The 57019-nt window shown below is 60.9% G+C and carries 53 protein-coding genes and 1 pseudogene (1 of these 54 cut by a window edge); 28 read left to right on the forward strand and 26 right to left on the reverse strand.

All coding sequences use genetic code 11. The features are described from left to right. Positions 1-213 carry the end of a DNA helicase II gene (gene uvrD, locus QSJ80_RS01980; RefSeq protein ID WP_285762588.1) on the forward strand. Its footprint begins 1992 nt before the window's first position, so only the last 213 of its 2205 coding nucleotides appear in the window; its start codon lies off the left edge, out of view; its stop codon occupies positions 211-213. Between the two features lie 36 nt (positions 214-249). After that, on the forward strand, positions 250-1401 hold the full coding sequence (locus QSJ80_RS01985) for a TRAP transporter substrate-binding protein (protein ID WP_285762589.1): 1152 nt from the start codon (positions 250-252) through the stop codon (positions 1399-1401). A 66-nt stretch (positions 1402-1467) separates the two neighbouring features. Here QSJ80_RS01985 and QSJ80_RS01990 read toward each other — a convergent pair whose 3' ends face one another. Continuing rightward, entirely contained in the window at positions 1468-1881 is a 414-nt protein-coding gene (locus QSJ80_RS01990; protein ID WP_285762590.1) for an acyl-CoA thioesterase, read from the reverse strand. 159 nt (positions 1882-2040) lie between these two features. Here QSJ80_RS01990 and QSJ80_RS01995 point away from each other — a divergent pair, with 159 nt between their 5' ends. The 6 genes from QSJ80_RS01995 (at position 2041) to QSJ80_RS02020 (ending at position 9950) form a co-directional block, all read left to right on the forward strand. Continuing rightward, positions 2041-2472: a hypothetical protein gene (locus QSJ80_RS01995; protein ID WP_285762591.1), complete on the forward strand. Its 432-nt coding sequence runs from the start codon at positions 2041-2043 to the stop codon at positions 2470-2472. Positions 2473-2534: 62 nt separating this feature from the next. Then, positions 2535-3824 (forward strand): TolC family protein, encoded by a 1290-nt coding sequence (locus tag QSJ80_RS02000; protein ID WP_285762592.1) that lies wholly within the window; start codon positions 2535-2537, stop codon positions 3822-3824. A 31-nt stretch (positions 3825-3855) separates the two neighbouring features. Beyond that, positions 3856-5310, forward strand: coding sequence for an efflux RND transporter periplasmic adaptor subunit (locus QSJ80_RS02005; protein ID WP_285762593.1), 1455 nt, complete (start codon positions 3856-3858; stop codon positions 5308-5310). Next, a complete protein-coding gene (locus tag QSJ80_RS02010) occupies positions 5307-8426 on the forward strand; it encodes an efflux RND transporter permease subunit (RefSeq protein ID WP_285762594.1) in 3120 nt (1039 codons plus the stop codon). Before QSJ80_RS02005 ends, QSJ80_RS02010 begins: the two co-directional genes overlap by 4 nt. A gap of 61 nt (positions 8427-8487) precedes the next feature. After that, the gene (locus QSJ80_RS02015; RefSeq protein ID WP_285762595.1) at positions 8488-9204 is read left to right on the forward strand and encodes a PepSY domain-containing protein; all 717 of its coding nucleotides are present in this window, start codon (positions 8488-8490) and stop codon (positions 9202-9204) included. Next, the gene (locus tag QSJ80_RS02020) at positions 9201-9950 is read left to right on the forward strand and encodes a PepSY domain-containing protein (protein ID WP_285762596.1); all 750 of its coding nucleotides are present in this window, start codon (positions 9201-9203) and stop codon (positions 9948-9950) included. The genes QSJ80_RS02015 and QSJ80_RS02020 overlap by 4 nt, the downstream gene beginning before the upstream one ends. A gap of 23 nt (positions 9951-9973) precedes the next feature. On the opposite strand, the gene QSJ80_RS02025 is transcribed toward QSJ80_RS02020, so the two are convergent. After that, positions 9974-11335 (reverse strand): TRAP transporter large permease, encoded by a 1362-nt coding sequence (locus QSJ80_RS02025; RefSeq protein ID WP_285762597.1) that lies wholly within the window; start codon positions 11333-11335, stop codon positions 9974-9976. Then, positions 11332-11913 (reverse strand): TRAP transporter small permease subunit, encoded by a 582-nt coding sequence (locus QSJ80_RS02030; protein ID WP_285762598.1) that lies wholly within the window; start codon positions 11911-11913, stop codon positions 11332-11334. Before QSJ80_RS02030 ends, QSJ80_RS02025 begins: the two co-directional genes overlap by 4 nt. 209 nt (positions 11914-12122) lie before the next feature. Here QSJ80_RS02030 and QSJ80_RS02035 point away from each other — a divergent pair, with 209 nt between their 5' ends. The 5 genes from QSJ80_RS02035 (at position 12123) to phoU (ending at position 17620) form a co-directional block, all read left to right on the forward strand. Next, complete coding sequence (locus QSJ80_RS02035; protein ID WP_285762599.1) at positions 12123-13181, forward strand: PstS family phosphate ABC transporter substrate-binding protein; 1059 nt, start codon at positions 12123-12125, stop codon at positions 13179-13181. 157 nt (positions 13182-13338) lie between these two features. Next, a complete protein-coding gene (pstC, locus tag QSJ80_RS02040; RefSeq protein WP_285762600.1) occupies positions 13339-14721 on the forward strand; it encodes a phosphate ABC transporter permease subunit PstC in 1383 nt (460 codons plus the stop codon). Beyond that, the gene (gene pstA / locus QSJ80_RS02045; RefSeq protein ID WP_285762888.1) at positions 14714-16012 is read left to right on the forward strand and encodes a phosphate ABC transporter permease PstA; all 1299 of its coding nucleotides are present in this window, start codon (positions 14714-14716) and stop codon (positions 16010-16012) included. Before pstC ends, pstA begins: the two co-directional genes overlap by 8 nt. Positions 16013-16082: 70 nt before the next feature. After that, on the forward strand, positions 16083-16925 hold the full coding sequence (gene pstB, locus QSJ80_RS02050; protein WP_285762889.1) for a phosphate ABC transporter ATP-binding protein PstB: 843 nt from the start codon (positions 16083-16085) through the stop codon (positions 16923-16925). Between the two features lie 11 nt (positions 16926-16936). After that, positions 16937-17620 (forward strand): phosphate signaling complex protein PhoU, encoded by a 684-nt coding sequence (gene phoU / locus QSJ80_RS02055; RefSeq protein WP_285762601.1) that lies wholly within the window; start codon positions 16937-16939, stop codon positions 17618-17620. 71 nt (positions 17621-17691) lie between these two features. On the opposite strand, the gene QSJ80_RS02060 is transcribed toward phoU, so the two are convergent. After that, entirely contained in the window at positions 17692-18975 is a 1284-nt protein-coding gene (locus QSJ80_RS02060) for a M48 family metalloprotease (RefSeq protein ID WP_285762602.1), read from the reverse strand. A 73-nt stretch (positions 18976-19048) separates the two neighbouring features. Here QSJ80_RS02060 and QSJ80_RS02065 point away from each other — a divergent pair, with 73 nt between their 5' ends. The 4 genes from QSJ80_RS02065 to QSJ80_RS02080 all read left to right on the forward strand — a co-directional run bounded on the left by QSJ80_RS02065 (position 19049) and on the right by QSJ80_RS02080 (position 21456). Further along, positions 19049-19528 (forward strand): DUF4265 domain-containing protein, encoded by a 480-nt coding sequence (locus QSJ80_RS02065; protein ID WP_285762603.1) that lies wholly within the window; start codon positions 19049-19051, stop codon positions 19526-19528. Positions 19529-19669: 141 nt separating this feature from the next. Beyond that, positions 19670-20446 carry a peroxide stress protein YaaA gene (gene yaaA / locus QSJ80_RS02070; RefSeq protein ID WP_285762604.1) on the forward strand — a complete coding sequence of 259 codons (777 nt, stop codon included), beginning with the start codon at positions 19670-19672 and terminating at the stop codon, positions 20444-20446. 6 nt (positions 20447-20452) lie between these two features. After that, the gene (locus tag QSJ80_RS02075) at positions 20453-21097 is read left to right on the forward strand and encodes a DUF938 domain-containing protein (RefSeq protein WP_285762605.1); all 645 of its coding nucleotides are present in this window, start codon (positions 20453-20455) and stop codon (positions 21095-21097) included. After that, positions 21082-21456, forward strand: coding sequence for a hypothetical protein (locus QSJ80_RS02080; protein WP_285762606.1), 375 nt, complete (start codon positions 21082-21084; stop codon positions 21454-21456). The genes QSJ80_RS02075 and QSJ80_RS02080 overlap by 16 nt, the downstream gene beginning before the upstream one ends. Positions 21457-21469: 13 nt before the next feature. Here the strand turns inward: QSJ80_RS02080 and phoR are convergent, their stop codons facing one another. The 4 genes from phoR to QSJ80_RS02100 all read right to left on the reverse strand — a co-directional run bounded on the left by phoR (position 21470) and on the right by QSJ80_RS02100 (position 25107). Next, positions 21470-22762 carry a phosphate regulon sensor histidine kinase PhoR gene (phoR, locus tag QSJ80_RS02085; protein WP_285762607.1) on the reverse strand — a complete coding sequence of 431 codons (1293 nt, stop codon included), beginning with the start codon at positions 22760-22762 and terminating at the stop codon, positions 21470-21472. Positions 22763-22832: 70 nt separating this feature from the next. Continuing rightward, positions 22833-23537: a phosphate regulon transcriptional regulator PhoB gene (phoB, locus tag QSJ80_RS02090; protein ID WP_285762608.1), complete on the reverse strand. Its 705-nt coding sequence runs from the start codon at positions 23535-23537 to the stop codon at positions 22833-22835. Between the two features lie 86 nt (positions 23538-23623). Further along, a complete protein-coding gene (gene ubiA / locus QSJ80_RS02095; RefSeq protein WP_285762609.1) occupies positions 23624-24505 on the reverse strand; it encodes a 4-hydroxybenzoate octaprenyltransferase in 882 nt (293 codons plus the stop codon). Beyond that, entirely contained in the window at positions 24502-25107 is a 606-nt protein-coding gene (locus QSJ80_RS02100; protein WP_285762610.1) for a chorismate--pyruvate lyase family protein, read from the reverse strand. Before QSJ80_RS02100 ends, ubiA begins: the two co-directional genes overlap by 4 nt. A gap of 132 nt (positions 25108-25239) precedes the next feature. Here QSJ80_RS02100 and QSJ80_RS02105 point away from each other — a divergent pair, with 132 nt between their 5' ends. Further along, positions 25240-26526, forward strand: coding sequence for a dicarboxylate/amino acid:cation symporter (locus QSJ80_RS02105; protein ID WP_285762611.1), 1287 nt, complete (start codon positions 25240-25242; stop codon positions 26524-26526). Positions 26527-26556: 30 nt separating this feature from the next. Here QSJ80_RS02105 and QSJ80_RS02110 read toward each other — a convergent pair whose 3' ends face one another. The 3 genes from QSJ80_RS02110 to QSJ80_RS02120 form a co-directional block, all read right to left on the reverse strand. Further along, positions 26557-27246 (reverse strand): hypothetical protein, encoded by a 690-nt coding sequence (locus QSJ80_RS02110; protein WP_285762612.1) that lies wholly within the window; start codon positions 27244-27246, stop codon positions 26557-26559. Between the two features lie 128 nt (positions 27247-27374). Beyond that, complete coding sequence (gene recG, locus QSJ80_RS02115) at positions 27375-29462, reverse strand: ATP-dependent DNA helicase RecG (protein ID WP_285762613.1); 2088 nt, start codon at positions 29460-29462, stop codon at positions 27375-27377. Beyond that, positions 29459-30394, reverse strand: coding sequence for a hydrogen peroxide-inducible genes activator (locus QSJ80_RS02120; RefSeq protein WP_285762614.1), 936 nt, complete (start codon positions 30392-30394; stop codon positions 29459-29461). The genes recG and QSJ80_RS02120 overlap by 4 nt, the downstream gene beginning before the upstream one ends. A gap of 115 nt (positions 30395-30509) precedes the next feature. On the opposite strand from QSJ80_RS02120, the gene QSJ80_RS02125 reads away from it, so the two are divergent. Continuing rightward, on the forward strand, positions 30510-30791 hold the full coding sequence (locus QSJ80_RS02125; RefSeq protein WP_352176051.1) for a GlsB/YeaQ/YmgE family stress response membrane protein: 282 nt from the start codon (positions 30510-30512) through the stop codon (positions 30789-30791). Positions 30792-30880: 89 nt separating this feature from the next. Then, positions 30881-31723 (forward strand): SDR family oxidoreductase, encoded by an 843-nt coding sequence (locus QSJ80_RS02130; RefSeq protein ID WP_285762615.1) that lies wholly within the window; start codon positions 30881-30883, stop codon positions 31721-31723. Positions 31724-31737: 14 nt separating this feature from the next. Here the strand turns inward: QSJ80_RS02130 and QSJ80_RS02135 are convergent, their stop codons facing one another. The 10 genes from QSJ80_RS02135 to QSJ80_RS02180 all read right to left on the reverse strand — a co-directional run bounded on the left by QSJ80_RS02135 (position 31738) and on the right by QSJ80_RS02180 (position 41106). Continuing rightward, positions 31738-32121 (reverse strand): RidA family protein, encoded by a 384-nt coding sequence (locus QSJ80_RS02135; protein WP_285762616.1) that lies wholly within the window; start codon positions 32119-32121, stop codon positions 31738-31740. A 100-nt stretch (positions 32122-32221) separates the two neighbouring features. Then, on the reverse strand, positions 32222-34339 hold the full coding sequence (gene spoT / locus QSJ80_RS02140) for a bifunctional GTP diphosphokinase/guanosine-3',5'-bis pyrophosphate 3'-pyrophosphohydrolase (protein WP_285762617.1): 2118 nt from the start codon (positions 34337-34339) through the stop codon (positions 32222-32224). 96 nt (positions 34340-34435) lie between these two features. Beyond that, complete coding sequence (rpoZ, locus tag QSJ80_RS02145) at positions 34436-34702, reverse strand: DNA-directed RNA polymerase subunit omega (RefSeq protein WP_285762618.1); 267 nt, start codon at positions 34700-34702, stop codon at positions 34436-34438. A 128-nt stretch (positions 34703-34830) separates the two neighbouring features. Next, positions 34831-35463, reverse strand: coding sequence for a guanylate kinase (gene gmk / locus QSJ80_RS02150; RefSeq protein WP_285762619.1), 633 nt, complete (start codon positions 35461-35463; stop codon positions 34831-34833). Positions 35464-35683: 220 nt separating this feature from the next. Further along, a complete protein-coding gene (locus QSJ80_RS02155) occupies positions 35684-36946 on the reverse strand; it encodes a sterol desaturase family protein (RefSeq protein ID WP_285762620.1) in 1263 nt (420 codons plus the stop codon). 141 nt (positions 36947-37087) lie between these two features. Beyond that, positions 37088-38317 carry a Na+/H+ antiporter NhaA gene (gene nhaA / locus QSJ80_RS02160; RefSeq protein WP_285762621.1) on the reverse strand — a complete coding sequence of 410 codons (1230 nt, stop codon included), beginning with the start codon at positions 38315-38317 and terminating at the stop codon, positions 37088-37090. Continuing rightward, the gene (locus QSJ80_RS02165) at positions 38314-39456 is read right to left on the reverse strand and encodes a 5-(carboxyamino)imidazole ribonucleotide synthase (protein ID WP_285762622.1); all 1143 of its coding nucleotides are present in this window, start codon (positions 39454-39456) and stop codon (positions 38314-38316) included. The genes nhaA and QSJ80_RS02165 overlap by 4 nt, the downstream gene beginning before the upstream one ends. Beyond that, positions 39453-39938, reverse strand: coding sequence for a 5-(carboxyamino)imidazole ribonucleotide mutase (purE, locus tag QSJ80_RS02170; protein ID WP_285762623.1), 486 nt, complete (start codon positions 39936-39938; stop codon positions 39453-39455). The genes QSJ80_RS02165 and purE overlap by 4 nt, the downstream gene beginning before the upstream one ends. A gap of 14 nt (positions 39939-39952) precedes the next feature. Continuing rightward, entirely contained in the window at positions 39953-40894 is a 942-nt protein-coding gene (locus QSJ80_RS02175; RefSeq protein WP_285762624.1) for a sodium-dependent bicarbonate transport family permease, read from the reverse strand. Beyond that, on the reverse strand, positions 40894-41106 hold the full coding sequence (locus QSJ80_RS02180) for a hypothetical protein (protein ID WP_285762625.1): 213 nt from the start codon (positions 41104-41106) through the stop codon (positions 40894-40896). Before QSJ80_RS02180 ends, QSJ80_RS02175 begins: the two co-directional genes overlap by 1 nt. Positions 41107-41213: 107 nt before the next feature. Here QSJ80_RS02180 and QSJ80_RS02185 point away from each other — a divergent pair, with 107 nt between their 5' ends. After that, complete coding sequence (locus tag QSJ80_RS02185) at positions 41214-42143, forward strand: LysR family transcriptional regulator (RefSeq protein ID WP_285762626.1); 930 nt, start codon at positions 41214-41216, stop codon at positions 42141-42143. Between the two features lie 35 nt (positions 42144-42178). Here the strand turns inward: QSJ80_RS02185 and QSJ80_RS02190 are convergent, their stop codons facing one another. The 4 genes and pseudogenes from QSJ80_RS02190 to QSJ80_RS02205 form a co-directional block, all read right to left on the reverse strand. Continuing rightward, on the reverse strand, positions 42179-42928 hold the full coding sequence (locus tag QSJ80_RS02190; protein ID WP_352176103.1) for a prolyl oligopeptidase family serine peptidase: 750 nt from the start codon (positions 42926-42928) through the stop codon (positions 42179-42181). Between the two features lie 108 nt (positions 42929-43036). Then, a pseudogene (locus QSJ80_RS02195) lies at positions 43037-44284 on the reverse strand (prolyl oligopeptidase family protein); the annotation flags it as partial. 202 nt (positions 44285-44486) lie between these two features. Then, positions 44487-45032, reverse strand: coding sequence for a hypothetical protein (locus tag QSJ80_RS02200; RefSeq protein WP_285762627.1), 546 nt, complete (start codon positions 45030-45032; stop codon positions 44487-44489). A gap of 606 nt (positions 45033-45638) precedes the next feature. Next, complete coding sequence (locus QSJ80_RS02205) at positions 45639-46286, reverse strand: TetR/AcrR family transcriptional regulator (protein ID WP_285762628.1); 648 nt, start codon at positions 46284-46286, stop codon at positions 45639-45641. A 299-nt stretch (positions 46287-46585) separates the two neighbouring features. On the opposite strand from QSJ80_RS02205, the gene QSJ80_RS02210 reads away from it, so the two are divergent. From QSJ80_RS02210 to lipP1, 7 genes are all read left to right on the forward strand, one after another. After that, entirely contained in the window at positions 46586-49027 is a 2442-nt protein-coding gene (locus tag QSJ80_RS02210; protein ID WP_285762629.1) for a TonB-dependent receptor, read from the forward strand. 110 nt (positions 49028-49137) lie between these two features. Beyond that, on the forward strand, positions 49138-49947 hold the full coding sequence (locus QSJ80_RS02215) for an acetoacetate decarboxylase family protein (protein ID WP_285762630.1): 810 nt from the start codon (positions 49138-49140) through the stop codon (positions 49945-49947). Positions 49948-49990: 43 nt separating this feature from the next. Then, the gene (locus tag QSJ80_RS02220) at positions 49991-51163 is read left to right on the forward strand and encodes a 3-hydroxyacyl-CoA dehydrogenase family protein (protein ID WP_285762631.1); all 1173 of its coding nucleotides are present in this window, start codon (positions 49991-49993) and stop codon (positions 51161-51163) included. 15 nt (positions 51164-51178) lie between these two features. Next, positions 51179-51973: an SDR family NAD(P)-dependent oxidoreductase gene (locus QSJ80_RS02225; RefSeq protein WP_285762632.1), complete on the forward strand. Its 795-nt coding sequence runs from the start codon at positions 51179-51181 to the stop codon at positions 51971-51973. A gap of 5 nt (positions 51974-51978) precedes the next feature. Beyond that, positions 51979-53397 carry an MFS transporter gene (locus tag QSJ80_RS02230; RefSeq protein ID WP_285762633.1) on the forward strand — a complete coding sequence of 473 codons (1419 nt, stop codon included), beginning with the start codon at positions 51979-51981 and terminating at the stop codon, positions 53395-53397. 18 nt (positions 53398-53415) lie between these two features. Continuing rightward, positions 53416-55038, forward strand: coding sequence for an AMP-binding protein (locus tag QSJ80_RS02235; RefSeq protein ID WP_285762634.1), 1623 nt, complete (start codon positions 53416-53418; stop codon positions 55036-55038). Positions 55039-55098: 60 nt separating this feature from the next. After that, positions 55099-56046, forward strand: coding sequence for a LipP1 family hormone-sensitive lipase (gene lipP1, locus QSJ80_RS02240; RefSeq protein WP_285762635.1), 948 nt, complete (start codon positions 55099-55101; stop codon positions 56044-56046). Between the two features lie 72 nt (positions 56047-56118). On the opposite strand, the gene QSJ80_RS02245 is transcribed toward lipP1, so the two are convergent. Next, complete coding sequence (locus QSJ80_RS02245) at positions 56119-56952, reverse strand: helix-turn-helix domain-containing protein (protein WP_285762636.1); 834 nt, start codon at positions 56950-56952, stop codon at positions 56119-56121. Between the last annotated feature and the right edge of the window lie 67 nt (positions 56953-57019).

The following is a 57019-nucleotide window of genomic DNA, read 5'->3' on the forward strand; positions in this document are numbered from 1 at the left end:
CCCGGCGCCATCAACGGTTTCTCCGACCCGGCGCCGGATGACGAAAACCTGCCCGCACTGTCACTGGGTGGCCGCGTCGAGCACCCGGTCTTCGGCGAGGGCACGGTGATCAATTTCGAGGGGAGTGGCGCGCGTATGCGTGTGCAGGTAAATTTCGATGATGAGGGCAGCAAGTGGTTGATGCTGTCCATGGCGAAACTACAGCCGCTCTGAAGCTGCAAACGGACCAATCTTTAAAACTATAAGAATATGAACACCCAAAAAATCAACTGGTACCCGATCGTCATCCTCGGCCTGCTGGCACTGCTGGTGGCCACATTTGCCGCGCTGGTTTACCGCAGCGCCGGCGACCAGTCACAGAATGCAGCCAGCGCTTTTACGCGGCAGGATGCCCAGTACGAGTGGAAGCTGGTCACTACCTGGCCGAAGAATTTCCCCGGCCTCGGCAGTGCGCCGGAGCGCTTCGCCAGGCTGGTGGATGAAATGTCCGCGGGCCGCCTGCAGGTTAAGGTGCTGGGTGCGGGAGAGCTGGTGCCTGCCATGGGCGTGTTCGGTGCGGTTTCGGATGGTGCTGCGCAGATGGGCCACGGCGCGGCCTACTACTGGAAGGGCAAACTGCCGGCGGCGCAATTCTTCACTGCGGTACCCTTCGGCCTCAACGCACAGGAAATGAATGGCTGGCTGCACTACGGCGGCGGCCTGGAGCTGTGGCGCGAGATCTATGCGCCGTTCAACCTGATCCCGTTTGCCGGCGGCTCCACCGGTGTGCAGATGGCGGGCTGGTTCAACAAGGAAATCAACTCGGTCGACGACCTCCGGGGCCTCAAGATGCGCATTCCGGGCCTCGGTGGCGAGGTGCTGAACCGTGCCGGCGGCACCGCAGTGACCATTCCCGGCGGGGAGCTCTACACCGCCCTGCAGACAGGGGTGATCGATGCAACCGAATGGGTGGGTCCGTACAATGACCTGGCATTCGGTTTCCATCAGGTGGCCAAATACTACTACTACCCGGGCTGGCACGAGCCGGGTTCGGTGCTGGAATTCATCGTCAACAAGGACGCCTACGAGTCACTGCCGGAAGACCTGCAGGCCATTGTCAGCGCCGCCGCGCGGGACGCCAGCCAGGACATGCTGGATGAGTACACCGCGCGCAACAACAAGGCCCTGCGGGAGCTGGTGGACAACCACGAGGTTCAGCTCCGGCGCCTGCCGGACGATGTGATTGCCTACCTGGCGAAGATCAACCGCGAGATGATGGAAGAGACCGCCGCAAAGGACCCGGTATTTGCGCGGGTCTACGAAGCCTTCAAGGCCTTTGGTGCCGAGGCGGCGGCCTATCATGAGATCAGCGAGCGGGCCTATTACGACACCCGCGAGCTGAATCAGCTGAAGCAGGATTAAACGCTAAGGGCTTGCTCCAGGCGCTAAGGGCTCTTTCTGGTTTTTCTCAGGCGCTAAGGGCTTGTTCTAGACGCTAAGGGCTTCTGGCTGCTCTACCGGGCGGGTGCGGCCGCGGTCGTCGATGGCGACGAATACGAACTCGCCCTCGGTAACCTTGACCTGCTCGCCACTGTGCACGTGGGTCAGCCACACTTCCACGATGGTGCGGATGGATGAGCGCCCTACTTCCTGCAGGTCTGCATAACAGCTGATGGTGGAACCCACCGGGACCGGGCGCAGGAATACCATGCTGCCGACGGCCACCGTGGTGACGCGGCCGCGGGCAATCTTCTGGGCCAGGATGGCACCGGCAAGATCCATCTGTGACATCAACCAGCCCGCAAAGACGTCGCCCTGCGGATTGGTATCCGCTGGCATGGCGAGGGTCTGCAGAGCAAGGATTCCGCTCGGTTGCGGCAGTTCGTCGTCGATGTCGTTCATGTCACTTCTCACAGCGTTGTTAGAGTTATTGCATGTGGCCCGGGCAAACCCCGGGCAGGCGGCGCAGTTTAACACGACTGGCGGCTTTTTGATCAATATTTAAAACGATTGTTTTACCCCGACTTGCCTCGCCGATGCGAGCCGGCCTAGAATCCTGCCATGCGCTCATTTATTGCCCTGACATTGCTGCTGTTCTTCAGCGCCCAGAGCCTCGCCCTGGCGGCGCCCTCTGGTTGTGGCGGTGAAATGGGTTCGCATCAGGACCACCAGAGCCATCACGACATTCCGGTGGAGGGCACAGTACACGCTGGCATGGGCCACGCTGACATGGATCACGCCAGTATGCCCTGCTGTGACGGTACCGCTGCACCGGCAGCGGAGTTTGCTGAGGTTTCTGTAGAGGCGCCTGTACAGATGGACGGCCTGTGCCAGCTGGGCTGTGCCGCAGCCGCCGCCAGCGTTTCCGCACAGGTAGCGCCCGCGCCGGGATTTCTGGTGCTGTCCGGTCTATTCCCTGAGCACGACTCGACTTCCATCGCTCCGCCCCGGAACGAGCCGGATAACCTCCTGCGCCCACCAATCCACGCCTGAACTGCCCCTGAGCTGGTGCGCCCGCGCACCTGAACCCCAATCGCAGTACAGGAAATCTCCCCATGGGATACCTCACTCGCACCCTGCGCCTGTCGTGCGCGGTGCTGGTTCTTAATACGCCGCTGATCGCTCTTGCGCAGCCGCTGGGCCTGGCGCAGGCCGTGCGCATGGCACTGGAAAATGACCCGGACAATGCTGCCGCCTTCCATCGCGCGGAAGCGCAGCGGGAGGCGGCCGTTGCCGATGCCCAGTGGTCCGACCCGACTCTCAGGTTTGGTGTTGCCAACCTGCCGCTGGACAGCTTCGATTTCAACGACCAGCCCATGACCCAGAAAGTCATCGGTATCAGCCAGCGCCTGCCGCGCGGTAACAGTGCGCGGCTCGCCGGTGAGCGCGGTGAACTGGTGGCCGAAGCGGGCTTCGCTGCCGTGGCAGATGCCGAGCTGCGCCTGCAGCTAATGGTCAGTGAGTCCTTCCTCAACCTCGCCGAACAGCTCGAGACCCGCGCCCTGCTGGGGCAAAACCGGCGCTGGCTGGCGGAGCTGGTCGATTACAACCGTGCGCGCCTTGCCAGTGCGCAGATCCAGTCTCAGCAGCTGCTGCAGTCGCAGCTGGCGCTGGCGCGCCTGGACGATCGCTTCGGCGAGGTCGAGGGCGCGATCAACCGGTCGCGCGGCACCCTGAGCCGCTGGCTCGACAGCGCTGCCTGGGGGCCGGTGGACACAAGCTTGCCCGGTTGGACGGAAACCCTTGACTGGCTCGCGGCGCAGACGCTGCCGGTACCTGTCGCCAGTATCGAGGCCCATCCCGCCCTGCAGGCCGCGGAGGCCCGGATAGAGGTCGAGTCACGCCAGGTGGCGATTGCCAATGAAGCCTACAAGCCGCAGTGGGGTGTGGATCTCAGTTACGGCCAGCGCGACGAGACGCCCATGAGTGACGGCAGTGATTTCTTCAGTGCCATGGTTTCGGTCGACCTGCCCCTTTTTACGGGTAAACGCCAGGACCGGCGCGTGGCGGCCGCACGGGCGCGGGAGAGTGCCGGCATCCTGCAACGCCAGGGCCTGCAGCAGCAGATGCACGCCGGCCTCAACGCCGCCGTGGCTGCGGCCAATACCTACGCCGAGCGGTTGTCCCAGTACCGGGGGGAACTGCTGGCTCAGGCAGACCATACCGCCGATGCGGTACTGGCCGGCTATGCAGCCAATACCGCTGACCTGGATGCGGTGATCGCCGCGCGCATGGACGCCATCGAGGCCCAGATCAGCGCGCGCCGGATCGAATATGGCTATTACCGCGCGCTGGCGCGGATCCGTTACTACCTGGCCGCCGGCCAGCGGGAAAACACCAAATAAGTGCTGGCAGGCAAAGATGAAGCAATCGCAAATGAAAAAAACCTATCTATTGATTGGCCTCGCGCTGCTGGCCGGCCTCGCGGCGGGCTGGTGGCTGGCCGAAAAAGACCCCGCAGGCGAGACGGCCGAGGGTGGCAGGAAAATCCTGTACTGGGTGGCACCGATGGACCCGAACTACCGCCGCGACGAACCGGGGAAATCGCCGATGGGGATGGACCTGATTCCGGTCTACGAGGGCGATGAGTCGCAGCAAAAGGCCGGCACTGTCAGCATCAGCCCACAGGTAGAGAACAACCTGGGGGTGCGCACGGCGCAGGTGCAGCGCGGTACCGTCACCACATTCGTGGAGACCGTTGGCCTGGTGCGCCTGGACGAGGACAAGCTGCACCATGAGCACACCCGCCTCAGTGGGTGGGTGCAGAAATCCTGGGTGCGCGCCGAGGGCGACCGGGTCCGCAAGGGACAGCCGCTGGTGGAGATCTATTCGCCGGAACTGATCAAGGCCCAGCAGGAGCTGGTGGCCGCGCTGGAAAGTGGTAACCAGACCCTGATCGACGCGACCAGGGAGCGCCTCAGCAGCCTGGGCATCCCGGCAGACCAGGTGCGTCGGGTGGAGGAAACCCGCAGTGCCAGCGAGACCATCGTGCTCTACGCCGGCGCCAGCGGCTATGTCGACCAGCTGGGGGTGCGTGACGGCATGTATATCACCGAGGCCACTGCGCTACTGAGCGTCGGGCCGCTGGAGACCGTGTGGGTGGAGGGCGAGCTGTTCCCCAAACAGGGCGGCCAGGTACAGGTCGGGCACAAGGCCACAATCCAGGGCGACTTTGCCCCGGGGCGCAGCTGGACCGGTACCCTGACCCAGGTACTGCCCAAGCTCGACGAGGAGACCCGCACCCTGCGCGTGCGCCTCGCGGTGGACAACCCGGACAAGGCCTTGCGCCCTGGCATGTTCGTGCGGGTGCAGCTGGACGGGGCGCGGGTTGATGCCCTGACGGTTCCGCGCACTGCCCTGATCCGCACCGGAGACATGGACCGGGTGGTGCTTTCCGAAGGCGACGGCCGTTATCGCTCTGTGCGGGTGCTGGCCGGGCGCGAATTCGGCGAGCGGGTGGAAATCCTGCAGGGCCTGGAAGAGGGCGCGCGGGTGGTGGTCTCGGCCCAGTTCCTGCTGGATTCCGAGTCCAGTGTCAGCGCCGACCTGTCGCGTATCGAGGGTACCCGTGTTCAGACCGCGCCCTGGGCCACTGCCCAGGTGCTGAGCATGCCGGACGACAACCACTATGCGCGGGTCGATCACGGCCCGGTGCCAGAATGGGGCTGGCCGGAAATGCGCATGGGTTTCCATGTACTGGAGGCCGCGCAGGCGGACATGCGTCGCGCGCTGCAGGGCAAGCTGACGGTGGAAGTGCAGCTGCGCGAACGCCCGGATGGCAAATACGAAATCATCGCGGTACGTCCTGTGTCCCGGGGTGAGCAGCCATGATCGCGCGCGTTATCCACTGGTCACTGCACAACCGCTTCGTGGTGTTGCTGGCGGCACTGTCGCTGGCACTGGGGGGCCTCTGGAGCCTGCGCAACACGCCGGTGGATGCCCTGCCGGATCTGTCTGATGTGCAGGTGATCATCAAGACCAGTTTTCCCGGGCAGGCGCCGCAGGTGGTGGAAGACCAGGTCACCTACCCGCTGACCACCGCCATGCTGTCGGTGCCCGGCGCAGAAACGGTGCGCGGCTACTCCTTCTTCGGGGATTCCTATGTGTACGTCATTTTCGATGATGACGTCGACCTGTATTGGGCGCGCTCGCGGGTACTGGAATACCTGAGCCAGGTGGCTCCGCGCCTGCCAGAGGGCGCCGCGCCGGAACTGGGCCCGGATGCCACCGGGGTGGGCTGGATTTACAGCTACACGCTGGTGGATCGCAGTGGCAACCACGACCTGGCGCAGCTGCGCTCACTGCAGGACTGGTTCCTCAAGTTCGAGCTGCAGACCCTGCCCGGGGTGTCCGAAGTGGCGACCGTGGGCGGAATGGTGAAGCAGTACCAGGTGCAGGTGGATCCGCAGCAGCTGCGCGCCTACGACCTGACGGTGGGCCAGATCCAGGATGCCATCCAGCGCGGCAACCGCGAGTCCGGTGCCTCGGTGGTGGAAATGGCGGAAGCCGAATACATGGTGCGGGCCAGCGGCTATATCCAGAGTGTCGCGGACCTCGAGCAGCTGCCGCTGGGCGTCAGCCGGAGCGGCACACCGCTATTGTTGCGCGACGTGGCCGATATCCGCTTGGGCCCGCAGATGCGGCGCGGCATTTCCGAGCTAAACGGCGAGGGTGAGGCTGTAGGTGGCGTGATCGTGATGCGCTTCGGTGAGAATGCACGGGCGGTGATCGAGCGAGTGACCAGTCGCTTGGCTGAACTGCAGCGCAGCCTGCCGGAAGGGGTGGAAATCGTGCCCACCTACGACCGCAGCACCCTGATTGATAGTGCGGTGGACAACCTCGGGCGCAAGTTGCTGGAGGAATTCATCGTGGTGGCGCTGGTGTGTGCGCTGTTCCTGTTCCACCTGCGCTCGTCGCTGGTGGTGGCGCTGAGCCTGCCGCTTGGCATCCTGGGGGCCTTCCTGATCATGCGCCTGCAGGGTATCAACGCCAATATCATGAGCCTCGGCGGTATCGCGATCGCCATCGGTGCCATGGTGGATGGTGCGATTGTGATGATCGAGAACCTGCACAAGCATATGGAGCGCACACCGCTCACGGAGGAAAACCGCTGGCAGGTGGTTGGCCGGGCCGCGCAGGAAGTCGGGCCGCCGCTGTTTTTCAGCCTGCTGATCATCACACTCAGTTTCCTGCCGGTGTTCGCGCTCGAGGGCCAGGAGGGGCGCCTGTTCGCGCCGCTGGCGTACACCAAGACCTACGCCATGGCCGTGGCGGCAGGCCTCGCCATCACCCTGGTGCCGGTGCTGATGGGCTACTTCGTGCGCGGCGAGGTAAAGCCGGAGGGGCAAAACCCGCTCAATCGGTTCTTCACCGCCCTGTACCGGCCGGCCCTGGCGCTCGCCATCCGGCACCCCAAGGGTGTCGTGGCGTCTGCCTTGCTGTTGCTGGCCAGTGCGCTTTACCCGCTATCCCAGCTCGGCAGCGAATTTATGCCGCCGCTGGATGAAGGCGACCTGATGTATATGCCCAGTACCCACCCTGGCATCTCCATCGGCAAGGCGCGCGAACTGCTCCAGCAGACCGACAAGATGATCAAGTCCGTTCCGGAGGTGGCGCAGGTATGGGGCAAGATGGGGCGCGCGGAGACCGCCACTGACCCGGCGCCCCTGACCATGGTGGAGACCATCATCCGTTTCAAGCCACGCGACGAATGGCGTGAGGGGATGACCTCGGAAAAGCTGCGCGCGGAGCTGGACGCAGCGGTGCAGCTGCCGGGCGTGACCAACGCCTGGGTCATGCCGATCAAGACCCGTATCGACATGCTCGCCACCGGTATCAAGACCCCGGTGGGCATCAAGATCGCCGGGCCGCAACTGGCCGAAATCGAAAAAATCGGTACCCGCCTCGAGCAGGTGCTCGGCCAGGTGCCCGGCACTACCTCGGTCTATGCCGAACGGGTTGCCGGGGGGCGCTATATCGATATCGATATCAACCGTACATCCGCGGCACGCTTCGGCCTCAATATCGCCGATGTGCAGGCGGTGGTGGATACCGCCGTGGGCGGCAAGAAGATGGGCGAGACGGTGGAGGGGCTGGAGCGCTACCCCATCAACCTGCGTTACCCGCAGTCGTGGCGCGACTCACCCGAGCGGCTGCGCCAGCTGCCATTGGTCGCCCCGAACGGCACCCACCTGACCCTGGGGGACGTGGCCAAGGTGGAGGTGCAGGACGGCCCGCCCATGATCAAGACCGAAAATGCGCGGCCCAATGGCTGGGTCTATATCGATATTGCCGGTGTCGACCTGGGTACCTGGGTCCGCGATGCGCAGGCGCTGGTCGCACAACAGGTGGATCTGCCGGCGGGCTACTCGCTGCGCTGGTCGGGCCAGTACGAGTACATGCAGCGGGCCGAGGAGCGCCTGGGCCTGCTGCTGCCCTTTACCCTGGGCATCATCCTGCTGTTGCTGTACCTGAGCTTCCGCCGTGTCGGTGAGGTGCTGGTGATCATGGGCACCCTGCCGCTCGCGCTGATCGGTGGCCTGTGGTTGTTGTACTGGCTGGGGTACAACCTGTCGGTGGCGGTTGGGGTGGGCTTTATCGCCCTTGCCGGTGTGGCAGTGGAGATCGGCGTGATCATGCTGGTGTACCTGAACCAGGCCTGGCAGGCAGTGCGCGATGACGCGGAGGCTACCGGGCGCCCGCTGTCTACTGCTGACCTGGACGAGGCAATCCGCCGCGGCGCCGGGCAGCGCATGCGCCCGGTACTGATGACCACTTCCACCGTGTTTATCGGCCTGGTGCCGGTGATGATCGCCTCGGGTGTGGGCTCGGAGGTGATGCAACGCATCGCCGCGCCCATGGTGGGCGGCATGGTCAGCGCTATGCTGCTGACGCTGCTGGTGCTGCCGGCGGTGTTTCGCTTATGGAAAGCGCGCGGGCTCGCGTAAACTGGCTTTCGCAGGCCCAATGCCTGGAAGAACAAAACTCAAAAATAATAAGAGAAAATCAGTGAGAACCGCCGGATTCCTTCGAAAACTGCATAAATGGCTGTTCCTGCTGGTGGGATTGCAGGCTCTGCTGTGGGCCCTCAGTGGTTTTTATATGGTGGTGGTGGACCTGGACTTTATCCACGGCGACCATCTGGTAAGGAACCAACGTGAACCCCTGCCAGCGGTAACGCCGGTGGCCGCAGAGACGGTGCTCGTTGATTTTGGCCGGGTGGACTCGGTCAGTCTGCGGGCGATTCAGGGCCGGCCCTATTACCTGGTGCGAGCCGATGGTAGCAGTTACCGCTTCGACGCCGGCACCGGCGCGCCGGTAGCAGCGCTGGATGCGCGGGCGGCGAAGGCGCTGGCCCGGTACTACTACAATGGCGATGCCCTCCCCCGCCGCGCGCAGCTGATTAAGGAACACCCGCCGCAGGAAATCCCGGCACGCATCCTGCCGGTGTGGCGCGTGGATTTTGAAGATCGCTACGGCACCAGTCTGTATATCGACCCGGTAAGCGCGCAGCTGGTTACCCGCCGGCACGATTACTGGCGCCTGTTCGACTTCCTGTGGATGTTGCACATCATGGACTACGAGGCGCGCGCAGATGTACACAACAACCTGCTACGTTTCGTAGCCTTGCTCGTTTTTGTCGGCACTTCCAGCGGTATCGCCCTGCTGTATTTCCGCTTCAGGCCACGCCGGCCGCGACGCAAGCGTCAGGAGGTGGGCGCATGAAAAAGACCTTGCTGAACCTGCACAAGTGGCTGAGCCTGCTGGTGGGGCTGCAGCTGGCCATCTGGCTTGTGAGCGGGCTCGGTTTCAGCCTGCTGGATGGACAGATCGTTTCCGGCCGCCACCTGGCCGAGCACCAGCCGCCACAAACGCTGCAGCAGCCGTTGGCCACTTACAGTCAGGCCGCGCTATTGCAGAAATATCCCCCGGGTACGGTGCTGGACCTGCAGTTGCGCCGCCTGCACGGGCGCGACCTGTATCGGGTCCAAACATTGGCTGGCGTGGAGCTGCGGGATGCGACCGGTGGTGCACTGGTTGATGTGGATGCGGCGATGGCGCTTGCCGTCGCGAGACGGGATTACGCCGGTGATGATGCCCTGCTGGGTACACCGGAATACCTGCCAGCGGCCGGGCTGGAGGCGCGCAAGCACCGCGGTCCGATATGGCGGGTACCGGTGGCGGATACCTTCAATACCACGCTCTATGTTTCGGCTGAGGATGGCCGGGTGCTGGAGCGACGCAACGACTACTGGCGTCTGTTCGATGTGCTTTGGATGCTGCACATCATGGATTACGGTGAGCGTGAGGACTTCAACAACCCGCTTGTCATCGGGGTGGGGTTCGCCACGCTGTGGCTGGTACTGTCCGGGGTCTGGCTGCTGTTCTACCGGGTCAATCGCCGGGATTTTCGCTGGCTGGCGCTCGCCCGCCGCAGCCGACCGCGCAGCGGGCATGCGCGGCAGGCGTAACGGGCATGGCGGGTATGGCGACGTTATAGCTGGCCGGGCAACCAGGTAGCCAGCTGTGGCCACAGTGCCAGCATCAGCATCAGTAGCAACTGGATACAGATAAACGGCACCACGCCGCGGTAGATGGCCCCGGTGGCCACGGACTCCGGCGCAACGCCGCGCAAATAGAACAGCGAGAAGCCGAACGGCGGGGTCAGGAATGAGGTTTGCAGGTTGATGGCGATCATCACGCCCAGCCACACGGGGTCGAGGCCCATGGCCAGCAGCACCGGGCCCACGATGGGCACCACCACAAAGGTGATCTCGATAAAGTCGAGGATAAAGCCCAGCAGGAAGATCACCACCATCACCAGCAGGGTCGCGCCCACCACGCCACCGGGCAGGTCGTTGAAGAAGCCGGTGACCAGCTCCTCGCCGTGGTAGCCGCGGAATACCAGTGAGAACAGGGACGCGCCGATCAGGATGGCAAACACCATGGCAGTGACCTTGAGCGTGCTGGTACCCACATCATTGAGGCGTTGCAGGTTCAGTTCGCCCTTGCCCCACGCCAGTAGCGTCGCACCCAGCGCACCCACGCCCGCCGCCTCGGTGGGGGTGGCGGCACCGGTAAGGATCGAGCCCAGCACCAGCACCATCAGCAGGATCGGCGGCAACAGGCTGAGCAGGATTTCGCCCCAGTTGCGGGTTTCCTCCACTGGTGCGGCCGGTGCCTCGGCCGGCGTGCGCCAGGCAACAAACAACAGGTAGAGGATATAGGCTGCTACCAGCAGCATGCCGGGCACTATGGCACCCACGAACAGGTCGCCAACGCTGACCGGTTGCGGATTGAAGATACCGGCGCTCAGCTGCGCCTGCTGGTAAGCGTTGGACAGGGTGTCCCCAAGCAGCACCAGTGCAATGGATGGCGGAATGATCTGGCCGAGGGTGCCGGTCGCGCAGATGGTGCCGGCGGACAGTTGCGGTGAATAGCCGCGGTTGAGCATGGTCGGCAGTGACATCAGGCCCATGGTGACCACCGTCGCGCCGACGATACCGGTACTGGCGGCCAGCAGCGCGCCCACCACCACTACGGAGACGGCCATGCCGGCCGGCATGCCGGAAAACGCGCGGGCCAGGTTCACCAGCAGCTGCTCTGCGATACGCGCCCGCTCCAGCATCACACCCATCAATACGAACAGCGGCACCGCGATCAGGGTCTGGTTCTTGACGATACCGAACAGTCGATCCGGGTAGGCCTGCAGGATGCTGGCCTCGAACAGGCCGCCCACGATACCCAGAGCCGCAGCCAGCAGTGCGGTACCGCCAAGGGTAAAGGCCACCGGGTAGCCGAGCATCAATGCCGCGCACACGGCGACAAACATAAACAGCGGAATCAGCTCGATCATACTTCCAGAACCTCCGCTTCGCTGTTGCGCACCACGGCCCGGGGCGTGCTCGGCGGCTGCGCCTCAACTGTGGCCAGCACTGTCATGCAACGGGCCAGCTCTGCCAGCCCCTGCAGTGCGAGTGTGGTGGCCGCCAGCGGCAGCAGGGTCTTGAGCAGGAAGATGCCCGGCAGGCCGCCGGCGTTTTCGCTGTCTTCCAGCACCGCCCAGCTGTTGAGCACAAACTCCCAGCAGGCGAACGCGATAAAGCCGCACAGTGGCAGCAGGAAAACCAGGGTACCGACGGCATCGACCCAGGCGCGGGCCCTCGGTGAGAACTTGCGGTAGAAGATATCCACCCGTACATGCGCGCCGGTGTGCAGGGCATAGGCCAGGCCCAGCAGGAATACCGCCCCGTGCAGGTACATGACGGACTCCTGCAGGGCGATGGAGCCGCTGTCGAACAGGTAGCGCAGCAATACGACCAGGGCCTCGAGGGCCACCATGGCGAGGGTGAACCAGCCGAGAACAGAGCCGGTATTCGCCGAAATTCTGTTTATTTGCAGCGAAAATCGCTCAATTGTATTTAAGTAACGCATATCTTTATTTTTATGGCCGCCGCCCTGGCCCAGCAGGTCACGGCAGCGGAGGTTGTATTTGGCCCGCTCACTTTGCCAGCTGCGCGCGAAACAGGGAAGCGCTGGCGGCCTGTCACATTACTGTCACTTTAGGGTAATAGGATTGTCATCGCCCGATCATAGGATGCTGGCCAGAATTTACCAGCAAGTGAATATTCCTGGAGATCATTATGAACAAACGCGTAATTGCCGGCACCCTCGCCGCCCTGACCCTCAGCGCCTCTTCCGCGGCACTGGCGGCACGCGATCACATCAGCATCGTGGGCTCTTCCACCGTTTACCCGTTTGCCACCGTGGTTGCCGAGCGTTTCAGCAAGGCCACTCGCTTCAAGGCACCGGTCGTGGAGTCCACCGGTTCCGGTGGCGGCCTGAAGCTGTTCTGTTCCGGCACGGGCGAAAGTACCCCCGACATTACCAATGCTTCCCGCCGCATCAAGCAGAGTGAAGTAGACCTGTGCGCGAGCAACGGTGTGAAAGACATCGTCGAAGTGCAGATCGGTTTTGACGGCATTGTCCTGGCGAACGCGACCAGCGCCGAGCGCATGAGCCTGACCCGACGCGACATCTTCCTGGCCCTGGCCAAGCAGGTGCCGAACCCGGATGGTTCCCAGACCCTGGTTGAGAACCCGTACAAGACCTGGAAGGACGTAAACCCGACCCTGCCGGCCAAAAAAATTGAAGTGCTGGGCCCGCCCCCGACTTCCGGTACCCGTGACGCATTCGCCGAACTGGCAATGGAAGGCGGCTGCAAGACTTTCGACTTCATCGCGGCCATGAAGAGTGCAGACAAGAAAACCTACAAGGCGGTGTGCCACTCCGTGCGTGAAGACGGTGCCTACATCGACGCCGGTGAAAATGACAACCTGATCGTGAACAAGCTCAATGCCAACCCGGATGCGCTGGGTGTATTCGGCTTCAGCTTCCTCGAGCAGAACATCGACAAGGTGCAGGGTTCCATTATCGAAGGCCAGGAGCCGACCTTTGAAACCATCGCCGACAAGAGCTACCCGGTTTCCCGCCCGCTGTTCTTCTACGTGAAGAAGGCGCACGTTGGCGTGATTCCCGGTATTGCCGAGTTCCTGGCCGAGTTCACCAGCGAGAAGGCCTGGGGCGACGAGGGTTACCTGACTGACAAGGGCATGATCCCGATGCCGCGTGCCGCGCGCAGCGAGATTGCCACGAATGCCCGTACCCTGGCACCGCTGACCAAGCTGGCGGCAAACCACTAAGCCCTGTTCGCCAGGCACAGAATGCAGGGGCATCGCCCCTCAGGGATTTCCCGCGGACAATTACCGCGAGGTATAAGGATGTACCGGCCGAGCTCCTTTCGAGGTGCTTGGCCTTTTTCACATAAATGACAGAGTTTTTTTTACGAGCAGAGACCCGATGCACGCTTCCACACTGTTTGCCCTGCTGGTGCTCTTTGCGCTGATTGCCTACGGGCTCGGATTCTCCCGGGCCATGCAAAGCGCAAAGCGTGGCGGTAGTATTCGCAGCCTTGCCGCACTCCCCGGTTACTACGGTATGCATACGGCGCTGTGGAGCCTGCTGCCGGCGCTGGTGCTGCTGGCACTGTGGACCCTGTTCGACGACACGGTGATTCGCTCACTGGTTGTCGGGGGCTTGCCGGCGGAGGTTGTCGGTGAATCTTCCGCCCGTCTGCTGTTTGCCCAGATACAGAACATCGCCTCGGGCACTATTGACCCGGCGCTTGCTGCGCCGGAGTTGCGCGACGCTGCCAACCGGCTTAACAGCCTGCGGCAAACCAGCGGAACCGTAAAAACGGTACTGGTGCTGGCGCTGGCACTGGTGGCCGGTAGCCTCGCGCTGTGGCGCCTGACCCCGAAAATGCGCGCGCGTGAAAAGGTGGAAAGCCTGGTGCGCGGCCTGCTGATGGCGAGTGCCAGTATTGCGATTCTCACCACCGTTGGCATCCTGCTGTCGGTTCTGTTCGAAGCGCTGCGCTTTTTCCAGTCGGTGCCGGTCACGGAGTTCCTGTTCGGTCTGCACTGGAGTCCGCAGATGGCGCTGCGTGCCGACCAGGCCGGTTCCAGCGGCGCCTTCGGTGCAGTCCCGATTTTCCTCGGCACCCTGATGGTGTCGGCCATCGCCATGTTCGTGGCGGTGCCGGTGGGGCTGATGTCCGCGATCTACCTGTCGGAATACGCCAGCAAGCGCGTGCGCAATACGGTCAAGCCGGTGCTGGAAATCCTCGCCGGTATCCCCACGGTGGTTTATGGCTTTTTCGCCGCACTGACAGTGGCGCCGGCGGTGCGCGATGCCGCAACGGCCATGGGCCTGCCCGCTTCTTCCGAAAGTGCGCTGGCCGCCGGCCTGGTGATGGGCATCATGATCATCCCGTTTGTGTCATCACTGTCCGATGACATCATCAATGCGGTGCCGCAGTCGCTGCGCGATGGCAGCTTCGGACTCGGCGCGACCCAGTCCGAAACCATCAAGAAGGTGGTGTTCCCGGCAGCGCTGCCCGGCATCGTCGGCGGCGTGCTGCTGGCGGTATCGCGCGCGATTGGTGAAACCATGATCGTGGTGATGGCGGCGGGCCTCGCCGCCAACCTGACCGCGAACCCGCTGGAATCCGTGACCACCGTAACAGTACAGATCGTGACGTTGCTGGTCGGTGACCAGGAGTTTGACAGTCCCAAGACCCTGGCGGCATTCGCCCTCGGCCTGATGCTGTTCCTCACCACCCTGGTACTGAACGTAATCGCCCTGCACGTAGTGAAGAAATATCGTGAACAATATGACTAAGTCGCACGCACTCCGGAATCAGGAAAAGGTTCGCAGCCGTATCGAGCAGAACCTCAAGCGCCGTTACCGCAAGGAAAAGATCTTCCGCGGTTTCGGTATCGCCAGCATTGTCTTCGGCCTGCTGTGTGTGGCGGTATTGCTGACCGATATCATCTACAAGGGCCATGGCGCTTTCTTCCAGCACTACCTGCAGCTGGAAGTGCAATACGACCCCGAAACCCTGGGCATCGAGCAGGTGGACGAAAGCGCACTGGCACTCGCAAACTTTGATGGCGTCATCAAGGATGCGATGAAAGCGCGTTTCCCGGAGGCACGGGACCGCCGCGCGCGCCGCGAGCTCTACTCGATTCCCTCGACCGACGCGCCTTTCGCACTGCGTGATCGCCTGCAGCAGGCGCCGCAGCTGCTCGGCGAGAGAGAGACAATCTGGGTCATGGTCGACGATGATGTGGATGCGTTTATCAAGAGCCTCGATGAGATCGAAGGCGGCTTCCGCGGCCGGGTGTCCGAACGCAAGGCCGGCTGGTTGATGTCGCTGTATGAATCAGGCGAGTTGCAGAACCGCTTCAATACGCAGTTCTTCACTTCCGGCGATTCGCGTGAGCCGGAGCAGGCGGGTATCAAGGCCGCACTGGTGGGCTCTGCCCTCACTTTGTTGGTGACCCTGGCACTGTCATTCCCGATCGGTGTGGCTGCCGCAGTGTACCTGGAAGAATTCGCGCCGAAGAATCGCTGGACCGACCTGATCGAGGTCAATATCAACAACCTGGCTGCGGTCCCGTCCATCGTGTTCGGTTTGCTGGGCCTGGCGATCTTTATCAACTTCTTCGAGCTGCCGCGTTCGGCGCCGCTGATCGGCGGCCTGGTGCTGACCCTGATGACGCTGCCCACGATCATCATCTCCAGCCGCGCTGCGATCAAGGCGGTACCGCCGTCGATTCGTGAAGCGGCCATGGGTATGGGCGCGTCACGCATACAGGTGGTTTTCCACCATGTGTTGCCGCTGGCCATGCCGGGCATGCTGACCGGTGCCATCATCGGCCTGGCGCAGGCACTGGGTGAAACCGCGCCGCTACTGATGATCGGTATGGTGGCGTTTATCGTCGATGTGCCCACGGGTATCACCGACCCGGCCACCGTTCTGCCGGTACAGATTTTCCTCTGGGCGGACAGCCCGGAGCGGGCATTTATTGAAAAGACCTCTGCGGCCATTATGGTACTGCTGGCATTCCTGATCACCATGAATCTGGGTGCCGTTTGGCTGCGCAAGAAGCTGGAGCGCCGCTGGTAAAAGTCATTACCCCGGTAAAATCCGCAAGAAGCGAGTTATCCTTATGAATTCGATTGCGACTGCAGTAAGCATGCCGGAAACGGCAGTACAGGAAGGAACAGACGTGGATCACAAGATCGAGTATCCGGCCACTACCGTCGGCGCGCCCTTTGTGGACAAGGCCAAGTTGCGTATGCGCGGTATCGATGTCTTCTATGGCGACAAGCAGGCCATCCACAATGTGAGCCTGGATATCGGCCAGCATGAAGTGGTGGCGATGATCGGCCCTTCCGGGTGCGGCAAGTCCACGTTCCTGCGCTGCCTGAACCGCATGAACGACACCATTGAGGGTTGTCGTGTCAGTGGCGACATCCAGCTTGACGGTGAGCAGATCAACGGTGCGAGCGTCGATGTGGTGCCGCTCCGTGCCCGGGTGGGCATGGTGTTCCAGAAGCCCAACCCGTTTCCCAAGACCATTTATGAAAACGTCGCCTATGGCCCGCGTATCCACGGTCTCGCCAGCCGCCGTGCAGAGCTGGACGAAATCGTCGAGACCAGCCTGACCCGCGCCGGCCTCTGGAATGAAGTGAAGGATCGCCTGGACCAGCCGGGCACCGGCCTGTCCGGTGGTCAGCAGCAGCGCCTGTGTATCGCACGTGCGATTGCGGTGAGCCCGGAAGTGATCCTGATGGATGAGCCTTGCTCGGCACTGGACCCGATCGCCACCGCGCGTATCGAGGAGCTGATCAGCGAGCTGCGGGAAAACTTCACCATCGCGATCGTGACCCACTCCATGCAACAGGCCGCGCGCGTCAGCCAGCGCACCGCCTATTTCCACCTGGGTAACCTGGTGGAAGTGAACGACACCGAACGGGTCTTTACCAACCCGGAACACGCACTCACCGAAGCCTACATTACGGGCCGATTCGGTTAAGGGGACCAAGGATGCCAATGCAATTCGACCAGCATATCTCCCGTCAATTCAATGACGATCTGGAGCAGATCAAGACCGACATGCTGGAAATGGGCGGCGTGGTCGCGCGCCAGGTGGAAGACGCGGTAACCGCACTGGCCGACGCCGACAGCGAGCTGGCCGAAAAGGTCATCCGTATCGAAGAGGAAATCGACGAGCGCGAGATGACGCTGGATGAGAACTGTACCCTGATCATCGCCAAGCGCCAGCCCGCCGCTTCCGACCTGCGCATGGTGATGTCGGTGATACGTACGGTGCACGACCTGGAGCGCATCGGTGACGAGGCTCAGAAGATTGCCAAGCTCGCAATCCAGCTGTCCCAGGAAGGCAGTGCGCCGCGCGGTTATACCGAGGTGCGCCACATTGCCACCGCGGTGCGTGCCATGCTCAACGAGTCGCTGGACGCATTCACCCGCTTCGACGCCGAATCCGCACTCAAGACCATGGCTGCGGATGAGCAGGTGGACCAGGACTACAAGTCTGCGATCCGCGAAATGGTGACTTACATGATGGAAGACCCGCGCAGTATCTCGCGCGGTATCAATGTCCTGTGGGCACTGCGCTCGCTCGAGCGCATCGGCGATCACGCCAAGAATATCTGCGAGCAGGTGGTGTACCTGGTGCGCGGTACCGATATCCGCCACGGTAACCTCTGAGTCCGGAGGTTACCGCAACGGTAGAGGGCTGGATGCGCCGCTCGTGAGCGGTGAAAGGCTGTACTGGGCCGCTAACCCCCGGCCAGCTGCTGCATGCGCGCCCGCGCCTGCTTGCCGACATTGCCGGGGTCCTGCGCTGCCATCTGGTAGTTGCGCAGGGCGCCGTTTCGATCTCCTCGCGCTTCCATCGTCTCCCCCAGGAACAGGTATGCCGCTGCGGTCTGCAGCAGTCCCAGTGAGCGGGTCAGGTCCTTTTCCGCCGCGCTGTACTGGCCGAGCCTGGTGCGGGTCATGCCCCGCGCCAGCCAGTTGGAAAACAGCTGCGGGTTTTCACTGACCGCACGATTGTAGGCCGCCAGCGCGCTCTGGTAATCATTGCGCGCGAACTGGATATCGCCTTCCAGTGCAAAGAAAGCACCCTCTCGCGGCTGCATCTGCTGTGCACGCTGCAGGTATTTCAGGGCCAGGTCCCAGTCCTTCTTGCCGGCCGCACGTCGCGCGTCGTCATAGGCCAGATAGGCACCGCGGCCGCGGTTCAGCTGGCGCATGGCACTCTGGAAGGCGTCGCGATTGGTGGTGCCGCCGGCGGGTAGCTGCGTTGCATGGCGCTTGTTGGCCTCGACCCGCGCTGCGGAAGGCGGATGGCTGGCAAACAGGGCCTCGAACGCATTACTTTCACGACCGCGTGACAGCGCCAGGAACTTTTCCTGCACCCGCACCGCTCCCTGCGGGTCATAACCGGCCTTGCTCATGTAGCGCATCCCCACTTCGTCAGACTGCAGCTCGTTGCTGCGGCCGTAACGTGCGATGTAGGCGGCGCCACCAAGGGCGCCGGCCTGGCTGGCAATATCCCCCCACTCGCTGTCCTGGGTTGTGGCCCCCAGTACGGCTATGCCCACCCCGAGTACCTGCTGGCGTGACATCGCCTGGGCCGAGTGACGCGCGGCCGAGTGTACTATCTCGTGCGCCAGCACCGCGGCCAGCTCTGCCTCATCATCCAGGCGCATCAGCAGGCCGCGATTGATGGCGATCTTGCCACCGGGCAGCGCCCAGGCATTGGCCTCGGAGTTGTTCAACACGACAAATTCGTAGGGCAGCGTCGGGTTGTCGGAAACGCGGGCGAGCTTCTTCCCCACCGAGCTGACATAGCGCTGCAGGCCCGGGTCCAGGCTGTAGGCGCCGCCTTGCTGCTGCTGGTTGAGGGGATACTGGCGCTCGCCGATGGCGATTTCCTGTGCTGGTGACATCAGCGACAGCTCCTGCTCACCGGTAACCGGGTTGACCGAGCATCCTGTAACGGCGACGCCAATGGTGGTGCTGAGGCCAAGGCCGAGGAAAAGTTTCCGCGAGATCATCTGTGCTCCCTGTATAATTCGCAAAAATTTCTGGCAGCCGGCTGCGCGCGGGCTGTCGCGATAGGGGCAGATTATGTCAGCTTTACAGATAATTGAACTCATCGCGGGCAAGAATGCCGATGGCGAGCCGGTGGTGGAACGCTTACAGGTGCGCGTCAACGAGGACGATACCTGCCAGTTGGTACGCTCGCCGGCTTTCCTCAAGGGGCTGGCCAGTGGCGACATCATCAAGGTACAACCCGGAGAAGGCACTTTCGAACTGGTGCGTCGCTCCGGCAACCTGGCCGTTCGGGTCTTCTGCCGTGGCGATAGCGCGGAGCTTTCCGACCAGTTGACCCCGCAGCTGGAAAAGCTCGGTGGCGAGCTGGATATGGAGACGCCGCGCCTGCTGATCTACTCGATCCATGTCAGCTGCGGCTTTACCGAGATCGAGAAAATCCTCAACAGCATCACCGACGGTGCCAACAGTGTGTGGTACTACGGTAATGTATATGACGCGGAAGACGGGCAGACGCCACTGAACTGGTGGCAGGATTTGCTCAAGCCCGAGTGATTGACGTGGGGCTGGTAAAGCGTTTTCAGACACGCTGTGAATACGTCCCTGTACGCTCGACGGCCGCGTCCATGCGGCCGACGGTCTGAAAACGCTTAACGCAGCCGCCACGGCCGACCCAAGAGAAGAGTCGCGAGAAAAATGCTAATAGTTATTTCCCCTGCCAAGACCCTCGATTACGAGAGCGAGATCCCCGCGCTTGATACCACCCAGCCGGATTTGCTCAAGGATTCCGCCGAGCTCGTAAAGGAGCTGCGCGAGCTGCAGCCGCAGGATATCTGCACCCTGATGAAGGTATCGGACAAGATCGGCGTGCTCAACTACGATCGTTTTCAGGCCTGGAAGCGCCCGTTTACCGGCAAGAATGCCCGCCCGGCGCTGCTCGCCTTCAAGGGCGATGTCTATACCGGGCTGGAAGCGGAAAGCTTCGGCAAGCGCGACTTCGCCTTTGCGCAGAAACACCTGCGCATCCTGTCCGGCCTCTACGGTGTGCTGCGCCCGCTGGACCTGATGCAGCCCTACCGGCTGGAGATGGGTACCAAATTTGCCAATGGGCGCGGCAAGGACCTGTATGCGTTCTGGGGTGACCAGGTGACCGAGGCCATCAACGCGCAGCTGGCATCACTCAAGAGCAGGGAGCTGGTCAACCTGGCCTCCAACGAGTATTTCAAGTCGGTCAAAAAGAAACAGCTGGCCGGCGAGATCATTACGCCGCACTTCAAGGACCTGAAAAACGGCGAGTACAAGATGATCAGCTTCTTTGCCAAGAAGGCGCGCGGCATGATGAGCCAGTGGGCCATCCGCAACCGGGTCAAGCAGGCGGAACAGCTGAAGGCATTCGATATGGCCGGCTACCGCTTCAACAGCGCCATGTCATCCGGCAACGACTGGGTGTTTACCCGCGACGAGGCCCAGTAAGCGCGCATGGCTGAGACCGGAAACGCCGGGCTGCCGGACTCGCCTTCCTGTGCGCGCAACCGCGCACCTATCCTGTTGGAATTACAGCGGTTGTTTGCGGACCGGCGCAATGTACTGGAGATCGGCAGCGGTACCGGCCAGCATGCAGTCTACTTTGCACCGCGCCTGCCGCATTTGCGCTGGCAGACCTCGGACCTGAACGAAAACCTGCCAGGAATCCGGGCCTGGCTGGCGGCGCAGCCGGCCCCGAATCTGGTGGCGCCGCTGCTGCTGGATGTTACCGGCAAATGGCCGGCGATCAGCGTGGATGCAGTGTTTACCGCCAACAGCCTGCATATCATGGGTTGGGACTGTGTTGAGGCGTTCTTCCACGGCCTGCCAGGGGTGCTCGCGCCGCGGGCCTGCCTCGCGGTCTATGGGCCAGTAAGATTAGGCGGCGAATACACCAGTGCCTCCAATGCCGAGTTTGACGAGTGGCTCAAGGCGCGCGATCCCCGCAGCGGTATCCGCGACCTCGAGGCGTTGGATGCGCTTGCCAGCGCTGCGGGCCTGCAGCGCACAGAAATGATCGCCATGCCGGCAAATAACTATCTGCTGGTCTGGTGCAAGGAAACAACGAATAAGGAGTCTGGAAAATGGAAGAAGCGGTAACCGGTATCCCGGTCGCATTTCAGGTCGGTGTGGGCATATTTGCCGCACTGGCCGCGGTATTTTTCTTTGCCAAATATCGCGAGGCCGCGGCAGCGCTGCAGGTGAGCGAGAAGGTCAAGAAAAAGTACTCGCGCGAACTGGACCGCCTGCAGGACGTCGCAAAGCTGCGCGTGGTGCGCGACGCGCTGCTGTCAGAGCAGGGCGACAATGTCGATGACGAGGGCCGCCAGCACCTGCTGCTGCGCGATGCTGACGGCAGGCTTTTCCATGTGGCGTTGCAGAAAACCGTGGCGCCAGCCGACGGTGAGGTGGCCATTACCCGTAACGGCGAGCGGGTTGTCCTGCAGGAGCCCCGCTAAGTGCGGGAAATATTCAGGCGGCAGAAGCTGCCGACAGGCGCTCCGGCGGGAAATGCAGGGTGAAGTTACTGCCTCTGCCCGGCGCGCTCTCGATATCCAGCGCGCCGCCGTGGCGCACCATCACATGCTTGACGATGGCAAGGCCGAGGCCGGTACCGCCGGTGGCGCGATCCCTGCCGGAATCGACTCGGTAAAAGCGTTCGGTCAGGCGTGGGAAGTGCACGGCGGCGATGCCGAGGCCCTGGTCCCTGACGGAAAAGTGCCCGCCGCGGATATCGCGCCACCAGCGCAGGGTGATGGTGCCGCCGTTCGGGCTGTAGCGCACAGCGTTACTGGCCAGGTTGGCGAAGGCGCTGTGCAGCTCCTTGCTGCTGCCGGCAATCACGCATTCATCGCTGCATTCCACCACCACCGTGTGGCGACCGTTACTCAGGGCGCGGGTCTCGTTGGCGACGGCGGCCACCAGCGGCCCCACATCCACCTCTTCTGAACCCCTTTGCTGGTCACTGGTTTCCAGCTTCGACAATACCAGCAGGTCCTGCACCAGCGCGGCCATTCGCTCGGCCTGCTGCTGCATCTGTTCGATGGGCCTGGCCCATTTCTCGGGGGCCTGGCCACTGGCCTCCAGCGTTTCCAGGTAGCCGCTGACCACGGTTAATGGCGTGAGTAATTCATGGGAGACGTTGGCGACAAAATCCTGGCGCATCTGTTCGAGGCGGAACAGGCGGGTGGTATCGCGTACCACTACCAGCGCCTCATTGTTGCCGAAGCGGGTGACCTCCACCTGCAGGAAACGCTCCTCGTTGCCGGGGGCGCGCATGGTCAGCGGTTCATCCCGTTGGGCGCCGTGCAGGTAATCGACGAACGCCGGCTCGCGCACAAAATTGGTCAACGCCTGGCCTTCATCACCCGGCTGCAGGTTCAGCAGGCGCGCGGCGGCGGGGTTCCACCAGGACAGGTCGTCGCCGTTCTCCAGTGCGACGATGCCCTCGCGCAGGGCGCCGGTGCTGTCCTGCACGCGCCGCAGGAGCGCGTGCAGTTTCTGTTTTTCACGCCGGTGGCGGCGCTGCATGCGGTAGAAGTCGTCGGAAATATTGCCCCAGATGCCGAAGCTGATGGGCGGGGTGCCGCGTCGGCCGAGGCTCAGCCAGCGGTCGAAGCGGGCCTGCTGGATGAAAACCCAGGCGAGGTAAATGGCGAGGCTGAGGACGAGCCCCGGCAACCAGAGACCGGTACTGGCCCCGAAAATTGCGCAACCCAGCGCGATGATGACAAAGCGGGCAAGTTCGCCGATGCTGCGGTCCAAGCCTGTCCTCCGGTTGGTCTGCGCCATTTGCTGCGCGGCCTGCCGCGCGCAGCGGGCCGTGCCGGAATTGTTACACCTTTACAGGCGCTTGGGTAGAAAAGCGGTAGCCGGTGCCGCGTACGGTCTGAATCAACTGGTCGTGCCCCTCGAGGGCGATGGCTTTTCGCAGCCGGCGGATATGCACATCCACGGTGCGTTCCTCCACATACACGTTGCCGCCCCAGACATGGTCCAGGAGTTGTGTGCGGGTGTAGACACGCTCCTGGTGGGAAAGGAAAAACTGCAGCAGGCGAAATTCGGTGGGCCCCAGCTCCACCGGCTTGCCGTCGATGGTGACGCGGTGGCTGACCGGGTCCATGACCAGCTTGCCCGCCGTCAGCGGTGCATCGTCGTTGGCGGGACCAGCACGGCGCAGTACTGCCTTCAGCCTTGCCACCAGCTCGCGCGGAGAGAACGGTTTGGTGATGTAGTCATCGGCGCCGGTTTCGAGGCCGCGGATCTTGTTGTCCTCGTCATTCTTGGCGGTGAGCATGACGATCGGGATCTGTGCAGTGACTTCGTCGCGCTTGAGGCGGCGCGCCAGCTCGATGCCACTGACATCGGGCAGCATCCAGTCGAGCAGGATCAGGTCGGGGGATTCGTCAATCACCAGGGCGTGGCCCTGCTGCGCATTCTCGGCCTCGAGGCAGCGGTAGTCTGCCATTTCCAGGGCGACGCGGAGCATATCCCGCACCGGGGCTTCATCATCGACGATCAGGATAGTCTTGCTGTTCATAACTGTCCGACTGCGTTGGGTTATTTGGCTATTTAACGCCGTCCCTGTTGCAGTTATATGACAGTGGCGCGGGATTCAGTCAATCATTATGCGACCAGGTAATGACCCAGTATTCCCAGGAAGATTACCAGGCCAACGTAGTTGTTGTTCAGGAATGCCTGGAAGCAGGCATCGCGCTCGCGGTTGCGCACCAGCCACTGTTGCCAGGCAAACAGCAGCGCCGCCGCCAACAGGCCAAGGTACCAGGGCCAGCTGAGCTCGAATCGGGTCCCGGCGAGGTACAGGGTGAACAGCGTCAGGCCCTGCAAGCTGGCGGTCATGGCGCGGTCCATATCGCCGAACAGGATGGCGGTGGAGCGAATGCCGATCTTGAGGTCATCGTCGCGGTCCACCATCGCATAGAAGGTGTCGTAAGCGGTGGTCCACAGCAGGTTGGCGCTGAACAGCAGCCAGGCTTCCGGCGGTACCGTGCCGCGGCTGGCGGCAAACGCCATCACGATGCCCATGCTGAACGCGGCGCCGAGCACGATCTGCGGCAGGTGGGTGTGGCGCTTCATATAGGGGTAAGTGGCGGCCAGCGCAAAGGCACCGAACGCCAGCTGGATGGTCAGCGTGTTGGTGGTCAGCACCAGCAGCAGCGCCAGCAGCAGCAGCGCGCCGCACAGCAGCAGTGCATCGCGGGGCCGGATCGCGCCGGTGGCCAGGGGGCGGTTACGGGTCCGCTCCACGTGGCCGTCGAGGTTGCGGTCGGCGTAGTCGTTGAGGATACAGCCGGCGGCGCGCATCAGGATCACGCCCAGGGTAAACACCACAAACAGGTGCAGCGATGGCAGGCCGCCTTCCGCCAGCCACAGCGCCCACCAGGTGGGCCACAACAGCAGCAGGGTACCGATGGGCCTGTCCATGCGCATCAGTTGCCAGAAGGGCACCAGTTGCGGCCAGCGGCGCGAGATTTGCTGTGTGATCATGCCTTGTTCTTGAATTGCAGCGGCGCTGCACGGCCTGGCGCGCAGTCCGGGTTGAAGTCTTTGAGGAAGGTCTCGCCCACCAGCAGCGGCCGCTCGCCGAGCCAGAATGTGGAGCGGCGCCCCCAGGCCTGCGGGGCCAGGTGGCCGGCAAGTATGCCCTCGGGCAGTGCGCTGGCGGGGTTCAGGCGCAGGCGGTTGATGCTGATCGGCCCGCGGCGCACGTCGGGATCATTGAACAGCAGTTCGCCCAACGGGCGGTTGTCGAGCCGGCGCAGGTGGCTGGCGTCACCGGTCAGGGTGGCTTCCGGCATGACGCTGCGGGCAAATACCCACGGCTGGTCCGTGCCCCACAGGATCACCTCGCGCACCAGCGCGCGCTCGCCCCGCGCCAGCTGCAGCTGCCCGGCCTCCTCCGCGGAGGGGATTTCCCATTCCTGGCGCAGTACCTGTACCCGGAAGTGGCCATCGCCGCGCAGCTTCAGTGCTGCGGTCAGGGACTCCGGATAGACCAGCCATGCCAGCAGCGCGTCGTCCGGCTGCGGGACGGCGGGGGTGTCCGGGGTATGCCAGCGGCCTGCGGCCAGGTAAAGCGGATGTGCCAAGGGGGTACTGCCTGCCAGTTGAAAGGCTCCATTGTACGGGCTGGCCGCGCGCGGGCCAATTGGCGGCGCGGTTTTACCCTGACCGGAGGGTGCCTTATAGTGGCGAGCGAATAACAAATACCGGATGGAACAATGGGGTTAACCAAGAAAATCCTGCTGGCGATGGTGCTCGGCATCGTCACCGGCATGCTGCTGAACGGTGTCGTCAATGAGGGCACCTTGTGGCTGGGCAAGGCTGCGGCCGACCTGTTCAATACCTACTTGGTCGATGGCCTTTTCGATGTAGTGGGCAAAATCTTTGTCGCCTCGCTCAAGCTGATGGTGGTGCCGCTGGTGCTGGTCTCGCTGGTGTGCGGTGCCTGCTCCCTGTCCGAGGGCAGCCGCATGGGGGTGCTCGCGGGCAAGACCATCGGGCTGTACCTGCTCACCACCGGTATCGCCATTGCACTGGCGCTGACCCTGGCTATCCTGGTGGCGCCCGGCTCCGGCATGGAGACCGTCGCTGCCGGTACCTTTGAGGGCAAGGAGGCACCGCCGCTGAAGCAGGTGATCGTGGACATAGTGCCTACCAACCCGTTCAAGGCGATGGTGGAAGGCAACATGCTGCAGGTGATCGTGTTCGCGCTGCTGATGGGCTTTGCCATCCCGCGCTGTGGCGAGGCGGGCAAGCGCATTGCGGCTTTCTTCTACGACATGGATGCCGTGGTCATGAAGATGGTCGGCTTCCTGATCGAGCTGGCGCCCTACGGTGTGTTTGCGCTGCTGGCCAAGATCTTCGCCACCCTGCCGTTCGACACCTTCCTGAACCTGATGGCGTATATGGCGACCCTGGCCGGTGCACTGCTGCTGCATGGCCTCGGTGTCTACAGCGCGTTGCTGAAGCTGTTCTCCGGCCTCAATCCGCTGCAGCTGCTGAAGAAGATGCGCCCCGCGCAGATGTTCGCGTTCAGTACCGCATCCTCCGGAGCCACCATCCCTGTGACCCTGGCCACGGTCGAGCGCCGTCTGGGTGTGGACAACAGTGTGGCCTCGTTTACCGTGCCGCTGGGTGCCACCATCAATATGGACGGTACCGCGATCATGCAGGGTGTGGCCACGGCATTTATTGCCCAGGCCTACGGCATCGATATCGGCCTGCAGGGTTACCTGATGGTGGTGCTGACTGCGACCCTGGCATCCATTGGCACCGCCGCGGTCCCGGGTGTGGGCCTGATCATGCTGACCATGGTGCTGCAGCAGGTGGGCCTGCCGGTTGAGGGTATTGCGCTGATTATCGGCGTGGACCGGATCCTGGATATGCTCCGGACTTCAGTGAATATCACCGGTGATGCGGTGGTGAGCTGTATCGTGGCGAAGAGTGAAGGACGGCTGGAAGAGGCTGTGTTCAACGACACCAACTACGATGCCCCGACCAGCTGATTGAATTTTTCTGAAGACCTGCGCAGTTGGCTACACCAGCTCGCGCAGGTCCTCTGCTTCCAGGTCCCCGTCAATTTCCGCCAGCACCCGTTTTACCAGCCACTCCAGCGATTTCTGCAACGCCTCCTGGCTGTTGTCCTCGCGCCGGTCATCCTCAAACCAGCTCTTGATCTGGTACTTGGTCGAGATCTTCAGTGATTCCACATCGATAGTGCGCTCCTGCACCATGTTGCCCGCGGCGTTCTGGATTTGGTAGGCAAAGGTACCGCGCAGCACCAGCGTGCCGCGTTCCAGTTCGTAACGTGACTTGGTGGAGACATCGGTGATCTGGCGGCTGACATCCAGTTGCAGGCTGCTGGCAAACTTGAGCCCGGCATCGTCCAGCAGGGCGACTTCCTCATCGCGGAAATGTTCGTTCAGTGCCTGGTACAGGTGCCCGTGCAGCGCTTCCAGGTAGGGCCTGGAAAGGGATTTCTGCAATTCCGTCAGGCTGACATTGCCGCCGGCCTCCGCCAGCAGGACCTGCATGGCGTGCGCATCCATCGGCATTTCCAGATCGATTTCGGCTGGCAGCAGCGCCAGCGCCGGTGGAGCGGCGTCAGCGGCCAGCAGGCCGAGGCCCGGTAGTTGCGCGGCCGCGTGGCCGGCACCGGCCAGCGCGCCCACCGCAATTGTGGTGGTAAGAAGGTTGCGTAAACGGTTTTTGTGCGGGGTGTTCAATGCGAGAGCCTGGTCCGGTTCTTATTTTTGGTGCGCGGTGCTCACCGAATTGGTGCACCGTACAATTCACCCTAACGCCGCATGCGCGGCGGCGTCAAAACTAAACCCGACCGAAATTGACGTTCTGGTCACACCTGCCCGAATTGCTCCCTGCGCTGTAGCCAGCGCTCCACCAGCAGCGCCCGCGCCGGGGCTGCCAGTTCGCTGCTCGCGGCCATGCGCTGCACCAGAGGCAGCAGGCCCGCATCGCGCTGCAGGTCGGCGATCTTGTACTGCAGGTCCCCGGTCTGGCGGGTGCCCAGTATCTCGCCGGGGCCGCGCAGGCGCAGGTCTTCCTCCGCAATGGCGAAACCGTCGCTGTACTGGCGCATGGCGGCGATGCGCGCCTTGCCATTCATGGACAGCGGCGTGCTGTAGAGCAATACGCAGTGGCTTGCCGTGCTGCCCCGCCCCACCCGGCCGCGCAACTGGTGCAGCTGCGCAAGCCCCAGCCGCTCCGGGTTCTCGATGATCATCAGGCTGGCATTCGGCACGTCCACCCCCACCTCGATGACGGTGGTGGCCACCAGCAGGTCCAGCTCCGCGCCCTTGAACGCGGCCATGACCCGGTCCTTCTCCGCCTGGGGCAGGCGCCCGTGCACCAGCCCTATGCGCAGCTCCGGCAAGAGTTCCGCCAGTTCCGTGGCGGTGACCTCGGCGGCCTGGGCTTCCAGGGCCTCGGATTCCTCGATCAGGGTGCAGACCCAGTAGGCCTGGCGTCCCTCGCGTACCGCCGCGCGCACCCGTTCGATAACCTGTTCGCGCCGGCTGGCGTCGATGGCGACGGTGTTGACCGGCTGCCGGCCCGGCGGCAGCTCGTCGATGATGGAGCAGTCCAGGTCGGCGTAGGCGCTCATGGCGAGGGTGCGGGGAATCGGGGTCGCGGTCATGATCAGCTGGTGCGGCATGCTGCCGCCGCTGCCCTTGCGCCCGAGTGCAAGGCGCTGGCGCACGCCGAAGCGGTGCTGTTCGTCGATGATCACCAGCGCCAGGTTGTGGTAATCGACCCCGTCCTGGAACAGGGCATGTGTGCCCACCACCACCTGCGCCTCACCGGAGGCGATGGCTGCCAACTGCGCGCGCCGCTCTGCGACTTTCTGGCTGCCACTGAGCCAGCCGGTGTGGATACCGAGCGGCGCCAGCCAGGCGCGAAAATTCTGCAGGTGCTGGCCGGCCAGGATCTCGGTCGGCGCCATGATGGCCACCTGATAGCCCTGCGCCACGGCCTGCATGGCCGCGAGAGCCGCAACCACGGTCTTGCCGGAGCCCACATCGCCCTGCACCAGGCGCATCATTGGCTGGCTGCGGGCCAGGTCGGCGCCGATTTCCGTCGCTACCTGCTGCTGCGCTCCGGTCAGTCCGAACGGCAGCTGTGCCAGGAACTCGGCCTGCAGCGGCGGCGCCTGCGGCAGTGGTATGGCGTCGTGGCTCTGGGCGCGCAGGCGCAGTGCCACCAGGCTGAGGTGGTGCGCCAGCAGCTCTTCGATGGCCAGGCGCTGCTGGCACGGATGCTCGCCCTCCGCGAGTGCCGCCAGGTCGACATTGGTGGGCGGGGTGTGGAGGTAGCGCAGGGCCACGCCCAGTTCTAGACGCAGTGGCGCGGGCAGCAGGGTGTCCGGCAACAGTCGCGCGGGGGGATGGCTTTCAAGGTAACCCAGGGCCTGTTCGATCAGGGCGCGCAGGCGCTGCTGGGTGATGCCTTCTGTGAGCGGGTAAACCGGGGTCAGGCTGGCCGCCAGTTGTGGCAGCTCGCTGTCGCACACCTGGGATTCCGGGTGATACAGCTCCAGCCCGCTGGACCCGCGCCGGGCTTCGCCGAAGCAGCGTACCCGCGTGCCGGTGGCAAGCCGGGCTTTCTGCGCTGCGGTGAAATGGAAAAAACGCAGGGTAATGGTACCGGTGTTGTCCTGCAGCCGGCACACCAGGCTGCGCCGGCGTCCGTAGACGATGTCAGCCCCGCGCACTTCCCCCTCGATCACCACCTCCGCGCCGGGCGCGACGCCCCCGATCGGGGTAATCCGGGTCCTGTCCTGGTAGCGCTGCGGCAGGTGCAGCAGCAGGTCCTGCAGGTTGTGGATATCCAGCTTGCCCAGGGTTTCCGCCAGGCGCGCGCCCACGCCCTTGAGGGTCGTGACCGGCACCTGGTGCAGGGCCTGTTGTGCCTGTGTGGTGGTCACGCCGCCCCCTTGCGCCCCAGGTGGATGGCATCGCGCAACAGTTCTATGGCCCGGTGCCGGGGGAAGCTGGCACGCCAGGCCAGCGCCACGGTGCGCTTCGGCTCGGCGCCGCCATCGGCGGCGGCCAGGGGCCGGGTCACCAGCAGCGCGGGGTCGTACTGGGTGGCCACGGCAGCGGAGCGCGGCAGTATGGTGATGCCGAGGCCGGATGCCACCATATGGCGAATGGTTTCCAGCGAACTGCCGTCCGCCGCAGTGCGGATGCGGGCACCGTCCTCGCCGCGTTCCAGCGATTGCTGCAGGTGTGGGCAGGCGAGCAGCACCTGGTCGCGGAAGCAGTGCCCTTCCCCAAGCAGCAGCAGGTTTTCCTCCGCCAGTTCCTTCTCGCTGATGCTCTCCTTGCGGGCCAGCGGGTGCCAGGCCGGCAGCAACACCTCGAAGGGTTCGTCGTACAGTGGCTGGGTGACCACGTCCGCCTCGGTAAACGGCAAGGATACGATGATGGCATCCAGTTCGCCCTTGCGCAGGCGCTGGCGCAGGGTCGCGGTAAAACCCTCCTCCACGAACAGCGGCATGCGTGGCGCCAGTTCCTGCAGGTGCGGGATAAAACGCGGAAACAGGTAGGGCCCGATGGTGAAGATGGCGCCCACCGACATGGTGGCGTTGAGCTGGTCGCGGCCGGCACTGGCCAGGTCGCGGATGCCCGCGGTCTGCTCCAGTACCAGCTGGGCCTGCTGCACGATTCGCTCCCCCAGCGGGGTCGGCTGCACGCGGGTCTTGGAGCGCTCGAACAGCGCCACATCCAGTTCCTGCTCCAGTTTCTTGACCGCGATGCTGAGGGTTGGCTGGCTCACGTGGCAGCGCTCGGCTGCGCGGCCGAAGTGCTGCTCCTGGGCAAGTGTGACAATGTAGCGTAATTCGGTCAGCGTCATGCGGAAATCAATTGATAGATAATTCTTGATAGGGATTATTCATTAAAGCCGGTCCCCGGGTAAAGGCAACGACACAGACTGTGAATGAACGGTGTGTCACCCTAGGTTTTCCTCAATGCCGAATAAAGCGGAGGTGCGTATGGGCATTCTTTCCTGGATTATCCTCGGACTGGTGGCGGGCCTGCTGGCGCGCTGGGTGATGCCGGGCACGGCGCCGGGCGGATTCGTCGTGACCACGATTATCGGTATCGTGGGGGCCGTTGTCGGTGGCGCTCTGGCGGGCATGCTCGGCTTCGGCGGCCCGGTGAGCACCATTTCGCTCGGCAGTATCATCACCGCGACGCTGGGCGCTATCGTGTTCCTGCTGGTATTCCGCATGCTCAGCGGGCGCAGCTGACGCGGCGCTTTCAAACAATCAATTCAAGCGCGCTACGGCGCGCTTTCTGCATCCGGGTGGGCTTGCCCGGCGAATAGGAGGACAGGCCTGTGGCAAAGGAAAACGTGTGGCTGCTGGGGTGCGGCGATATCGGTTCACGCCTCGCGTCCCGCCTGGCCAGGCAGGCTTATAGCTGCCACGGTGTGCGCCGCAACCCGACCGCAAATAACGATGCTATCCACTGGCACCGCGCCGATATCACCGACGAGACCGCCGTGGCAAGCCTGTTGCGCCAGGGCGCAGATGTGGTCGTTGCCACTATGACACCCGCGGCAATGACGGAAGACGGTTATCGCCGCGGTTATGTCGACAGCGCGCGCGCCCTTGCATGCGTGATCCGCGCCCTGCCCCGGCCCCCGCGACTGCTGCAGTGGGTCTCCTCCACACGCGTGTACGGCAATGCGGGTGGCGACTGGCTGGATGAATCCGCCAAGCCCGCGCCGAGCGGTTTCCAGGGGCGCCTGCTTCTCGAGGCGGAACAGACTGTACGCGAACTGCCGTGCCCGTCGGTGGTGGTGCGGTTTTCCGGTATCTATGGTCCCGGCCGCGAGCGCCTGCTGAATCAGGTGCGCGCCGGCCGCTGTGCGGCGCCGGAGCCGGTGCAGTACGGTAACCGCATCCACGCCGACGACTGCGCCGGGTTCCTGGCACACCTGATCGAAAGGCAGCGTTACGGCCAGGAACTGGCGCCGATCTACAACGCCAGCGACAACGCACCGGCGCCACTGCACGAGGTACACGCATGGCTGGCGCAACAGCTGGGGGTGGAATGCGTGGAAGTCATGCCGCCGGGAACGCGGGGCGGCAAGCGCCTCAGCAATGAGCGCATGAGGCGCAGCGGCTATAGCCTCAAGTACCCGGATTACCGGGCCGGCTATGCCGCGCTACTGTAAAAACCCTGATCGGGTCAGATCACCATGACCGCTTCGGCTTCAAACAGCGCACCCTTCGGCAGTTCCTTGACACCCACTGCGGCGCGCGCCGGATAGGGCTCGGCAAAAAACTCGCCCATCACCTTGTTGACGGTGGGGAAGTGGTTCAGGTCGGTGAGGTACAGGTTCAGCTTGACGATATCGGCGAGCGAACCGTCGGCAGCCTCGCATACTGCACGCAGGTTCTTGAATACCTGCTGCGCCTGCTCTTCGAAATTGTCGCTCACCAGTTCCATGGTGACCGGGTCCAGCGGGATCTGGCCGGACAGGTAAACGGTGTTGTTGACCTTGACGGCCTGGGAGTAGGTGCCGATGGCTGCCGGGGCCTTGTCGGTCTGGATTACCGCGCGATTGGTCATGGGGAACTCCTGTAAAAGGCGCAAATTTTTAAATCAAAGTAACGCACCGGTCAAACGGATTCGTGTACGTTATTGGCAAAATAAATGGCGGCCACCCCGGTCAGGGGCGGCTGATACGGATGACCGACGGCAGGTTGCGCAGGCGGCGCATGATATTGGCGAGGTGTACGCGGTTGCTGACCTCGAGTGTCATGGAGATCACACTGTTGTGCGCGTCTTTCTCATCCACATGAATCTGCTCGATGCTGCCGCCCTCCTCGGTGATACGGGTGGCAATGCTGGCGATGATGCCGCGCTCGGATTCCACCTCCATGCGCACATCCGCGAGGAACTCGCCGATCACTTCCGGCGACCAGCTCACCGCCATGATGTTCTCCGGGTGTTCGCGCAGTTCGGCGGTATTGCGGCAGGACTCGCGGTGCACCACCAGGCCGCGGCCGGAACTGATGTGGCCGAGAATCTCGTCGCCGGGGATCGGCCGGCAACAGCGTGCAAAGCTGATCATCATGCCCTCTTCCGCCTCGATCGAGAGCGGTGAGGAAATGTGTCCGGCCTCCGGTTCGGTTTCCGCGTCGGGCACCATCAGTTTCGCGGCGGAGTAGGCCATGCGGTTACCGAGCCCGATTTCCTCCAGCAGCTTGTCGAGCGTGCCGGACTTGGTTTCGTCGAGGCCGCGCTGCAGTTGCGCTTCATCCAGCTCGTCCAGGCTGCTGCCGAACTTGGACAGCGCTTTTTCCAGCAGGCGCCTGCCGAGCGCGATACTGTCGTGATGGCGCTGGTGTTTGAGGAAGTGGCGGATGGCGCTGCGGGCCTTGGCGGTGACCACGAAATTGAGCCAGCTCGGGTTCGGCTGTGACTTGGGGCTGGTCAGCACTTCGATTTTCTGCCCGCTCTGCAGCGGTTTCGACAATGGTGCCAGGCGGTCGTTGATGCGCACTGCCACGCAGTGATTGCCGATGTCGGTGTGCACCGAGTAGGCGAAGTCCACCGCGGTGGCGCCAGTGGGCAGGTCGATGATCTCGCCCTTGGGGGTGAACACGTACACCTCGTCCGGGAACAGGTCGACCTTTACGTTCTCGATGAATTCGAGCGAGTCGCCGGCACGCTGCTGCATCTCCAGCAGGCCCTGCACCCAGCGCCGCGCGCGCACCTGGCTGGTGCTGCTGGTGTTCATGGTCTCGGGTGCGGCGGACTTGTACAGCCAGTGCGCGGCAATGCCGCTATTGGCCATTTCGTCCATTTCCTTGGTGCGGATCTGTACTTCAATCGGCACGCCGTGCATGCCCAGCAGCACCGTGTGCAGGGACTGGTAGCCATTCGACTTGGGGATGGCAATGTAGTCCTTGAATTCGGTGATGATCGGCTTGTACAGGTTGTGGATGGCACCGAGTACCCGGTAGCAGGTATCCACGCTGTCGACGATGATGCGGAAGGCGTAGACGTCCATGATTTCCTTGAACGACTTCTTCTTGCTGCGCATCTTGCTGTAGATGCTGTACAGGTGCTTCTCGCGGCCGATCACCAGCGCATCGATGCCCTCGCGCTTGAGGCGTATCTCGATGGCATTCTGCAGCTTTTCCAGCAGCTCCTTGCGGTTGCCGCGCGCGGCGGCGAGGGCAGCACGCAGGCGCGTGGCACGCAGCGGGTGGATCGCAAAGAAGGAGCGGTCCTCGAATTCGATACGCACGTCGTTCATGCCCAGGCGATGGGCGATGGGGGCGTAGATCTCCAGCGTCTCGCGAGCGATGCGCGCGCGCTTGCCGGGCTTGAGCGAGTTCAGGGTGCGCATGTTGTGCAGCCGGTCCGCCAGCTTCACCAGGATCACGCGGATGTCGCGGGCCATGGCCAGCGCCATTTTCTGGAAGTTTTCCGCCTGCTTTTGCGCGGGGCTGTCGGCCTCGAACTGGGTCAGCTTGGATACGCCGTCCACCAGGTCCGCCACCTCGCCGCCAAACTGCGAGGCCAGCGCCTTCTTCGGAATGCCGGTGTCCTCGATCACGTCGTGCAGCATAGCAGCGGCAAGGCTCTCGTGGTCCATGTGCATGCTCGCCAGGATGGTGGCGACCGCCAGCGGATGGGTGACGTAGGGTTCGCCGGAGCGGCGCTTCTGGCCTTCGTGCGCCTGTTCGGCGTAATAGTAGGCGCGGCGTACGAACTGGATTTGATCCGGGGGCAGGTAGGAAGAAAGTCGGTGTGCGAGGCTATCGATGCTGTGCACTGCTGGGCTTCCGGTAATGGCGGGCGATGGCCCATTGTGCGCCTCTTGCCGGCCTGCGGGAAGTGCGGCCGGGCAAAAGAGGCGCGTGGGCGTGCCTTAGAGCGGCTGGTCGTCCAGGTAGTTTACAACCGGCTGCGGCTCGGCGGATACCGGCTCTTCTTCAACCTCGTTGAGGATGCCGGCGTCTACCAGGCCTTCCTCGATCTCGCGCAGGGCGATGACGGTGGGCTTGTCGTTCTCTTCCGGCACCATCGGGTCGCGGCCCTGGGTGGCGATCTGGCGGGCGCGCTTGCTGCCAACAATCACCAGTTCAAAGCGGTTATCGACGTGCTGCAAGCAGTCTTCAACAGTGATACGTGCCATAAAATCTCTAGTCCGTGATGGGTTCTGCTGTGCCGGCGCGGGTCGCACCGGCGGAAAAATTCGGGCCGCACAGTGTACGCAAATTGTACACGCTGCTCAACTGTCTGGTGGCGGTGTCCGGGCCCGGGTCAGCCGGCGCTGCCAAGCAGCTCCTGCAGCAGCGCTGCGTGTCGCTGTTGCTGGCTGGCCGCGCCCAGGCGCCTTGCGGTGACAATCGCCTTCAGTTCTGAGAGGGCCTCATTGAAGTCGTCGTTCACCACCAGAAAATCGGCTTCCACGTAGTGGATCATTTCGCTCACGGCCTGCGCCATGCGCGCGTCGATCACGCTGTCCGGGTCCTGGCCGCGGCCGGTTAGGCGCTCGCGCAGGGTCTCGCGCGAAGGTGGCAGGATAAAGATGCCGACGGTTTCCGGGATCAGGTGACGCACCTGCTGTGCCCCCTGCCAGTCGATCTCCAGGATCACGTCCGTGCCCTCGGCCAGCGTCTGTTCCACCCAGGCGCGTGAGGTGCCGTACAGGTTGTCGAAGACCCGCGCCTGCTCGAGGAAGTCGCCCCGCTCCAGCATGGATTCGAATTCGGCCCGGTCCACGAAATGATAGTTGACGCCATCGACCTCACCCGGGCGCATGGCGCGGGTGGTGTGCGACACGGAAACGGTCACATTGGGGTCCTGCTCGGTGAGGGCCTTGACCAGGCTGGTCTTGCCGGCGCCGGACGGTGCGGAAACGGTATACAGCGTGCCTTTGACGGGGGTCGTCACGGGATTTCCTTTTTCGAATCAGTACGGGGAGGGAAAAGCGGGATTCTAACCGCCGCGCGGGGGGCTTTCAAAGTACGCGGTGGCAAAGCACTGCCGGGGCGGCAGTGTAACGGGCGAGATTCCAGTCGGGGTTGGGGGTGGTACAGCTGTTGGGACTGTGCGCCTGGCACGGGCCACCGGAGTGGCTGGCAGGTGCGCCCCAACTGGAATCGCCCGGGGATTACTTGCCCTGTGTGGCGCCGGCTACCGGGGCCTGACCCCATGTCGCCATACGCCACAGCAAAAGGCTGACTGCAGCATATACGCCGAGCAGGCCCGGCACAACAGTTGACTGACCAATGAGTGCCAATGCAATGCCCGCCAGCAACAGCAGGCGCGCGACCTCCCAGCGGCCGGCATCCGTTGCAGCATCGAGGATGCGCCCGTTGCACATCAGGCCCAGTGCCAGCAGTGCGGCGCTGCCGAATACCTGGGCGTAGGACATGTCCGCCGCCTGCCAGATCAGGGCCAGGGTCACCAGGGTGTAGAGCGCGTGCTGGGTGAATGCGTACCAGCGCCGCGCGGTGCCGATCTCCGGGTCGAAGCGGCGGTAGCCGCCTTCCGGGTAGAGATCGGTAGACGCCACCGGCATGGCTGCCTCGGCATCTGCCGGGCGGTAGCCGGTGCGCCGGAACCACAGGGTGAGCTTGTCCCACCAGGAGCGGGTGTAACAGGCATCCAGCCACATGCGCCGGTAGTGCTGCAGGTTGGCCGCAACCGGGTCGAAACTGTTGAGCGCCTTACGCACGCCGAAGATGCAGGGCTCCTCATCCAGCTCTTCCTGGTAGGTGCCGAACAGACGGTCCCAGATGATCAGCACGCCGCCATAATTCCTGTCCACATACACCTTGTTCTGCGCGTGGTGCACGCGGTGGTTGGACGGGGTGACGAAGATCCACTCGGCCCAGCGCACCTTGGGAACGGCGCGGGTGTGGACCCAGAACTGGTAGATCAGGTCGATGGCGCCCGCCAGCGCCAGCATGGCCGGGTCCACGCCGAGGATGGCGGCGGGGATGTAGAACAGCGGCCCGAACAGTGCCGGGGTGCCGGTCTGGCGCAGCGCGGTGGTGAGGTTGTATTCCTCGCTCTGGTGGTGCACCAGGTGTGAGGCCCACAGGATATTCATCTCGTGGCCGAAGCGGTGGGCCCAGTAGTAGCAGAAGTCGTAGATCGCCACGGCCAGCAGCACATGCCAGGGATTGTCGATGGACCAGTTCAGCCCGAGCGCCTCGTGCAGTGGCGCGAACAGTTGGAAGATGGGGATATAGATGAGGAGCTTGAAGCCGAATTTCACCAGCCCGCTGAGGCGGCTCATCACGCCGGCGGCCAGGCTGCCGAGCGCATCGTTGAGGCGGTACAGGCCCAGGCCCTTCCAGCGGTCATAGGCCAGCTCGATCAGGATCAGGGCAAAGAAGGCGGGGATGGCGAGGGTGATCAGGCTCATCGGTTACCACGGTTGCTAAGCGTAAAAGGCCAGCATGCCCAAATGCTGCAACCGTGGCAACAGAGCCGACTACCGGATTCCGGAATCCGGCAGTACACGGGACTGCCGGGAACTTTCCCGGGAGTTGCCCCAGAAGTGGCCCTAGGAGTTGTCCGGCTGGATACCGAACGGGGTGAAGGCGCGGCCTTCGCGGGCCGGTCCGGCCGGCTCGTTCTTGCGGCTGCACACGTAAAGCACGCGGGCACCGGCGAGGGCGGACAGGAGTGAGCCCAGCAATACGCCCACCTTCACGTCATCCTGGTACGCGGCGAAGCCCTCGAAAGCCAGGCTGCCGATAAACAGGCTCATGGTGAAACCGATACCGCATAGCAGCGACACGCCGTACACCTGTGCCCAGGTGGCATTTTCCGGTAGCTTGGCGATACCGGCTTTCACCGATAGCCAGACCACGCTGAAGATACCCACCTGGTTACCGAAAAACAGCCCCAGTGCGATACCCAGTGTGACCGGGTTGAGCAGGCGCTCCGCGCTGAAGCCCGCCAGCGAGACACCGGCATTGGCGAACGCGAACACCGGCAGGATCAGCAGGGTGACCCACGGCAGCAGGCCGTGCTCCATACGGTGCAGCGGCGCCATGGACTTGACCACATTGACCCGCAGCGGGATGAACCAGGCGGTGACAAAGCCCGCGAGTGTTGCGTGTACGCCGGACTTGAGCACCGCCACCCAGATGACCAGGCCGACAATCACGTAGGGCGCCAGGTTGAGCACCCGTGCCCGGTTGAGTGCGAACAGCACCCCCAGGCCCAGCGCGGCAATGGCCAGCGAGGTCAGCGACAGGTCGCCACTGTAGAACACCGCAATGATGATGATCGCGCCGATATCGTCGAAAATCGCCACTGACAGTAAGAACAGCTTCAGGCTGACCGGCAGGCGGCTGCCGAACAGGGTAAAGATGCCGATGGCGAACGCGATATCCGTGGCGGACGGCACCGCCCAGCCACGCAGGGTTTCCGGGCTGTCGAAGTTGATCGCGGCGTAGATGATGGCCGGGAAGATCATACCGGCCGCGGCCGCGATGCCGGGCAGCATGATCTGGTCCTTGGAGGCCAGGTGCCCTTCCATCACTTCGCGCTTGATTTCGAGCCCGACCACCAGGAAGAACAGTGCCATCAGGCCGTCGTTGACCCAGAGCAGTAGCGGCTTCTGCAGTGAGTACTCACCTACCGCCACCACCACAGGTGTATTGAGGATGTCGAAGTAAAAGCCCTGCAGCGCTGAGTTGGCGAGTAGCATGGCCAGTGCCGCGGTGGCGACCAGTAGCATGCCACCGAAGGATTCGTGCTCGATAATCTTTTTTATAGCGCTCATTCCTGGTATTCCGTCTGGATCTCCTCTATTGGCAGGTTGTCGTCGGTATAGATTTCCTGCAGCTGGGTGCAGACCACTGCCCGGATGTCTGTGCGGCTGTCGTGCACCAGGTTCATATGCCCCACCTTGCGGCGCGGGCGGATGGCCTTGTCGTACATGTGCACAACCCAGTTTTCCGCGTTGGCAAACTGCGCAGGCGCCGGGACGCCCAGCAGGTTGATCATGGCGGTGTCCCGAACCTCGCCCAGTGCGCCGTCAAAGCGCCCGCAGATGGCCAGCAGGTGTGCGCTGAACTGGTCGATGTCACAGCCCTCCATGGACCAGTGGCCGCTGTTGTGCACGCGCGGCGCCAGCTCGTTCACCAGCAGCCCGTCGTCGGTGACAAAGCACTCCATGGCCACCACGCCAACGTAGTCGCCTTCCTGCAGTACCTTTTCAATGGCATCGTGCGCCTGTTGCTGCAGTGCCGGCGAGATGTTCTGGGCCGGGGCGAAGGAGCACAGCAGTGTGCCCTGCCAGTGGTGGTTTTCCGCCGCCGGGTAGACGGCGATCTTGCCGCTGCGGTCGCGGATGCCGATGATGGAAATCTCGCGCGAGAAGTTGACTGCCTTCTCTACCACGCATGGCTGCCTGGTAATGGCGGCCAGGTGCTGGTCGACATCGCCCGCTGCTTTCAGTAACCACTGGTTCTTGCCGTCGTAGCCCTGTTCGCAGCTTTTCACGAAGGCCGGCAGGCCGAGTTTTGCCACCGCCTCGCGCAACGAGGCTTCATCGTCGCAATACTCGAATTGCGCCGTGGCCAGGCCAATGCTGTTCAGCCAGCGCTTTTCCTTGTTGCGATGGCGGGTGATGTCGATGAAATCCGGGTTCGGGTGTACCTGGCAGAACGGCTGCAGTGCGCGCAGCAGGTCGGTATCGACATCCTCTTTCTCGACGGTGATCACGTCGGGCTTGCCGAGCTGTTCGAACAGCGCCTCCGCGGGAGTGCCGGCGCTGATCACGTGGATCTCGCCATGACCCTCAACGCTTTCCGTGCCCTCGCCCTCCATCGCCATGAAACAGACCTCGATATCGAGGTCCTTTGAGGCCATGGCCATCATGCGTGCCAGTTGTCCGGAGCCGAGTACCGCTACCTTCATGGCTGAATCTCGTAGCCGACGCTATCGGTCAGCTGCTGGCGCCAGGCGCGAAAACGCTCGCGTACCTCGCTGTCGGACAGTGCCAGGATCTGGGCGGCCATGACGCCGGCATTGTAGGCGCCGGCCTCGCCGATCGGCTGGGTCGCGGTGGTGATGCCGCGTGGCATCTGCACGATGGAAAGCAGGCTGTCGAGGCCGTTCAGGTGACGGCTGGCAACCGGCACGCCGACCACCGGAATGATGGTTTCCGAGGCGATCATGCCCGGCAGGTGCGCGGCGCCGCCTGCGCCTGCAATGATGACCTTTGTGCCCTCCGATTCAGCCCGAGCCGCGAACTCCTGCAGGCGCGCCGGGGTACGGTGCGCGGATACCACGCCGGCGGTGTGCGGGATCTGCAGTGCCGACAGTACTTCAGTGGCCGCTTGCATGGTTTTCCAGTCGGACTGTGAACCCATAACGATGTTCACGGTAGAGAAGTTCATTATTTCGGAGACCTCTAGGAGACGGATTGGCTGATATAGGTCGCAGCGGCGAGGTACACCGGAATACCTACCAGCACGTTAAACGGGAATGTGATGGCAAGCGAAGCGGTCAGCGGCAGGCTCATATTGGCGTTCGGCAGGGCCGCACCCAGTGCAGCCGGAGCCGCAATATAGGAAGCGCTGGCACCGAGCGTCGCGAGGAGCGCAATTCCGCCGATGGAAAAGTCCATCAGTGTCGCTAGGCTCCCGCCAATGGTAGCACCGACCAGTGGCATCACGATAGCGAAGCTGGTGAGAAACGCGCCCTGGCGCATGACCTGGGGGAACTGTTCCGCCGCCTTGCAGCCCATGTTCAGCAGGAACAGGGCGAGGGCACCGTGGAAGGTGGCGCTGAACAGCGGCATCACCTTGGCAGTGCCCTCCGTGCCTGCCATCCAGCCGATCAGCAGGCCGCCGAACAGCAGCACACAGCCCTGGTTGAGCAGTAACTCGTGCCAGTCCAGCCGGGCCTTCTTCTTGTCTCCGCGGGTGGCGAGATAGATGCCGATGGCGATGGCCGGTACCTCCAGCAGCACCACAAACAGCGGGAAGTAGGCCTCGTAATCGACCCCCCGGCTATCCAGCAGTGCAATGGCAACGGCAAAGGTCCCCACGCTGACGGAACCGTAGTGCGCCGCGGTCGCTGCCGCGTCGGTGCGGTTCCACTGGCCGATACGGCGCAGCAGGGGGTAAGCAATAAAGGGCAGCGCCAGCCCCAGCAGCAATACCAGTAACGCCTGGGGGACCAGGCGTACACTGGCGTGCTCACTTAGGGCGACGCCGCCTTTTAACCCGATCGCGATCAGCAGGAACAGGGTCAGGCCCTGCGAAAGACCGCGGGAAAAGTGGATCTTGCTGCCAACAAGGGTAGCGGCCATGCCGAACAGGAAGAAGGCAACAACGATATCCAGCTGCATCAGTGCTGACCCTGTAGTCCAGCGTCAGCCGCGCCCATGGTGGGCAGCGACAGCCCGGACTGGCCGAGGAGTTGCAGCGCGTTCAGGCCGAGCAGCAAACCGCCGACCACTGCGAGCGACCAGTCGATCCATCCCTGGCCGGCGCTGTAGCTACCGGCCCCCAGGATCAGGGCGCCTGCGGCGAGACCAAAGGTCAGTTGGCGGGTCTGCATGTCACACCTCCGAATTCTGTCATGGCGGGCATTATCCGGAAGTCGACATATCAATAAAAATAGATATTATCTAATCCATTATTAGACAATCATCTATGTAAAGGCTTATGAGCAGACTGCACGCCCATGTCGGCACCATTCGCCAGCTTGAGATCCTCTGCGCCCTGCAGGAACACGGCAGCGTGGTGGCAGCCGCCCGGGCGCTGCACCTGACCCAGCCGACCGTCTCCATGCAGTTGCGCAAACTGTCGGAGGCGGTGGGCCTGCCCCTCTATTTCCAGGTGGGGCGGCGCCTGCAACTCACCGATGCAGGGCGCGAAATGGTGTCTAGCGCACGCGAGATCCTGTCCTGCTTCGAGCGCCTCGACATGCGCCTCACCAAGATGCGCGGGCTGACTGCCGGTACCCTGCGCATCGCTGTGGTGACCACCGCCAAGTACTTTATCCCGCACCTGATCGGCGAGTTCTGCAAGCTCTACCCGGATATTTCGGTGGAGCTGAAAGTCGGCAACCGCGAACAGATTGCACAGCGCATGGCCGAGGGCCTGGATGACTTCTGCGTGTTCAGTCATCCGCCCAAGAAGGAGGAGTACCTGCTGACCGAGTTCCTGCCCAATCGGTTGGTGGCTATCGCCCCGGAGCAGCACGAGCTCGCCGGCCGCGAACGGATTCCGCTGGAGGAGTTTGCGCGGGCCCCGTTCCTGATGCGCGAGGCGGGCTCCGGTACGCGCTACGCGATCGAGCGCCACATGGAGAGGTTTGATTGCGAGCTGAATGTGCGCATGACCATCGAGAGTAACGAGGCCATCAAGCATATGGTGATGGCGGGCATGGGGGTGTCGATCCTGTCCGAACATACCTGGAATGTCGGCGGTGAAGCGGGCATCGCCATCCTGGATGTGGAGCACCTGCCGATCAAGACCAACTGGTACCTGGCGCGCCTCGGCAGCAAGCCGGTGACACCGGTGGCCGAAGCGCTGCTGGAGTATGTGCAGCGCGAGGAGCGCCTGAAGGGGTTGAAGAAGGTGGAGTTATAAGGAATGGGCGGGGCAAAGTGCCCCGCCAAAGGCATTTATTCAGCTGGTGACTCGAGAGAGTTCCAGAGATGGGTGTACATCAGCGCGACCCGGTGCGCCAATTGCTCGTTGGTCGAGTGGCCGCCGTGACCGCCTTCCAGGTTTTCGTAATACTCGACTTCCTGTCCCATGGCTTTCATACGCGCGGCCATCTTGCGGGCGTGGCCCGGGTGTACGCGGTCATCGCGCGTTGAGGTAAAAAACAGCACCGGCGGATAGTCCTGTTCCTTCTTCAGGTTCTGGTAGGGGGAGTAACTCTTGATAAATGACCAGTCGTCAGTGTCCGGGTTGCCGAACTCACCCACCCAGGAGGCACCAGCGAGTAATTTATGATAGCGCTTCATGTCCAGAAGCGGTACGCCGCAAATGGCAGCATTAAACAATTCTGGATTGCGCGTGATACTGGCACCCACTAACAGGCCGCCATTACTGCGCCCTTCGATGCTCAGGTAATCAGGGGCAGTAACATCGCGTTCTATCAGGTCCTTCGCAACAGCCGCAAAGTCATCGAAAGAGTTAGTCCGCTTCTCGCGCAGGGCCGCTGCGTGCCAAGCTGGTCCATACTCGCCGCCACCGCGTATATTTGCCAGCACATACACTCCCCCCCGTTCGAGCCACAGTTTACCGTAGGCGCCGTTTAGCTCTTCGTACGAACCCGAGTAGGATGGCAACAATGAGTTCCGGAAGCCACCATAGGAAAACATGTGCGTAGGATTTTTTCCGTTAAATTCGATATCTTTCGCCATCACAGCAAAATAGGGAACCCGCGTTCCGTCCTTGGATTCTGCGAAGTATTGTTCAACCTTGAAGCGCGATCCGTCAAAAGTCGCTGATTGCTTAAATATTTTCTCTAATTTTTTTTCGCTTGGAAGATAGCGATATAAGGTTGGTGGGGTAATAAAATTTTCCCAGGTTAGATAGGTTTCCCCAGATACTTCATTGAGAGTGTTGATTTCTAACTGCCCATCACCGGGCAGCGCAATCACATTCCTCACAAAGCCTTTTTTACCGCGGCTGTAAAAATATGCCCGGGCTTTTACGTCTTCCAGCATTGTCACTAATACGCCCGCATCAGAAACCGCAACGGATTCGATAACTTCGCTATCAGACGGGGTTACGAGATTCGATATTTTAAGCTTGCCATCTATGATGGACCGTTGAGAAACCGCTATCAGGCTTCCTTGAACCCAAGTCTTGTTATTCGCCTGCCAATCCTTGTTTATTTTGACAATCAAGTTGTCACCCTGCACTCCATATAGAAAGGCTGAGTGTGGCAAAGCTAATGAATGAATTTTACCATCGTGATACAAGCTAAATTTGAAGCTCCAGAAATCGGAACTCTCTAAGATGAAAATGGATTGCTGTTTCCCACCGAAAGTAATCGGCCTCACGCTGACAGACCCTTTGGGTACTTCTATGATCGGCTTCACACTCAACAATTCGGTGCCGCGCTCCCATAGCCTGGCGCTACGGGCGTACCCTGAATCGGTTGCCGCGTCCTCGCCCAGTGTGCTCGAAATCAGCAAGTGATCCTTGTCGACCCATTCGGCACCCTGCTTGGCTGCTGGTGCATAAAAGCCGCCGTTGACAAATTCCTTATCCTGGACATTGTATTCCCGTAATTCCACCGCATCGCTGCCACCGTCTGAGAGATGCATTAGGCAGCGGGTATGAGCCTCGTCCTCGCAATTCATGCCCTTGAGCACCTATTTTTTACCCTCTTTTTTGGAGAGCGCGTCGATATCGAGAACCGTTTCCCAGCTATCTTCGCCGCGGTTGAAGCTGACTACTTTAATACGACGGTAAAGCCCACGCGGGTTGGCCTTACTGTGGTAGTTCTGGTAAAGCCATTCGCCTTTTTGCGTGACCTCCGGCAAGCGGTCTTCCGCGTCGAGGGCAGCCAGCGCGTCCTGGTAAAGGCCTTTATAGAGGGGGGTGTCAGTTAAGCGTGAATCGGTGACTCTGTTTTGTTTCTTGACCCACTCGATGGCTCGCTCACTTTCAATCTCCTCCAGCCAAAGATAGGGATCTTCCTCTGCATAGCTGAAGGAGCATGCAATTAAAGCCAGAACGGCACGGTAAGTCTGTCGGAATACTTTCATTGTCTTTGTCTTTTATCTTATTCGAGTAAAGAAAAACCAGCTTGATGCGAGTCGGCCAGTCCACTTTTTCAGGTTTACCTGCAAGGGACGAAGTTTCGATAAAGGATGGAGGTAACACTCCGGTGAAGAGTACGGGGTTGTCATTTGAGCATCAAATCGGGGAGCCACACAGGTGGCCCCCGATATTCGAAGGAAGAGTAGGTTATTCCGATGCTAGCTTGGCTTCCTGAGCATTGAATACATTGGAAAACTTATATTTTCGGCCACCCTCACTATCAATTTCAAAGCCTGACCAGCTTTTAAAGGGGCCAATCCTGCTGCCTTCGCTATATTGTTTGGCGCCCCCTTCAGATGTTTCTTCCCACAACAACAGGAAAGTGAAGTCTTCCGGAGAATTCAGATCTGCGCTGACAAAAGAGGCGCGGCTAGCTTTGCCAAATGCCTTTTTCTGCTTGTCGTAATTACTCGCCACGTAATCGCCGGAACTCAGATCAACTTTAAACGACGGCTCTCCGCTTACCTCATAGAACGTCAAGCTGTAAGGGCCGCTCTTTTTCACAATAGCCTGTGAGTCTATTTCGGTTTTCCATCCGTTCTCGTCTCTGTTTCTAATAACGACTGGCTCCCACGCTCCGGACGCCCAGCCATCAATAATATATTTCAGTTTTTCTTTGTCTGTTACTTCACCGGCGTTACTTAAAGACGATACGCAGATCAATAAAAACAAAATCCATTTTGAAGCTCGCACAGCGTTCTCCTTCCAGTTAATTTATATTGTCGGCACAAATGTACTTATTGTTGATATTATTTCCATGGATTACGCCAATTTAAAAATAAGGCGTACTAGTATCCAATTGCTGAAAACGCAATTATTTGTACAACCTGGGAACTTATATCATCGAGTAGCCATTAATTAAAAGTGGAGAAGTCGGATTTTTAGGAAGGTGTATGAAAAAATTTAAGGCGAGGTAAATATGTCTGATTAATACTGGGGGAAATTTCAGAAAATATTATGCCGGGCCGAACGGAATTCGGCGGAGGGGCTCTATATTCTGCATTAATGAGAAAACGTGTGCTTTCGATATAGTGAGGTTTGTATTGGATTTAGATGATTGCAGGGCTCAGCGTGGGAGGGGCTAGATGCATTCAATATTGGGAAGGTTGGGGTTATTCAATGTGTGGCTGGATTGGCTCCGACATGGCAGCCATGCTCAGGAGCGACTCGCACCTCTATAATTGGCGGGGCTCATCCATCTGCGGACGATGCTTCAGCATGCGCGAAATGTTGACGACAGCACCCCGGAGCTTTCCTGCAGGCGCAGCCTTCCCCTGAGGCGCGCCGCCGAGGGTGGTGTCAATCGCGTTCAAGGCGCAGAAGCATCTTCACCAGCATATCCGCATGCCTGTCTACGCGCGCCTCCTCGCAGGGGTCGATATTGAACAGGCGACGGCATTCCGGTGCGAAGGAAAAGATGGTCGATGATGCGCTGACCATGATGTAGTACCAATGGATAAAACCGTCGCGGTCGAGCTGCAGGGAGTCTCCTACCAGCTTCTGCATTTTTTCGCATGCGGGGGCTATGTATTGCTCGATCAGGTGCTGGATCCGCCAGGTATCCCGGGTGGCCTCCTGGCTCATCAATCGGCTCAGCTCCGGATGACGCGCGTGGAAGCCTACGTAAAAGCGCACGATAAAGGCCAGATGCTCACTTTCTGACACTTCGCGCAACAGGCCGAGGCGTTGCTCAAATTCATCGTGCATGCCGACGAAAATAGTAGCCACAACCGACTTCCAGAACGCTTCCTTGTCACCGAAGTGATAGGCCAGCAGGCCGCGCTTTACCTTTGCCGCATTCTCAATATCGCGTAAGGAAACGGCATCGAATCCGCGCTCGGAAAACATCACCCGCCCGGCGTCGATCAGTTTGGACTTGGTCGCCTCCGCCCGCTCCTGCACGCGGCGGGTACGGCCACCGATAGCGGTGCCGGCAGGCGAGGTCATAGGCATTTTTTCTGACTGCAAAGTTCCACTCTAAAACAGTTTGAACAAAAAATACGCAAAATTTAGTCTGAGGTTTCCAACTTTACCACGATAGACAGGGGCTCGCCGCGTAAATAACAACACTTGTCTTGTTGACCGGGTAAATTTTTGTGGTTAAATTCGTAAGCGTGCAAGTTTTACTTGCCGTAGCGATTGAGGTTTGTGCTAATTACGGGGTAGCCCCCTGACGGCAGTGAGCGACTGCCAACCGGACGGGCTGCCCCAAATACAAAAATAAAAAGACTCGGAGGCCAACCGGCATGAAGTCTACATCCCACAAGCGTTTCCCCGTCCGCCGGCTGTGCGCAGTCGTCGCCGCCATGGTCGCCGCTGGCCCCGCAAGTGCCGACACTTCTCTGGAAGAGATAGTGGTCACGGCCAACAAGCGTGAATCGAGCCTGATGGAGACGGCCGCAGCGGTATCCGCGTTCGACAGCGGTGCCCGCGAAGACATGGGCATCGACGGGTCCGCCGACCTGGCCGCCCGCTCTCCGTCCCTGACCGTTGCGCCAAGCCGGATCAGTATCCGCGGTATTGGCCGTCCGAACACCGCGCTGGGTTCCGACCCGGGAGTAGGTCTTTACTGGGATGGTGTCTACAACACCGAAACTGATGTATTCAATATGTCCAACTTCCTGGATATTGAGCGCATCGAGGTGTTGCGTGGTCCGCAGGGCACCTTGTATGGCCGTAACTCGATTGGCGGCGCGATCAATTTTGTCAGCAAGACCCCGGACAGCGAGGAATGGGGTACTTCCGTAGTCGCTGAGCTGGGTAACTATGGCCAGACCACTGCGCAGGTACTTACCAGTGGCCCGGTCACCGAAAAACTTTCGGTACTCGCCGCCCTGTCGGACATCCGTCGCGACGGTTTTCAGGAGAACCTGTACAACGGCGATGAGTATGACAATCGCGAAAACCAGTATGCAACGGTAAGCCTGAAGCACCAGACGACCGAAAACTGGTCGAGCACTTTGAAGGTGATGCGTTCCAATTCGGATACCAACCCATCTAACGGCTATACGCTGGAGCCCTTCTCTACTGAAAATGTGCAGGAAGTTCGTGACGCCTACGTGGGTGCCACGGTGCTGAATTTCCCGGGTATGTTCCCCGGCCAGAATTTTGCCAATATGCATCAGGGCATGACGGTGGAAAATCCCGGCGTCAATGATCCGAGCCAGGTCTCGATAGACTTTGAGCCAACCCAGAGCAGTGAGCGCGATGCGCTGTTCTTTACCAGCGAATGGGATGCAGACAGCTTCGTCGTCAAGTATACCGCCGGCCATTCAAAGTTTGACTTCAGCCGTGCCCTCGATGCCGACCTCACCGCTGCTGAAGACTCCGGCCTGGACTGGAACAACCTGTACCTCACTACACAGTTTGGCCCGCTGCCGATGTCCCTGATCACCGGTATCGGTGCTACGCCTTCTGACCTGATTTTCTCCTTTGAGCAGGAGTCGGAATTTACTTCGCATGAACTGCAGGTAAGCACCGACCTTGAAGGCCCGGTTAACTTTATCGGTGGCCTCTACTATTACAACAGCGATGAAACCCAGGACATCTATTACCAGGAGCGCAACGCCGAGCTGATGGCGGTATACGCGACTCTGGGTAGTTTCATTGGCCAGGGTGTGAACCCGGAAGGCTACCTGTACAAAGCCGATGCGGAACTGGAGACCACTTCGACAGCGATCTACGGCCAAATGGACTGGAGCGCCACCGACGACCTGGTTGTAACCCTAGGCCTGCGCTACTCGGAAGATGAAAAGAGTGGTCGCGATAACACCTTTGCCCAGTACGTTGGTAATCCTGCGGCTCCATTTGTCACCCATGCTGGCTCCGATACCTGGGATCAGCCCACCTGGAAGCTGGGCTTCGACTACACCCTGAGTGAAGACCACTTCCTGTACGGTTTTGTCGCTACTGGATATCGCTCGGGTGGTTTTAACCTGCTGCAGCCGACCGCTACTCCCGATATCGATATGGTCGACCCGGAAACCCTGACCTCGACCGAGCTTGGTTACCGTGGCAGCTTCGCTGACAACCGTGTCAATCTCAGCGCTTCGGTGTATCACTATGCCTATAAGGACATGCAGGTATTAAAGCAAACGGTTGTCAATGGTGTGTCGCTATCCAGCTATGAAAATGCTGCGGAGTCAACCGCAACGGGTTTCGAAACCGAGTTTCAGGCCCTGTTGACCGATCAGCTGATGTTCAGTGGTACATATTCCTATAACGACACCCGCTTCGACGAGTTCTCTTCCACAGACTTCAATGCGTGCGCTCTGGGCCCCCGTGCCGTGGGGCTGGTCTTCGACCCCCTGTGTACCAATGAGCAGGATCTCGCAGATAACAGCTTCCCCCTCAGTCCGGAACACAAGGCATCGGCCAACCTGACGTATAGCTGGGAAGCCATGGATCTCGACTGGAGTGCAAGCGGCAGCTACATGTACACCAGCGAGCAGTACATGTCCGCTTTCAACCGAGACGACTACGACCTGCTGGATTCCTGGAGTCGAGTGGACCTGCGACTGAATGTCGCCTCACCAGATGAAACCTGGGAAGTTACCGGTTTTGTGAAAAACCTGAGTGACGACCGCGATGTCGTTTATCGGGATCGTCCGAGCACGGTAACCCATACCGCAGTCTCGACTCTCACCGATCCGCGACTTTACGGCGTGCGCCTGAAGTACAACTTCTAGGCCAGAGCAAAGGAAGGGTCCCGGAACCGGGGCCCTTCCTGACCGACTCCTGGCGACTGCAGCGCTGCGAGCCGGCAACCCGCTCCTACAAACAACTTCCAGAGGTAACCATGCAAGCACTCCCACCTAACCAGAGCTTTACCATGCCGGCCCATTTCGGGCCGCGGGGCAGTAACGCCCGCGCCAGTGGCTGGTATCGGGATGTCACCATGATGGTGGTCCCTTACGTGACCGACCGCGAAAAGCTCGCCGCCTACCTGCCTGAGCCGTTCAGCATTGATGAAGAACCGATAGTGACTGTGGTCTACGCCTGCAACCGTCAGGTCGACTGGCTTGCAGGGCACGGTTACAACCTGCTCGGGGTCCATGCCGCCGCCCGTTTTGACGGGGAGCAGGATCAACTGCGGGGGACTTATACGCTGGCCCTCTGGGAGAACCTTGCCGATCCGATCCTGACCGGGCGCGAACTCCAGGGCATCCCGAAAATTTTTGCAGATATTCCCGACCACAGTATCGACAATGGCCGCTGGCGGGCCGAGGCGCGACACTTTGACAACCGCATTGTCAGCCTGGAAATCGACCAGCTGCGTCCGCCTACCATGGAAGAGATTGCGGCATCGATGGCTGCGCAGGAGGGACGTGATAACCCCATGGCGTGGCGCTACATGCCGGCCATTGGTGGCTTTGGCAGTGCGATCAGTGAAGCCACCACCTTCCCATCGGAAACACAGTACCATGAGGTCCAAGTGGGTACCGGCCGGGTAGATTGGCAGCAACTCACCTGGGAGCAAAATCCAACTCAGTTCCATATCGTCAATGCCTTGCAGACGCTGCCGGTACTTGAATACCGGCCGGCAATGATTGCCAGATGCAGCGTCAACCTGCTGGTGCCGGACCGCCTGCCCAGAGCCCTGCGCTAGACATGGGGCTAAACACTAGTAGTAATGACGGGTAGGGATTTTGATGGATAAAAAGATAACAAAAATCTGCTATGTCGGCGCGGGCACCATGGGCAGCTACAATGCCCTGATCGCCGCCATCGCCGGTTATTCTGTGGTTCTGTACGACCAATGTTCGAAGGTACTGTCAGGTGTGGACGGCCGCCAGCGAGAAATCGCCGGCATGCTGGCCGCAAGCGGCAAGATACCCGCGGGCGCGATTGAGCAGGCCTGGAAAAGAATTGCCATCAGCGATGATCTCGCAACCGCACTCGAGGGTGCGGAGCTTGTCAGTGAGTCGGTGACGGAATCCCTCGAGGTTAAGCGGGCGATCCACCGTACATTGGAGGAAATGGCAGCACCGGGGACCATCCTCACGACGAATACTTCCGCCTTGCTGCCATCCGATATCGATAGCGCACTCGACAGCGGGCGCAATTTCGCCGCCCTGCACTCTTATCTTGGCTCACCATTGGTGGACATTGTTACCGGCCCGCGCACCGCTGGTGCGATCCCGGAGGCACTGATGGCATTTGTGCGCAGTGTCGGCGGTGTGCCACTGGTGATGAAAAAAGAATATCCGGGCTACATCCTGAACTCACTGCTCGGCCCGCTTCTGACTACAGCGATGCTGTTGGTCAGTCGAGGTCAGGCGAGTGTGGAACAGGTAGATCGCTGCTGGATGGCGTACATGAAAGCGCCGATGGGCCCTTTCGGGATGATGGATTTTTTTGGCATCAACGTGGTATTCGATAGCTGGTGCACGACTTCTCTCAGCGAAGAAAAAAAACGCCACCAGCCGGAAATACGCGCTCTGCTGCAACCATTGGTAGAGAGTGGGTGCACGGGTATGAAAGCTGGAAAGGGGTTCTACCAATACCCCGAGCCAGCCTACGGCTTGCCGGCATTTTTCGAGCAGTCCAAACCGGATTCCGATACTTTTCAGGTGCTGTTGCGCAGCGTCGTTCAGGCGAGCCTGTTAATTGTGGCAGAAGGCGCTGCGTCATTTGATGAAGTGAATTTTGCCTGGTGCGTAGGCACCGGGCTTGGGGAAGCACCGCTCGAGTTGATGCAGAGTGACCAGTATGGCCCCCTGCGCTCTTCCATATTGGCCGGCAACCACGCAATATCACTGTTGAGCGCTGACCAGCATCAATCCATCTGCGCAGTCATGTCGGCGCAGGCGCAAACCGCCTAGGGGCCAGAGGTACCGATGCAGGATTTTACCGGCAGAACCGTATTGATCACCGGCGCATCCAGAGGGCTGGGTGCTGAAGCGGCTCGCCAATTTGCACGCGCAAATGCCCATGTCATTGTTGCTGCGCGACGCCCGGAAGCGGGAGAGGCAGTGGTTGCTGATATTGTCAGCCGTGGTGGCCGAGCCAGTTTTGTGCGCCTTGACGTTACGTCCCAGTCAGATTGGCATGCGGCAGTCGCTATGATCGATCAGGAATTCGGCGCACTGCAGGTACTCGTCAACAATGCCGGGGTTCATCTGGCGCGCCGAATGGAGCAATGTACCGAGGCTGATTTCTACCGACAGATTGAAACCAACCTTAAAGGGGTGTTTCTCGGCTGCCAGTCTACCCTGCCCCTACTGCGCAAGGGCGTCACGGCCAGTGGAGACGCCTGTATCGTGAACGTATCTTCGATTGCCGGATTGGTGGGTGTTGCCAGCCAGACCCTGTACAACATGACCAAGGGTGGGGTGCAGTTGTTCAGCAAATCGCTGGCACTGGAACTGGCCGACAGCAAGGTGCGCGTCAATTGCGTCAACCCCGGCATGATCGAGAACGATATGGGTGAGCAACTGGTGGGGCAGCTGGTTGAGGAAGGCATTTTCCCAGAAATTGAGGCCGCCAGTCGTTTCCTGCATCGACAGATACCCTTGCGCCGCTTTGCCCGATGTGAGGAAGTCGCGCGCGCAATCACTCACCTGGCCAGCCCGGCCTCCTCGTACCTGACCGGCACGGAAATCGTGTTGGATGGTGGACTGACAGCGGGATAAAAATAATGCATACCCTTCTTAGTAAAAGCAGCAAGAACGCTTACGGGGTCGGGCAGTTCGCCTGGGCCGTCAAGGACTCCTGTTTCCACTATTTCCTGTTTTTTTATTACACCCAGATACTGGGGATGGCTCCGAGCCTCGCGGGTCTCGCGGCGCTGCTGTCGATTATTGCCGACGCAATCTCAGACCCGATCGTTGGCCACTTTTCTGACAAGATGCGTACGCGTAACTGGGGGCGTCGTCACCCCTTTATGGCCGTGTCGATCCTGCCCGTATCGCTGTCCCTGTTTGCGATATTCAACCCGCCTGGCGGTCTCGATGATATGGGCTTGTTCGGCTGGTATCTGGCAACGGCGATTCTGGTGCGAACGGCACTGACCTTTTTCGTGGTGCCATACATGGCAATGGCTGCAGAGCTCAGCAGTGACTATCACGAGCGCACCAGTATCGTCGTGCACCGTACCTTCTGGGGGTATACCGGTGGTATCGCATTGCAGGTGCTGGCCTGGTTTATTCTCATCCCAACCGCGACCAAAGCCGGCAATGTTGCTATCGGGTACCAGAATATTGGCATTGCAGCTTCATTAATAGCGGCAGTGGGTATGGCCATTGCGGTTTGGGGTACTCGTTCACGCATCCCTTATCTCAACAAGGCCTCCGATGAACAGCTGAGCCGTCCCTGGTACTGCGCATTTACCGATATCCTGAGTTTCTTCCGTGTCTACTCGGCACGCACGCTGTTTATCGGCAGTCTTGTTCTGGTGAGTGTAATGGGTACGGCCAATACAATGCTGCTGCATATCAATATGTTCTTCTATGAGTTCAGCAGCACCCAGACCGGTGCATTTATGTTGTGTGTATTCGTGGCACTAATACCCGCCTCTATTTTGACGGTAAAGGCCTCCGCCCGTATGGGTAAACGTGGCGCAATTGTTTTCATGCTGGTGGCGGCGGCATTTATTGGACCAGTCCCAGTTCTTGCTCGAATGTTTGAGCTCACACCACCGCCGGGCAGTAGTGAGCTGCTGGCGCTGGTTTGCCTCTTTGTAATTCTGCACCAAACCTTTTTCATCGGGGCCATGTCACTCATCAATTCCATGACGGCCGATGTTGCTGATGACCTGGAAGAAGAGACCGGCCTGCGTCAGGAAGGATCGCTTAACTCAGCCATGATGCTGATTCTGAAACTGACCTTTGGTATCGGCACTCTTTGTGCGGGCTTTATTCTGGACTTCGCTGGTTTTGGCGAATCGCAGGACCCGGCGAATGTCACCCTGGAAATGCTGGCTCGTATGGGGTGGGCCTACGGGCCGGGCATGTCAGTGCTGGTTCTCGCCAGTGCTTATGTTTTTACTAAATACCATTCCCGACGCGAGCAGGAAGCGGTGCAGGCTGCGAGCTCTAAGGCTGCGGTAGCGGGCTGAAATAAGCCTGTGTAAATTTTGGATAAAAAGAAGATGCTGGAAACCGAACTCGACTACGCGCAGAAGATGCTGCAGAAGATCAACGACAAGGGCGACCGCAACCTCGTAGAGGCTTTTGATCGCGCCATCTCAGAGCACCGTGAGCGCACCGCGTTTTCATGCCTTGGTCAGGACCTGTCCTTTCTTGAGCTGGATCGTAACAGTAAGGCATTTGCAGCATTTTTGCATGCCAGTGATATCAAACCCGGATCACGCATCGCACTGCAGATGCCAAATATTCTGGCTTACCCCATCGTGGTGTGGGGTGCGCTGCGCGCCGGTGTGGTGATTGTCAATACGAATCCGATGTACACGGAGCGTGAGCTGCGCCATCAGTTTACGGATGCAGGAATCGATGCGCTGGTGCTGTTTGAAGGCTGTCTGGCGGTAACGGCTCCCGTGGCTGAAGAATTGGGTGTGCGTCTTGTTGTGGTAGCCGGCGCGCTGAAACCGGATAGTTCGCAAGTATTACCACAAGGGTGTCCGGATCGCTATGTAGCGCTCGGCACTGCACTTGCAACGCCAAACACTGCGACAATCGAGACTACTAATGTTTCCATGGAAAGCCTGGCGGTGTTGCAGTACACAGGCGGCACTACTGGTCCGTCCAAAGGTGCCATGCTGACGCACGGTAACCTGTTCGCTAGTGCCTGGCAGACCACCAGCGCACTTGATGAAAATGAGCGCAGTGACGGCATAGTAATAGCGCCTATGCCGCTTTATCACATTTATGGTTTTACCTGGAATGTGATCAGTTGCTGTATGAACGGGGTCCATTCGGTACTGATTCCAGACCCGCGTAACCTGGATAGTCTGGTGCAGGCAATGCGCGCTTACCGTTTTACCGGCTTTGCAGGAGTTAACACACTGTTCGCTGGATTGATGCGGCATCCACAGTTCGATGAAATTGATTTCAGTTATTTGCGCGGGTCAATTGCAGGCGGAGCTGCGCTGGTAACCTCGGTTGCCGAGGAGTGGGAACGACGTACCGGCAGTAAGCTGTTCGAGGGATACGCCATGTCGGAGACCAGTTCCTCCCTCACCTGTAACACTCCTGATGCAAACCAGATTGGCACGGTCGGTAAGCCGCTGCCAGCCATGGAGGTGAAGGTCATTGATTCCGAAGGCGCGGACCTGGGTATCGAAAAGGTGGGAGAGCTGGCCGTGCGTGGACCTCAGGTGCTCAAAGGCTATTGGAATCGGCCGGCGGAGACTGCGGCGGCCGTGGACAGTGATGGTTGGTTTCGCACTGGTGATGTCGCGGTGATCCAGGCCGATGGATTCCTGCGTATTGTAGACCGCATCAAGGACATGATTCTGGTCTCAGGTTTTAACGTCTATCCCAACGAGATTGAGGACGTGTTGACAGCTCACCCCGATGTATTCGAGTGCGCGGCAGTTGGCGTTGCCGATGAGCGCACCGGTGAGGCGATCAAGGTCTTTGTAGTGCCGTCCGGTGCTGCGCGGGATGCTGAGGTATTGCGCGACTATTGTCGCAGGCAACTGACCGCCTACAAAGTGCCAAAACATATCGCTTTTGTCGACGCCCTGCCCAAGTCGGCGGTTGGTAAGGTTCTGCGCCGGGAGCTTCGCACCCCATGAATAAAACCAGCTGCCTGCGCCGCTGGGCCGGTGATAGCGGGAACTATCCAGGATGGGATGATGGATCAGGCACTGCCTGAAGATATTCAGGCTTTCCTGCAGTTGGTCGAGAGTTTGCAACGCCCTTCGCTGGAATCCATTGGTGCAGATGTGGCCCGAACAGCTGTCAAGGCAATGGCGCCTGCCGATATGGGCGAGCGCCGTTGCCGTATCGAGGAGAAGCATATACCGGTTACCGGTGGGCAAATCCCGATACGAGTCTATCAGCCCGAAACGGTCCGAGGCGTAGTGGTCTTTTTTCACGGGGGTGGCTGGGTGCTGTGTGACCTGGATACCCATGATGCGTTTGCTGATCAACTGGCGCATGGCACCGGGCATGTAGTGGTTTCCGTTGGTTATCGCCTGGCCCCTGAGCATCCGTACCCCACCCCGCTGGAAGACGCCTATACTGCGCTCTGCTGGGTTTCTTCCAACATCGGTAAGCTTGCGCCAGGCTGTTCGACAGTCGCCATCGCCGGTGACAGCGCGGGCGGTAATCTCGCCAGTGCCTGTTGCCTGAAGGCACGCGACGAGCGCGGCCCCTGTATCAGCCATCAATTGCTGTTTTATCCGGTAATGGATATCAGCACACTGGATTCCCAATCCTATACAGAGTTCTCGGAAGGCTATTATCTGCGCAAATCCGATATGGTCTGGTTTGCAAAACAATATCTGGGCGGAAGTGACAGTGCCAATCATCCATACATTTCACCCTTGCAGGCAGCTGATTTCCGCACTCTGCCGCCGGCTTACCTGATTACTGCGGGCTTCGATGTCTTGCGGGATGAGGGGGCGCTATTTGCGAAAGAGCTGCAACGCGCCGGAGTCCCTGTTCATTACGCCTGTTATCCCGACATGATCCATGGATTTCTCACCATGGCGAGCACGCTTCCATCCGCGCAGGCAGCTACTGCAAATGTACTTCAGGAAATAGCTACCCTGCTCAACCGGGACAGGGTGCCTGTTTGAACATGAATTGCGGCTTGTGACAGCTGTGATCGGGAATGAGGCAAAAGACGCTGTTACCCCTTGTACTGTGAACTAGTAGAACAACAGTGGGTGAGACAGGTTGCTGTTGAGTGCTTCGCCAAGGTCGAGCTCGTCACCTTCGGGGTAGAGGGTGTTGATCGTCAGGCGCGGCTCCGATACGTAGGAGGCCGGTCCCATGGCGCCTACATTGAGGCTGACGCAGAAAAAGCGCATGAGCCTGCCCTTGTACCCCTGTTGCACACGATAACTGGCCATGGGCTCCAGCCGTGAAGCAATATCTGCCCAGTCCTCTGGTATACCAGGGTAGGATGACAGTTCCGCCACCATGGCATGGTAGATGGGGTCATTGGTCAACAGGGCTTCCTGCTGCGTATACATGAGGATCATGGCCAGCATGTGCCGCCAGGGTTCCTGCGCAGAACCTTCCGGCGGACGCCTGAACAGAAACTCGAAATGATTTTCGACCTTGGCCAGCGCTTCGCAAGTGACCGATTCGCGATAGAACGCAACCCAGCTCCGGTTCACCATCAATAATCGGCCATAGCGGTCCATCAGTACCGCCGGGTAGGGGTCCATCGCCTTCAGGGAGAGCAATGTGGCTTTGCGTAACCACTTGAATTCCGGCGCTTCGAAGTCGACCTTCTGGCTGCGCGCCAGGTACCCCGCCGCGAGGCGCAGGTAACTGCCATCACGCTCACCAAGCCCCAGCGTCTCGGCAATGGCCTCTACGAATGCTTCACCGGGGCGTGCCTTGCCGTTCTCGAGAAAGCTGATATGCCGTGTGGAAGACTGCAGGTTCAGGGCCAGTGTCTCCTGGCTGAGCCCGCGTACCTTGCGCCAGAAGCGCAACAGGTGCCCAAACGCGTGGTAGTCCGTATCACTCATATCCGACGCCTCTTTATTGCCACCCCAGCACGCTGGTCACGAGCCTTCCGAACTTGACCTGAGAGGT

Origin of the sequence: Biformimicrobium ophioploci, assembly GCF_030270605.1 — a bacterium.
GTDB lineage: Bacteria > Pseudomonadota > Gammaproteobacteria > Pseudomonadales > Cellvibrionaceae > Biformimicrobium > Biformimicrobium ophioploci.

Bases quoted from the DNA above. Each gene is read 5' to 3' on its own strand.
- QSJ80_RS01985 (WP_285762589.1), top strand. From the start codon at position 250: ATGAACACCCAAAAAATCAACTGGTACCCGATCGTCATCCTCGGCCTG.
- QSJ80_RS01990 (WP_285762590.1), bottom strand. From the start codon at position 1,881: ATGAACGACATCGACGACGAACTGCCGCAACCGAGCGGAATCCTTGCT.
- QSJ80_RS01995 (WP_285762591.1), top strand. From the start codon at position 2,041: ATGCGCTCATTTATTGCCCTGACATTGCTGCTGTTCTTCAGCGCCCAG.
- QSJ80_RS02000 (WP_285762592.1), top strand. From the start codon at position 2,535: ATGGGATACCTCACTCGCACCCTGCGCCTGTCGTGCGCGGTGCTGGTT.
- QSJ80_RS02005 (WP_285762593.1), top strand. From the start codon at position 3,856: ATGAAAAAAACCTATCTATTGATTGGCCTCGCGCTGCTGGCCGGCCTC.
- QSJ80_RS02010 (WP_285762594.1), top strand. From the start codon at position 5,307: ATGATCGCGCGCGTTATCCACTGGTCACTGCACAACCGCTTCGTGGTG.
- QSJ80_RS02020 (WP_285762596.1), top strand. From the start codon at position 9,201: ATGAAAAAGACCTTGCTGAACCTGCACAAGTGGCTGAGCCTGCTGGTG.
- QSJ80_RS02025 (WP_285762597.1), bottom strand. From the start codon at position 11,335: ATGATCGAGCTGATTCCGCTGTTTATGTTTGTCGCCGTGTGCGCGGCA.
- QSJ80_RS02030 (WP_285762598.1), bottom strand. From the start codon at position 11,913: ATGCGTTACTTAAATACAATTGAGCGATTTTCGCTGCAAATAAACAGA.
- QSJ80_RS02035 (WP_285762599.1), top strand. From the start codon at position 12,123: ATGAACAAACGCGTAATTGCCGGCACCCTCGCCGCCCTGACCCTCAGC.
- pstC (WP_285762600.1), top strand. From the start codon at position 13,339: ATGCACGCTTCCACACTGTTTGCCCTGCTGGTGCTCTTTGCGCTGATT.
- pstA (WP_285762888.1), top strand. From the start codon at position 14,714: ATGACTAAGTCGCACGCACTCCGGAATCAGGAAAAGGTTCGCAGCCGT.
- pstB (WP_285762889.1), top strand. From the start codon at position 16,083: ATGCCGGAAACGGCAGTACAGGAAGGAACAGACGTGGATCACAAGATC.
- phoU (WP_285762601.1), top strand. From the start codon at position 16,937: ATGCCAATGCAATTCGACCAGCATATCTCCCGTCAATTCAATGACGAT.
- QSJ80_RS02060 (WP_285762602.1), bottom strand. From the start codon at position 18,975: ATGATCTCGCGGAAACTTTTCCTCGGCCTTGGCCTCAGCACCACCATT.
- QSJ80_RS02065 (WP_285762603.1), top strand. From the start codon at position 19,049: ATGTCAGCTTTACAGATAATTGAACTCATCGCGGGCAAGAATGCCGAT.
- yaaA (WP_285762604.1), top strand. From the start codon at position 19,670: ATGCTAATAGTTATTTCCCCTGCCAAGACCCTCGATTACGAGAGCGAG.
- QSJ80_RS02075 (WP_285762605.1), top strand. From the start codon at position 20,453: ATGGCTGAGACCGGAAACGCCGGGCTGCCGGACTCGCCTTCCTGTGCG.
- QSJ80_RS02080 (WP_285762606.1), top strand. From the start codon at position 21,082: ATGGAAGAAGCGGTAACCGGTATCCCGGTCGCATTTCAGGTCGGTGTG.
- phoB (WP_285762608.1), bottom strand. From the start codon at position 23,537: ATGAACAGCAAGACTATCCTGATCGTCGATGATGAAGCCCCGGTGCGG.
- ubiA (WP_285762609.1), bottom strand. From the start codon at position 24,505: ATGATCACACAGCAAATCTCGCGCCGCTGGCCGCAACTGGTGCCCTTC.
- QSJ80_RS02105 (WP_285762611.1), top strand. From the start codon at position 25,240: ATGGGGTTAACCAAGAAAATCCTGCTGGCGATGGTGCTCGGCATCGTC.
- QSJ80_RS02120 (WP_285762614.1), bottom strand. From the start codon at position 30,394: ATGACGCTGACCGAATTACGCTACATTGTCACACTTGCCCAGGAGCAG.
- QSJ80_RS02125 (WP_352176051.1), top strand. From the start codon at position 30,510: ATGCCGAATAAAGCGGAGGTGCGTATGGGCATTCTTTCCTGGATTATC.
- QSJ80_RS02135 (WP_285762616.1), bottom strand. From the start codon at position 32,121: ATGACCAATCGCGCGGTAATCCAGACCGACAAGGCCCCGGCAGCCATC.
- rpoZ (WP_285762618.1), bottom strand. From the start codon at position 34,702: ATGGCACGTATCACTGTTGAAGACTGCTTGCAGCACGTCGATAACCGC.
- QSJ80_RS02155 (WP_285762620.1), bottom strand. From the start codon at position 36,946: ATGAGCCTGATCACCCTCGCCATCCCCGCCTTCTTTGCCCTGATCCTG.
- nhaA (WP_285762621.1), bottom strand. From the start codon at position 38,317: ATGAGCGCTATAAAAAAGATTATCGAGCACGAATCCTTCGGTGGCATG.
- QSJ80_RS02165 (WP_285762622.1), bottom strand. From the start codon at position 39,456: ATGAAGGTAGCGGTACTCGGCTCCGGACAACTGGCACGCATGATGGCC.
- purE (WP_285762623.1), bottom strand. From the start codon at position 39,938: ATGAACTTCTCTACCGTGAACATCGTTATGGGTTCACAGTCCGACTGG.
- QSJ80_RS02175 (WP_285762624.1), bottom strand. From the start codon at position 40,894: ATGCAGCTGGATATCGTTGTTGCCTTCTTCCTGTTCGGCATGGCCGCT.
- QSJ80_RS02180 (WP_285762625.1), bottom strand. From the start codon at position 41,106: ATGCAGACCCGCCAACTGACCTTTGGTCTCGCCGCAGGCGCCCTGATC.
- QSJ80_RS02185 (WP_285762626.1), top strand. From the start codon at position 41,214: ATGAGCAGACTGCACGCCCATGTCGGCACCATTCGCCAGCTTGAGATC.
- QSJ80_RS02190 (WP_352176103.1), bottom strand. From the start codon at position 42,928: ATGGCGAAAGATATCGAATTTAACGGAAAAAATCCTACGCACATGTTT.
- QSJ80_RS02205 (WP_285762628.1), bottom strand. From the start codon at position 46,286: ATGACCTCGCCTGCCGGCACCGCTATCGGTGGCCGTACCCGCCGCGTG.
- QSJ80_RS02210 (WP_285762629.1), top strand. From the start codon at position 46,586: ATGAAGTCTACATCCCACAAGCGTTTCCCCGTCCGCCGGCTGTGCGCA.
- QSJ80_RS02215 (WP_285762630.1), top strand. From the start codon at position 49,138: ATGCAAGCACTCCCACCTAACCAGAGCTTTACCATGCCGGCCCATTTC.
- QSJ80_RS02220 (WP_285762631.1), top strand. From the start codon at position 49,991: ATGGATAAAAAGATAACAAAAATCTGCTATGTCGGCGCGGGCACCATG.
- QSJ80_RS02225 (WP_285762632.1), top strand. From the start codon at position 51,179: ATGCAGGATTTTACCGGCAGAACCGTATTGATCACCGGCGCATCCAGA.
- QSJ80_RS02230 (WP_285762633.1), top strand. From the start codon at position 51,979: ATGCATACCCTTCTTAGTAAAAGCAGCAAGAACGCTTACGGGGTCGGG.
- lipP1 (WP_285762635.1), top strand. From the start codon at position 55,099: ATGGATCAGGCACTGCCTGAAGATATTCAGGCTTTCCTGCAGTTGGTC.
- QSJ80_RS02245 (WP_285762636.1), bottom strand. From the start codon at position 56,952: ATGAGTGATACGGACTACCACGCGTTTGGGCACCTGTTGCGCTTCTGG.